Annotated in this window: 58 protein-coding genes and 1 pseudogene (1 of these 59 cut by a window edge); 39 read left to right on the plus strand and 20 right to left on the minus strand. The window is 38.8% G+C overall.

What is annotated here, in order from left to right:
- Positions 1-178, minus strand: partial view of a DMT family transporter gene (locus M3610_RS17290; protein ID WP_251460962.1) — the 5' portion only. The gene continues 725 nt to the left of window position 1, outside the view; only the first 178 of its 903 coding nucleotides appear in the window; its start codon is at positions 176-178; its stop codon lies beyond the left edge, outside the window.
- 382 nt (positions 179-560) lie between these two features.
- On the opposite strand from M3610_RS17290, the gene M3610_RS17295 reads away from it, so the two are divergent.
- The 7 genes from M3610_RS17295 (at position 561) to M3610_RS17325 (ending at position 8,521) form a co-directional block, all read left to right on the plus strand.
- Positions 561-2,102: a spore germination protein gene (locus M3610_RS17295; RefSeq protein WP_251460963.1), complete on the plus strand. Its 1,542-nt coding sequence runs from the start codon at positions 561-563 to the stop codon at positions 2,100-2,102.
- Between the two features lie 8 nt (positions 2,103-2,110).
- Positions 2,111-3,220 (plus strand): GerAB/ArcD/ProY family transporter, encoded by a 1,110-nt coding sequence (locus tag M3610_RS17300; RefSeq protein WP_251460964.1) that lies wholly within the window; start codon positions 2,111-2,113, stop codon positions 3,218-3,220.
- The gene (locus M3610_RS17305; RefSeq protein ID WP_251460966.1) at positions 3,195-4,442 is read left to right on the plus strand and encodes a Ger(x)C family spore germination protein; all 1,248 of its coding nucleotides are present in this window, start codon (positions 3,195-3,197) and stop codon (positions 4,440-4,442) included. The genes M3610_RS17300 and M3610_RS17305 overlap by 26 nt, the downstream gene beginning before the upstream one ends.
- Positions 4,443-4,820: 378 nt before the next feature.
- Entirely contained in the window at positions 4,821-5,978 is a 1,158-nt protein-coding gene (locus M3610_RS17310) for an ROK family transcriptional regulator (protein WP_251460967.1), read from the plus strand.
- 31 nt (positions 5,979-6,009) lie between these two features.
- A complete protein-coding gene (locus tag M3610_RS17315; RefSeq protein WP_251460969.1) occupies positions 6,010-6,981 on the plus strand; it encodes a 2-hydroxyacid dehydrogenase in 972 nt (323 codons plus the stop codon).
- 305 nt (positions 6,982-7,286) lie between these two features.
- Positions 7,287-7,994, plus strand: a complete 708-nt coding sequence (locus M3610_RS17320) for a CAP domain-containing protein (RefSeq protein WP_251461025.1) — start codon at positions 7,287-7,289, stop codon at positions 7,992-7,994.
- A gap of 149 nt (positions 7,995-8,143) precedes the next feature.
- A complete protein-coding gene (locus tag M3610_RS17325; RefSeq protein WP_251460971.1) occupies positions 8,144-8,521 on the plus strand; it encodes a VOC family protein in 378 nt (125 codons plus the stop codon).
- Positions 8,522-9,001: 480 nt separating this feature from the next.
- Here M3610_RS17325 and M3610_RS17330 read toward each other — a convergent pair whose 3' ends face one another.
- Positions 9,002-9,481, minus strand: a complete 480-nt coding sequence (locus tag M3610_RS17330) for a GyrI-like domain-containing protein (protein WP_251460973.1) — start codon at positions 9,479-9,481, stop codon at positions 9,002-9,004.
- Positions 9,482-9,509: 28 nt separating this feature from the next.
- Here M3610_RS17330 and M3610_RS17335 point away from each other — a divergent pair, with 28 nt between their 5' ends.
- A complete protein-coding gene (locus tag M3610_RS17335; protein ID WP_251460975.1) occupies positions 9,510-9,806 on the plus strand; it encodes a hypothetical protein in 297 nt (98 codons plus the stop codon).
- A 76-nt stretch (positions 9,807-9,882) separates the two neighbouring features.
- Here M3610_RS17335 and M3610_RS17340 read toward each other — a convergent pair whose 3' ends face one another.
- Positions 9,883-10,899: a S66 family peptidase gene (locus M3610_RS17340; RefSeq protein ID WP_251460977.1), complete on the minus strand. Its 1,017-nt coding sequence runs from the start codon at positions 10,897-10,899 to the stop codon at positions 9,883-9,885.
- Positions 10,900-11,104: 205 nt separating this feature from the next.
- Between M3610_RS17340 and kduI the strand changes: the two genes are divergently transcribed.
- From kduI to M3610_RS17360, 4 genes are all read left to right on the plus strand, one after another.
- Positions 11,105-11,935: a 5-dehydro-4-deoxy-D-glucuronate isomerase gene (gene kduI / locus M3610_RS17345; protein WP_251460979.1), complete on the plus strand. Its 831-nt coding sequence runs from the start codon at positions 11,105-11,107 to the stop codon at positions 11,933-11,935.
- A 45-nt stretch (positions 11,936-11,980) separates the two neighbouring features.
- On the plus strand, positions 11,981-12,757 hold the full coding sequence (gene kduD / locus M3610_RS17350) for a 2-dehydro-3-deoxy-D-gluconate 5-dehydrogenase KduD (protein ID WP_251460981.1): 777 nt from the start codon (positions 11,981-11,983) through the stop codon (positions 12,755-12,757).
- A gap of 172 nt (positions 12,758-12,929) precedes the next feature.
- On the plus strand, positions 12,930-13,922 hold the full coding sequence (gene kdgT, locus M3610_RS17355) for a 2-keto-3-deoxygluconate transporter (protein ID WP_098575887.1): 993 nt from the start codon (positions 12,930-12,932) through the stop codon (positions 13,920-13,922).
- Positions 13,923-13,979: 57 nt separating this feature from the next.
- Positions 13,980-14,930: a sugar kinase gene (locus tag M3610_RS17360; protein WP_251460983.1), complete on the plus strand. Its 951-nt coding sequence runs from the start codon at positions 13,980-13,982 to the stop codon at positions 14,928-14,930.
- Between the two features lie 68 nt (positions 14,931-14,998).
- Here the strand turns inward: M3610_RS17360 and M3610_RS17365 are convergent, their stop codons facing one another.
- Positions 14,999-15,763, minus strand: a complete 765-nt coding sequence (locus tag M3610_RS17365; protein ID WP_251460985.1) for an IclR family transcriptional regulator — start codon at positions 15,761-15,763, stop codon at positions 14,999-15,001.
- A gap of 164 nt (positions 15,764-15,927) precedes the next feature.
- Between M3610_RS17365 and M3610_RS17370 the strand changes: the two genes are divergently transcribed.
- From M3610_RS17370 to M3610_RS17385, 4 genes are all read left to right on the plus strand, one after another.
- Positions 15,928-16,575: a bifunctional 4-hydroxy-2-oxoglutarate aldolase/2-dehydro-3-deoxy-phosphogluconate aldolase gene (locus tag M3610_RS17370; protein WP_251461026.1), complete on the plus strand. Its 648-nt coding sequence runs from the start codon at positions 15,928-15,930 to the stop codon at positions 16,573-16,575.
- Positions 16,576-16,650: 75 nt separating this feature from the next.
- A complete protein-coding gene (locus tag M3610_RS17375) occupies positions 16,651-16,833 on the plus strand; it encodes a hypothetical protein (protein WP_251460986.1) in 183 nt (60 codons plus the stop codon).
- A 19-nt stretch (positions 16,834-16,852) separates the two neighbouring features.
- Complete coding sequence (locus tag M3610_RS17380) at positions 16,853-17,695, plus strand: aldo/keto reductase (RefSeq protein WP_251460988.1); 843 nt, start codon at positions 16,853-16,855, stop codon at positions 17,693-17,695.
- A 392-nt stretch (positions 17,696-18,087) separates the two neighbouring features.
- Positions 18,088-21,297, plus strand: coding sequence for a DEAD/DEAH box helicase (locus M3610_RS17385; protein ID WP_251460990.1), 3,210 nt, complete (start codon positions 18,088-18,090; stop codon positions 21,295-21,297).
- A gap of 35 nt (positions 21,298-21,332) precedes the next feature.
- Here the strand turns inward: M3610_RS17385 and M3610_RS17390 are convergent, their stop codons facing one another.
- Together M3610_RS17390 and M3610_RS17395 are read right to left on the minus strand one after the other, a co-directional pair.
- A complete protein-coding gene (locus tag M3610_RS17390) occupies positions 21,333-21,614 on the minus strand; it encodes a YggT family protein (RefSeq protein WP_098575881.1) in 282 nt (93 codons plus the stop codon).
- Between the two features lie 106 nt (positions 21,615-21,720).
- Positions 21,721-22,293 carry an HAD-IA family hydrolase gene (locus M3610_RS17395; RefSeq protein WP_251460992.1) on the minus strand — a complete coding sequence of 191 codons (573 nt, stop codon included), beginning with the start codon at positions 22,291-22,293 and terminating at the stop codon, positions 21,721-21,723.
- Positions 22,294-22,447: 154 nt separating this feature from the next.
- Here M3610_RS17395 and M3610_RS17400 point away from each other — a divergent pair, with 154 nt between their 5' ends.
- Both M3610_RS17400 and M3610_RS17405 read left to right on the plus strand, forming a co-directional pair.
- Positions 22,448-22,636 (plus strand): hypothetical protein, encoded by a 189-nt coding sequence (locus M3610_RS17400; RefSeq protein ID WP_098575879.1) that lies wholly within the window; start codon positions 22,448-22,450, stop codon positions 22,634-22,636.
- Positions 22,637-22,776: 140 nt separating this feature from the next.
- Complete coding sequence (locus M3610_RS17405; protein ID WP_098575878.1) at positions 22,777-23,202, plus strand: DUF1801 domain-containing protein; 426 nt, start codon at positions 22,777-22,779, stop codon at positions 23,200-23,202.
- A gap of 45 nt (positions 23,203-23,247) precedes the next feature.
- On the opposite strand, the gene M3610_RS17410 is transcribed toward M3610_RS17405, so the two are convergent.
- Positions 23,248-24,057, minus strand: coding sequence for an alpha/beta fold hydrolase (locus tag M3610_RS17410; protein WP_098575877.1), 810 nt, complete (start codon positions 24,055-24,057; stop codon positions 23,248-23,250).
- 357 nt (positions 24,058-24,414) lie between these two features.
- On the opposite strand from M3610_RS17410, the gene M3610_RS17415 reads away from it, so the two are divergent.
- The 8 genes from M3610_RS17415 (at position 24,415) to M3610_RS17450 (ending at position 32,178) form a co-directional block, all read left to right on the plus strand.
- Entirely contained in the window at positions 24,415-25,662 is a 1,248-nt protein-coding gene (locus tag M3610_RS17415) for a cation:dicarboxylate symporter family transporter (protein WP_098575876.1), read from the plus strand.
- 193 nt (positions 25,663-25,855) lie between these two features.
- Positions 25,856-26,860, plus strand: a complete 1,005-nt coding sequence (locus M3610_RS17420) for a glutathione S-transferase family protein (RefSeq protein ID WP_251460994.1) — start codon at positions 25,856-25,858, stop codon at positions 26,858-26,860.
- Between the two features lie 31 nt (positions 26,861-26,891).
- Complete coding sequence (locus M3610_RS17425; protein WP_251460996.1) at positions 26,892-27,395, plus strand: GNAT family N-acetyltransferase; 504 nt, start codon at positions 26,892-26,894, stop codon at positions 27,393-27,395.
- 287 nt (positions 27,396-27,682) lie between these two features.
- Positions 27,683-27,853 (plus strand): YezD family protein, encoded by a 171-nt coding sequence (locus M3610_RS17430; RefSeq protein ID WP_180230223.1) that lies wholly within the window; start codon positions 27,683-27,685, stop codon positions 27,851-27,853.
- Between the two features lie 191 nt (positions 27,854-28,044).
- Positions 28,045-29,115 (plus strand): sulfate ABC transporter substrate-binding protein, encoded by a 1,071-nt coding sequence (locus M3610_RS17435; RefSeq protein ID WP_251460997.1) that lies wholly within the window; start codon positions 28,045-28,047, stop codon positions 29,113-29,115.
- A gap of 83 nt (positions 29,116-29,198) precedes the next feature.
- On the plus strand, positions 29,199-30,032 hold the full coding sequence (gene cysT, locus M3610_RS17440) for a sulfate ABC transporter permease subunit CysT (RefSeq protein WP_251460998.1): 834 nt from the start codon (positions 29,199-29,201) through the stop codon (positions 30,030-30,032).
- Positions 30,033-30,218: 186 nt separating this feature from the next.
- Positions 30,219-31,106: a sulfate ABC transporter permease subunit CysW gene (cysW, locus tag M3610_RS17445; RefSeq protein WP_098575871.1), complete on the plus strand. Its 888-nt coding sequence runs from the start codon at positions 30,219-30,221 to the stop codon at positions 31,104-31,106.
- Position 31,107: 1 nt separating this feature from the next.
- The gene (locus M3610_RS17450; RefSeq protein WP_098575870.1) at positions 31,108-32,178 is read left to right on the plus strand and encodes a sulfate/molybdate ABC transporter ATP-binding protein; all 1,071 of its coding nucleotides are present in this window, start codon (positions 31,108-31,110) and stop codon (positions 32,176-32,178) included.
- Positions 32,179-32,295: 117 nt separating this feature from the next.
- Here the strand turns inward: M3610_RS17450 and M3610_RS17455 are convergent, their stop codons facing one another.
- From M3610_RS17455 to M3610_RS17480, 6 genes are all read right to left on the minus strand, one after another.
- Positions 32,296-32,604, minus strand: a complete 309-nt coding sequence (locus M3610_RS17455; RefSeq protein WP_098575869.1) for a hypothetical protein — start codon at positions 32,602-32,604, stop codon at positions 32,296-32,298.
- A gap of 131 nt (positions 32,605-32,735) precedes the next feature.
- A complete protein-coding gene (gene gnd, locus M3610_RS17460) occupies positions 32,736-34,139 on the minus strand; it encodes a decarboxylating NADP(+)-dependent phosphogluconate dehydrogenase (RefSeq protein ID WP_251460999.1) in 1,404 nt (467 codons plus the stop codon).
- A gap of 65 nt (positions 34,140-34,204) precedes the next feature.
- Positions 34,205-35,551 carry a GntP family permease gene (locus M3610_RS17465; RefSeq protein ID WP_098575867.1) on the minus strand — a complete coding sequence of 449 codons (1,347 nt, stop codon included), beginning with the start codon at positions 35,549-35,551 and terminating at the stop codon, positions 34,205-34,207.
- Between the two features lie 17 nt (positions 35,552-35,568).
- Positions 35,569-37,113: a gluconokinase gene (gene gntK, locus M3610_RS17470; protein ID WP_098575866.1), complete on the minus strand. Its 1,545-nt coding sequence runs from the start codon at positions 37,111-37,113 to the stop codon at positions 35,569-35,571.
- Entirely contained in the window at positions 37,113-37,838 is a 726-nt protein-coding gene (locus M3610_RS17475) for a GntR family transcriptional regulator (protein WP_098575865.1), read from the minus strand. The genes gntK and M3610_RS17475 overlap by 1 nt, the downstream gene beginning before the upstream one ends.
- A 207-nt stretch (positions 37,839-38,045) precedes the next feature.
- Positions 38,046-38,912 (minus strand): hypothetical protein, encoded by an 867-nt coding sequence (locus M3610_RS17480; RefSeq protein WP_251461000.1) that lies wholly within the window; start codon positions 38,910-38,912, stop codon positions 38,046-38,048.
- Positions 38,913-39,254: 342 nt separating this feature from the next.
- Between M3610_RS17480 and M3610_RS17485 the strand changes: the two genes are divergently transcribed.
- The gene (locus M3610_RS17485) at positions 39,255-39,545 is read left to right on the plus strand and encodes a hypothetical protein (RefSeq protein ID WP_251461001.1); all 291 of its coding nucleotides are present in this window, start codon (positions 39,255-39,257) and stop codon (positions 39,543-39,545) included.
- 31 nt (positions 39,546-39,576) lie between these two features.
- Here M3610_RS17485 and M3610_RS17490 read toward each other — a convergent pair whose 3' ends face one another.
- A complete protein-coding gene (locus tag M3610_RS17490) occupies positions 39,577-39,918 on the minus strand; it encodes a YqzG/YhdC family protein (RefSeq protein ID WP_098575862.1) in 342 nt (113 codons plus the stop codon).
- Positions 39,919-40,072: 154 nt separating this feature from the next.
- On the opposite strand from M3610_RS17490, the pseudogene M3610_RS17495 reads away from it, so the two are divergent.
- The 3 genes and pseudogenes from M3610_RS17495 to M3610_RS17505 all read left to right on the plus strand — a co-directional run.
- Positions 40,073-40,549, plus strand: a pseudogene (locus M3610_RS17495) (GNAT family N-acetyltransferase); the annotation flags it as partial.
- Between the two features lie 9 nt (positions 40,550-40,558).
- Complete coding sequence (locus M3610_RS17500; protein ID WP_098576153.1) at positions 40,559-41,131, plus strand: GNAT family N-acetyltransferase; 573 nt, start codon at positions 40,559-40,561, stop codon at positions 41,129-41,131.
- A gap of 115 nt (positions 41,132-41,246) precedes the next feature.
- Positions 41,247-42,665: a tetratricopeptide repeat protein gene (locus M3610_RS17505; RefSeq protein ID WP_251461002.1), complete on the plus strand. Its 1,419-nt coding sequence runs from the start codon at positions 41,247-41,249 to the stop codon at positions 42,663-42,665.
- 93 nt (positions 42,666-42,758) lie between these two features.
- Here M3610_RS17505 and M3610_RS17510 read toward each other — a convergent pair whose 3' ends face one another.
- Positions 42,759-42,989 carry a hypothetical protein gene (locus M3610_RS17510; RefSeq protein ID WP_251461003.1) on the minus strand — a complete coding sequence of 77 codons (231 nt, stop codon included), beginning with the start codon at positions 42,987-42,989 and terminating at the stop codon, positions 42,759-42,761.
- Between the two features lie 153 nt (positions 42,990-43,142).
- Here M3610_RS17510 and M3610_RS17515 point away from each other — a divergent pair, with 153 nt between their 5' ends.
- Positions 43,143-43,598 (plus strand): DUF2269 family protein, encoded by a 456-nt coding sequence (locus tag M3610_RS17515; protein WP_098575860.1) that lies wholly within the window; start codon positions 43,143-43,145, stop codon positions 43,596-43,598.
- A gap of 78 nt (positions 43,599-43,676) precedes the next feature.
- Here M3610_RS17515 and M3610_RS17520 read toward each other — a convergent pair whose 3' ends face one another.
- Positions 43,677-44,453 (minus strand): alpha/beta hydrolase, encoded by a 777-nt coding sequence (locus M3610_RS17520; protein ID WP_251461004.1) that lies wholly within the window; start codon positions 44,451-44,453, stop codon positions 43,677-43,679.
- Positions 44,454-44,953: 500 nt separating this feature from the next.
- On the opposite strand from M3610_RS17520, the gene M3610_RS17525 reads away from it, so the two are divergent.
- On the plus strand, positions 44,954-46,198 hold the full coding sequence (locus M3610_RS17525) for an MFS transporter (protein ID WP_098575858.1): 1,245 nt from the start codon (positions 44,954-44,956) through the stop codon (positions 46,196-46,198).
- Between the two features lie 77 nt (positions 46,199-46,275).
- Here the strand turns inward: M3610_RS17525 and M3610_RS17530 are convergent, their stop codons facing one another.
- Complete coding sequence (locus M3610_RS17530) at positions 46,276-47,787, minus strand: ATP-binding protein (protein WP_251461006.1); 1,512 nt, start codon at positions 47,785-47,787, stop codon at positions 46,276-46,278.
- Between the two features lie 235 nt (positions 47,788-48,022).
- Here M3610_RS17530 and M3610_RS17535 point away from each other — a divergent pair, with 235 nt between their 5' ends.
- The 3 genes from M3610_RS17535 (at position 48,023) to M3610_RS17545 (ending at position 51,765) form a co-directional block, all read left to right on the plus strand.
- The gene (locus M3610_RS17535) at positions 48,023-49,027 is read left to right on the plus strand and encodes a DUF3231 family protein (RefSeq protein ID WP_251461008.1); all 1,005 of its coding nucleotides are present in this window, start codon (positions 48,023-48,025) and stop codon (positions 49,025-49,027) included.
- A gap of 427 nt (positions 49,028-49,454) precedes the next feature.
- Positions 49,455-51,086, plus strand: coding sequence for a M4 family metallopeptidase (locus M3610_RS17540; RefSeq protein ID WP_251461010.1), 1,632 nt, complete (start codon positions 49,455-49,457; stop codon positions 51,084-51,086).
- A 457-nt stretch (positions 51,087-51,543) separates the two neighbouring features.
- On the plus strand, positions 51,544-51,765 hold the full coding sequence (locus M3610_RS17545) for a hypothetical protein (protein WP_098575855.1): 222 nt from the start codon (positions 51,544-51,546) through the stop codon (positions 51,763-51,765).
- A gap of 57 nt (positions 51,766-51,822) precedes the next feature.
- On the opposite strand, the gene M3610_RS17550 is transcribed toward M3610_RS17545, so the two are convergent.
- The gene (locus tag M3610_RS17550) at positions 51,823-52,332 is read right to left on the minus strand and encodes a DoxX family protein (RefSeq protein WP_098575854.1); all 510 of its coding nucleotides are present in this window, start codon (positions 52,330-52,332) and stop codon (positions 51,823-51,825) included.
- Between the two features lie 294 nt (positions 52,333-52,626).
- On the opposite strand from M3610_RS17550, the gene M3610_RS17555 reads away from it, so the two are divergent.
- The 3 genes from M3610_RS17555 to M3610_RS17565 all read left to right on the plus strand — a co-directional run bounded on the left by M3610_RS17555 (position 52,627) and on the right by M3610_RS17565 (position 54,699).
- Positions 52,627-53,334 (plus strand): MBL fold metallo-hydrolase, encoded by a 708-nt coding sequence (locus M3610_RS17555; protein WP_098575853.1) that lies wholly within the window; start codon positions 52,627-52,629, stop codon positions 53,332-53,334.
- A gap of 12 nt (positions 53,335-53,346) precedes the next feature.
- Positions 53,347-53,922, plus strand: coding sequence for a TetR/AcrR family transcriptional regulator (locus tag M3610_RS17560; RefSeq protein ID WP_098575852.1), 576 nt, complete (start codon positions 53,347-53,349; stop codon positions 53,920-53,922).
- A gap of 171 nt (positions 53,923-54,093) precedes the next feature.
- Entirely contained in the window at positions 54,094-54,699 is a 606-nt protein-coding gene (locus M3610_RS17565; protein WP_251461012.1) for an exonuclease domain-containing protein, read from the plus strand.
- 102 nt (positions 54,700-54,801) lie between these two features.
- Here M3610_RS17565 and M3610_RS17570 read toward each other — a convergent pair whose 3' ends face one another.
- Complete coding sequence (locus tag M3610_RS17570) at positions 54,802-55,227, minus strand: VOC family protein (RefSeq protein ID WP_098575850.1); 426 nt, start codon at positions 55,225-55,227, stop codon at positions 54,802-54,804.
- Positions 55,228-55,428: 201 nt separating this feature from the next.
- On the minus strand, positions 55,429-55,953 hold the full coding sequence (locus tag M3610_RS17575; protein WP_251461014.1) for a DinB family protein: 525 nt from the start codon (positions 55,951-55,953) through the stop codon (positions 55,429-55,431).
- Between the two features lie 248 nt (positions 55,954-56,201).
- On the opposite strand from M3610_RS17575, the gene M3610_RS17580 reads away from it, so the two are divergent.
- Positions 56,202-56,690, plus strand: coding sequence for a hypothetical protein (locus M3610_RS17580; protein WP_142333035.1), 489 nt, complete (start codon positions 56,202-56,204; stop codon positions 56,688-56,690).
- The last annotated feature ends 321 nt before the right edge of the window (positions 56,691-57,011 follow it).

Consider the following 57,011-nt stretch of genomic DNA (forward strand, 5'->3'; position numbering starts at 1 on the left):
TAAGTGCTTGAAAAGATGGCTTATGTTTGACAAGGAAACTAGCAATAAGCAGAAACAGACATCCGATGACACCCCGTAAGAAGGCAGTTTCACTTGAAGACAGGTCAATTTTTCTTACAAAAACCCCGATACTCCCAAAAATAAGCATCGTCATGATGAGTCGCATTTTCCCTTTCATATAGATCCCCCTCGTTCTTAATCAAATATTCCTGTTTGCTCAGCTGCTGTTTTCAGCAGGGGGCACTATCTTATTATGTTATAAACTGGAATAACGTAAAAATCAACCATTAAATAAGATTCCTAGTTTACTACAATATGAAACGAGGAGAAGTGCTCAAAGCACCCGAACTACGCTTCTCAATACCATGCTCCTATAATCGAAAGTCTGGCAGAGTCCTCGTCTGTCATTTCAAGGATATCACTAAATAGAAAAGTCAAACTAGATCCACCACCCATTTTCCCTTTTGACCAACTGTGAAAATATAGTTGCGTATTTTAACAATATATACATAAGGCCCCTAAAACAGGAAAACAATATAAAAATTAGGGGGTGGTTCATTTTGCAGAAAAAAATCTTAAAGCAGTTTTTTAAGAAGCTCAATCCAGAACCACAATTTAGTGAACAGTCTAATACACAGGAAATTGAATTAAAAAAACAAGATATTAGCAGTAGTTACGATCAAAATTTAGCAACATTTAAGTCCATTTTCAGTATACCAAAGAATATCGATATCAAGGTACGTGAGTTTACCATCGGTTCACTTAACCTCCGTGCTTTTATCATTTACATAACTACAATGGTCGACGCACAAAGCATTCAAGAAGGCATCATGGAAAAATTAATTGGTAATGTTCAGCCGTCAGGTAAGATTCAAAACATTACTTCCTACCCAAGTGAAAGAACCGCAACAAATATTGGGGAAATTACGGAATTTATTACAGGTGGAGTCACTGCACTCTTTGTGGATGGCGATACTCAATGCTACCTATTTGAAACGACGAAAATTACAGGCCGTCCCATAGAGAAATCCGATAATGAAGTGATTGTAAAAGGGGCAAAGGAAGCTTTTAACGAAAAGGTAATGGATAATATTTCCTTGCTTCGTAAAAAGATAAGAAATGAAAATCTTATTGTTGAGGCAAAGGTTATTTCGAAACGATCCAGAAACGATGTATTTTTGGTTTATGAAAAAGACCTAGTAAATGATGGATTGCTTCAAACGATAAAAGACAAGTTAGCTTCTCTCGATACGGATAGAATTCTTGATCTAAGTATTTTAGAGCAATACTTAGAAGAGCGCCCAAGATCATTATTTCCGTCCATATTATATACAGAACGTCCTGACCGGGCGAGCTCCTTTATCGAGGAAGGTCACATCGTTTTATTAATGACAAATTCTTCAAGTTGTCTGGTACTGCCTGCTACCTTTTGGGCAATGTTTCATTCGCCGGAAGATCATTATCTACGCACACCCTATGGGAATTTCATCAGGTTTTTGCGATTTCAAGCTTTGTTTGTCGCCATGTTTGCTTCGCCCTTATATATTGCGATTACAAATTATCATGTAGGGATGATTCCGCCTGATTTGTTAATGGCCATTGCCGGGACAAGGGAACGTGTCCCTTTTCCATCGACCGTTGAAATCTTAATGATGGAAATCGCCTTTGAACTCATTCGAGAAGCGGGACTACGTGTACCAACCCCTATTGGTCCAACGATTGGGATTGTCGGTGCATTAATTTTAGGACAGGCTGCTGTTCAAGCGAATATTATTAGTCCGATTGTCATCATTGTTATTGCCTTAAGCGGCTTAAGCTCTTTTATTATCAGTGATGTGAGCATGAATTTTGCTATTCGCATATCGCGGTTTTTATTTATTCTAGCGGCAACCTTTATGGGGATTTATGGCGCAGTCGCTCTATTTATACCGGGACTTTTTTATTTAGCTTCATTAAAATCATTTGGAGTTCCTTACTTTGCACCCATGACGCCGCATTTTATTTCTTCAAAAGACTTAATTATTCGTCATGTCCCCATGAAAGAAAGGTTTCGCCCAGGGTATTTAAATCCAAAGGATACTGTCAAACAAAGAAAGGGATAAAAAAACCTATGAAGCAGCAACCTGGAAAAATAGGGATCCGTGAATATCTGTCCATCGCCATTTTAATGGTTGGTGCCAAAGTAACTGAAGACACACCGACTGCGCTGTTTCAAAAGGTCCAAAACGCAGCATGGATGATCCCGATCATAACAGCCGCAATCTCCTTTATCCCGCTCTTTTTATTACTAAAGACCATGTCGTTGTATCAAAACAAAAATCTATTTTCTGTTATTCAAAAGTTACTCGGAAAATATCTGGGGTTTTTTGTCTGTTTTCTAATATTTATTATCAATGTATTTTCCATTTCGTTCGATTCAAGAACGTATACAACGATCATAAGGACGTTTTATTTTAATAGGACACCGATGGTCATCATCTATGCCATCTTAATGGGCGTTTGTGTATATGGTGCGAAAAAGGGAATTCAGCATATCGGATCAGTTGCCTATCTGGTTGTTTACTATGCAGTCGTTTTCTTGTTCCTTTCGTTCGTAATAAGTACTCAAGATAGCAGTATTCAATCTCTATTCCCCATTTGGGGTCCTGGAAAACTTGAAATATTGAAGCAAAGCACCCTAAATCTATCCCTTTTTTCTGAGTTTTTTCTGTTTGCCTTGATTATACCGTCTATCACCTCATACAAAGATTTTCGAAAAGGCACGTGGATTGCCTTAGTTTACGTCAGCATCCAATTAAGTGTGGGTATTATCATTTTCATTTGTATGTTTGATGTCTCTTTAAGAGGAGTTGGTTATCCATTCCACACAGCGATTCGTTTTATTTCAATTGGGACTTTTTTTCCGAATATCGAGATTGTATTTTTCGTTACTTGGTTAATGGCGGCATTTATTCGTTTTTCCGCATTTTTGTACATAAATGCACTTATGTTCGGTCAACTATTTAAAATTAAAAATTTTGAATTCCTCATTCCAGCACTGGCAGCAATTTATTTATTGATTGGATCCATTCCGGAATCACCTTATGACATAAGTCTCCAACTGAAACCGATTTTAAGAAGTGCTATTGGTCCTACATTTTTGGTTGTTTCGATCACTTTATGGCTGGCTGCACTGCTAAAGGGAGAATTTAAACATGAAAAAAACAGAGGCAGTATGTAGAATATTGTTGTTTTTCCTCATTGTTTGTTTATTAACAGGTTGTTGGGATCGTCAAGAAATTGAAGACAAAGCCTATGTGATCGGACTAGGATTAGATCGCTCCAAAGTTGAAGGGAAAATCAAAGTCACCATGTTATTAGCCAATGCGGAAGTAGGCAGTATTCAAGGCGGTGGCGGGTCAACCGAAAAGCCGCGGGAAATTGTCACGTTTGATGCCAATGATTTCATTGCGGCGAAGGCTACAGGCAATTCCGTAATCTCCCGGGATATTAGTTATGAACTATTAAAGATTATTGTTGTCTCCGAGGAATATGCACATGACAAAGATTTTATTAAGAAGTTTTACGACATCTTAAAGGATAAAGACATTCGCTTGGATTGCTATTTAGCCATATCTAAAGAAAAGGCAAGTGAGTATTTTATACGTAATCGGCCGAAAATGGAAACAAGACCACATAAATACTTTCAATTCATGATTGATCACGGAATTGATAATGGGTTCATCCCAGATTCCACCCTCTTTCGTTTTTTTAAAACGCTGGAAAGAGGGACAGATTTCTATTTGGCGATGTACACAACAGCCAATAAGGAAAAGAATCCCGAGGTAAGAAGTGAAGATGAATACATGGCAGGGCAATTGAATGCTACAGGCGAAGTGGGAGCTACACAGTTTATTGGGTCAGCTGTCTTCAAGAATGGCGTGATGATTAATAAGCTAACCGGTCAAGAAACACGCAATATTAATATTCTAGATGATTCAACAAGTATCCAAGATATATTGGTTGATATACCTGATCCTTTTTCAAAAGACAAGTTGCAGTTTGCAGCAAGAATCATGAAAACAGAAAATAATAAAGTGAAGATGGACTTAAAGGGTCAAAGGCCAAAGATTTTTATAACCATTCCTTTAAAGATAGAAATTATATCAAACCCATCTATGGTTAACTATACGGAGAAAAAAAATCAACTAATCGTAAAAAAACAAATAGCTGCTCATATAGAAACACTGAACGAAAAGTTGTTAAAAAAAACACAAACAAAATTTAAAGGTGTACCCTATCCATTATCCATGTATGCCCGAAAATACTTTGGGACGATTCAAGAATATAAAAAATTCAATTGGGGAAAATCATATCAGAAAGCGGACATTCATGTGAAAGTAGATGTTGAAATTATTGATTATGGTAAAAGAACAAAAAAACCTCCAAGGGTGGGGGCATAGTTGAAAATATTTATTTACATGAGTCTATTTTTAATTATTGTTTATACCATAGGATTCGGCGTTTCCATGTGGAAGGACAAAGAAAAAATAGGTGCAATGGCCATATTTTTTCTTTGTCTTTGCTTAATCATCCTGCCATTCTTCTCGAATATTTAAGACTAATTTCAATTTCTAATAATAAAACAAAAACGAGGGCTGGATAATCAGTCCTTTTATTAATAATTGGTTTGTTGTTTGGATAAACTAATTAAATATATTAATTCAAGCGTTTTTTACAATAGAAATGTAATTTAACTTACAATTGATTTATAATAGTAATAAATGACCAGAATAAAATGGTGGCTTAATTCAAGCATTATACAAACGGGGTGTAAACTTTTGATGATCGCGGATCAAATCTTAGTAAAAAAAATGAACCAGAAGGTATTACTGAATGAAATTGTTTCTAATTCTCCCATCTCGAGGGCAAGATTATCAGAAATAACAGGATTAAATAAATCGACTGTATCTTCCCAAGTTAATACATTAATAGAAAAGAAACTGATTTTTGAAATTGGACAAGGGCAATCCAGCGGCGGAAGAAAGCCTGTGATGCTTGTTTTTAATAAAAATGCCGGTTATTCCATCGGAATTGATATCGGCGTTGAATCTATCAATGGAATTCTAACAGATTTAAAAGGAAACATCGTCGCAAATCAATTTCATCATCTAAAGGAACCTTCTCTTGATTCCAACAAAGATTTATTATTTTCAATGATTAAGGAACTTAGCAATCAAATCCCAGAATCTCCTTATGGTTTGATTGGTATTGGGGTATGCGTACCTGGTCTAGTCAGTACAGAGCAAAAGGTTATTTTCACACCGAACATTGATTGGAATTATCAACTAGACTTAAAAGCTGATATCGAAAAGGAATTTCAAGTACCTGTTTTTATTGAAAATGAAGCGAATGCCGGTGCCTATGGAGAAAAAGTCTTTGGGGCAGCTAAAAATTACGAGAACTTAATCTATGTGAGCATCGGGACGGGAATCGGAATTGGTATTGTCATTAATCATGATATATATCGAGGGGTTAATGGGTTCGCTGGTGAAATGGGTCATCTAACCATCGATTATAACGGACTCAAATGCAGTTGCGGCAACAAAGGGTGCTGGGAATTATACGCCTCCGAAAAAGCATTACTGCAGCCTTTTCAACAAAATAATCGCGTCACTTCCAGCCAGGACCTAATTAATCGCGCTAACCAAAATGATCCAGATATATTAATGGGATTACAAAACTTCGGTTTCTACCTTGGAATTGGATTAACAAGTATTATAAATACATTTAACCCGAAAGCAGTTATTATCCGGAATGACATTGTTGAAGCCCTGCCTATGGTTATGAACTCGATTCGAAACTCTATTTCCTCAAGGAGTAATGACATGTTTAGCAACAATCAGGAACTATTGCTCTCTTCCTTAGGAAAAAATGCTCCCGCACTAGGGATGTCTTCGCTTGTTATTGAACATTTCTTAGAAATGTTTACAGCTTAAATCATGTGTATGCTGAAAGGTGGAGGTATTTTTGAAAAAAACGATTTATATTACGAGAAAACTCCCCGGGGATATTATTGATAAACTCTCAAGTCAATTTCATGTGAAGATGTGGCATGAAGAAAATGTTCCGGTTCCTCGGGAGGTGTTATTAAAAGAAATAGAAGAAGTAGACGGGCTGATCTGTCTATTAACAGAAAAGATTGACGTAGAGGTGCTAAATCAAGCGAAACAGTTACAAGTCATTAGTAACATTGCGGTTGGCTATAATAATATCGATATTCAAGCCTCAACGGAGAGGGGAATTGTCGTTACCAACACGCCTGGTGTTTTAACCGAAACGACCGCTGATTTAACGTTTGCCCTATTAATGGCTTCAGCACGAAGAGTCGTTGAGGGATCTGAATACTTACGCAGTGGGGAATGGGGCGCCTGGTCCCTTATGCAAATGACTGGACAGGATATTTATGGAGCTACCCTGGGAATTATTGGATTAGGCAGAATTGGCGAAGCTCTCGTTAAGCGGGCTCAAGGTTTTGATATGAACATTCTTTATCATAATCGGACACGGAAACGGGAAACGGAGGAAAAGCTCGGGATTCACTACCGAGAAATGAAGGACTTGTTGCAGCAATCTGATTTTGTGTGCCTGCTGCTGCCATACAGTCCTGAAGTCCACCACTTAATCGGTAAAGAAGAATTGTCGCTTATGAAAAAAGAAGCCATTCTGATCAATACCGCAAGAGGGGGGATCGTTGATGAAGAAGCATTATATCATTCATTGAAAAATGGAGAGATTTGGGGCGCCGGACTGGATGTGTTTGAACAAGAGCCCGTACCAACGGATCATCCATTATTAACGCTGCCGAATGTGGTAACCCTGCCTCACATTGGAAGTGCAAGTGTAAAAACTAGAATGAAGATGGCTCATTTGGCAGCGGACAATATGCTGGGTGTTTTAACAGGTAGTGAAGCACTTACTCCGGTTATTCTTAATAAATAAATGTAAAACACGATACTTTTTTGAAATATTTGTTAAGAACGATGCTCTTTGCAAGAGGTGTCAATATTAATTCTCACTATAATTATTAGAAGTTATTCCTTAATTTGGAAAAAGTGTAAAAAGAACTGTTTTACCTTGATAGAGAAAGAGACTTAAAGAATAAGGAGTTAGCTTGAGATAAAGTTTCTACTAGAATGGATCATACATTCTGTTGTAAAATCCTTCCTCAAATATGACAAAAATCATATGTTACGATGAATTTGTGGAAAAACGGCAAATTGTCGAAATAGGAGGAAGAATCAATGATGAAGAAAAAAGCAATTCTTACTGTTGCAGCTGCAGCGGCATTAATGATGTCAAATCCGGTCTTAAATAAAGCCCACGCTGCCACTAATAGCCCTTCGGTACAGGAAAAAGTCTATGTATACCAAGGGACAAATTTGAACGAGCTTACTAGTGTCATGGAGAAATATCTTGCTAGTTTAGGATTTACTATTTCACAAAATACCGAAAAGCAGCCAACTCAAACTCAACCGAATCAAACGGTCGAAACAAAGGAGCCTGCTCAAACTGCTCCACAGTCTGTGCAGCAACAACCGGCAACTGAGACAGCTACTACACAAACTACAAGTACCTTAAGTGCTTATGAGCAAAAAGTAGTTGATTTAACCAATCAAGAACGAGCTAAAAATGGCTTGCCGGCCCTTAAAGTAGATGTAACACTTAGCAAAATGGCTCATGAAAAATCACGTGATATGTCTGCAAATGGTTACTTTAGCCATACAAGCCCAACATACGGTTCACCATTTGATATGATGAAGAAGTATGGGATTACCTATCGTTATGCAGGTGAAAATATTGCCATGGGCCAGCGAACTCCTGAAGAAGTAGTCAAAGCTTGGATGAATAGTGAAGGACACCGTAAGAATATTCTCAGCCCGAACTACAATTATATTGGGGTAGGATATGTCGCACAGGGGAACTATTGGACACAGGAATTTATCGGTAAATAGTGAAAATGAGAGCTTGGGGATTATGATCCTCAAGCTTTTTTTGTTTTAAACTATAAAAATCATTTAGTGACAGGAATTAGTTGAATGAATCTTGAATTATTAAAGGGGTAAATTAAAAGGTATAGTATTTAAATTTAAGAGGTGGAAAAATGAAAGTATTAGGATTTGGCGGCATCTTTTGGAGATCAAAAAATATAGAAACTTTAAAAAAATGGTATAACGACGTTCTAGGTATCCCTATGGACAATGATTGGAATATGACAATCATTACTCCTGGAGCAGAGAATAAAACAGCCTTTTCATTTTTTACAGAGGATAACGAATATTTTCCTCAAGAGCAATCTGTTATGTTGAATTTTCAAATTGACAATATGGCTGAGTGTCTTGAGCATCTTAACCAATGCGGGGTTCCTCTTTTGAAGGAGCCGGAGCAAAGTGAATTTGGAACATTTATTTGGATTTCTGATCCTGAAGGCAGATGGATTGAACTGTGGGAAAAACCCACTGACGTTCAGGAAAAGAGTTAACAGGCAACGAATGTTTGTTTCATTCAAACAAACGGAGCCATTTTGAAAACTAATCAAACGTTTGATTAAAACGTGGTCATCCATTATGTAGGGGTGAACTAACTAATCAAACGTTTGATGGAATAAACTTCTTCTTTGCCAATAAAAAAGAACACACCTCCTTCTATGAAGAGGTGCACTCCCGTTGAGTTTTCGTATTTACAAATAAGGAAGTAATAGACTACATATTTAAGGGAGCAACTGTTTAGCTGGAGCTCTTCCTAAGGTATCGGCTCCGCCTACGCCTAATACCATGATAGCCACGCGTGCTATCCCCTCTAATAAATACTATATCTCCATATTATTAATAAAATATGAACTAAATATTAATCATTAGTAAATTTTTGGTTAAAGACTAATCAAACGTCTGATCAAATCGCCGGAATCCTTGGTATACCTGGCTTGGAGAGCTAACCAAACGTTTAATCAGAAACATATTCTTTATTTTATAGGAATCCAGATTTCAGAGTAGTAATCAGGGCTCCAAGGATCTCCGGCGGAATAGACTTCTAAATCAGGTGTGCCAGCATGCTTGTAATGACTGGAAGGGAACCATTCGCTATATATTTGTTGCCACACTTTTTGTATAGCATCGGGCATTGCGCCGTGAACTTCAAATACGGCCCATTTAGAAGCAGGTATCTCAAGATTCAATAAACCTTCAGGCGTTTCACCAGTATGTTCCGTAGCAATCCAGTAATCCATTAATTGCACCTGAGTGCCTCGTTTTTCAGCACATACACCAAGGACGCCATTAATTTCCCCATTATTAACCTTGATTAATAAATCGTTCGTTCCATCAGTATGAACATCAGCCCACATTTTGGGGATCTCCGTTAAGTTCTCACCATTCTCACATGATAATTCGCGTTTGATTCCAACAACTTTAAAACGATCTCTTTCAATAATCTTATATTTCATAGGTTCCGTTCCTTTCAATGTACCCTGTATGGCCAGGCGATTATATGATTTCAGTTTAGGATGTGTTTTGCGTGCCCGCTGTAATGATTCAACCCATCCCATTTTGCTGAAAAATGAGATCTATATCTTAATTATGCTGGCTGTTGCCTATTTGGCATTTTTCCTATTTCCGAAAAGATTACCTACATCGATTACCATTTTATTTTTAGTGTGGGGATTCGCAAGCTCTACCTTGTTTGATTTCACAATCGGCGGAGGGTTGCTTGATTATTATAAAGTCAATGATTCCAACAAATATGAACTATTCGATTTGATTAGAAAGTAGGTATTTCAGTTACTCGGACAGGAGAAGCGAAAAATCGGAAAAGGCTGTCCGAATGTCATGCTGACAACTGTTGTAATTACGGCCGGAAAAATTGTAAAACGGCACCTTTACCTGCGGCGACTTCCACTTCAGCATATGCCCCATTAATAAAGGTGATTTGTGGTGGGAGATGCCCGCAATCAATATCATAAATTATTGGTATTTTAAGCTCATAAGCAAGGTCTTGATAAAGATCTTCCTTCGTATAGTTTTCCACAGGCTTATTGGCATCACTACGGCCAAACATCAGTCCTGAACAGTTTTTAAACCAACCAGCTAACCTCATTTGTACCAAGGATCTCCACAAATCAGCAGTATTCATTTCACAATTCTCTAAATACCAAATAACCGGTTCTTCATGTATATGTTTTTTTCTAAAAGCATCTACATCACCGAAGGGGGTCCCAATTAGATGCCGAATGATGTCTATACATCCGCCGAGCAAGCGTCCTTCCATTTTAACAGGTTTGTTCCCGACAACTTTCCAAACAGTCTTTTCGGTTAAATGAAAGACACAGGGAGTAGGATTCGCATGATGCCATTCTTTCTGAAAGTGGTCTGAGGAATACTGAGCAATTGAGTCGCTTGTGTTCGTTGCTAACACAGACTCCCACATGGAGGTCGTTTCATCCATCAATTCTCCTCTTAAATCTACGAGATTTGTTCCATGACCGGTAGCGATACCTGTTTTCAAGGTAATCGCAAGCAAAAGCGCACTTACATCGGAATAGCCCAGAACCCACTTGTTTTTAATATTTTCAAAGTCTATATGTTCGAGAATTTCGATTAATAATTCTCCGCCCCAGGGTGGAATGATAATGTCAATATCACTGTTTTGCATCATTAAGTTAAATTCAGCTGCACGGATCAATGCTGGAGCAGATTTAGCTTTGTCTTGAGTCCAAGTTGTTTCTCCACAAACCACCTTGAATCCTCTTTGCTCCATCCGGCTGCATGCTTGTTTAATGACTTCATGTAGTGGTGCGGGCACACCTGAAGACGGTGCAGTTACTCCAATGGCAGCTCCCTTTTTTAAATGCGGGTAGGTAATCATAATAAAAATCCTCCAAAAATACTTTTACATGATTTTACCAAAAATTCTGGTAATAATCATCAAAATATAAAATTCACAATTTTGACAAATTACTACTAGCCATTTGCAAATGAAAACGCTATAATTAAATTATGAAACATCGTACCACGATGTGGAACAAAAAATATTCAAGAGAAAACCTATTAAATATAAGGAAGTGGATATTGTGGAAACAAGGTACTCAACACACCCAGACCATGCAAAAACATTTACGACCGAGGAACTTCGCAAACACTATCTAATTGAAGAATTATTTGTGCCAGGCGAAATCAAACTTGTATATACGATGGAAGACCGCGCCATCGTTGGGGGCATCACACCGATGGGAGAGACGATTTCTTTAGAGGGGTATGACCAAATCAAAGCTGATTACTTCTTGGAGCGCAGAGAAGTGGGTATTTTCAATGTCGGTGGAAGCGGGAAGATCACTGTGGATGGCGAACCATATCAAATGGACAACAAAGATTGCTTATATGTTGGATTAGGAAAGAAAGAGTTACTGTTCACGAGTGAATCCACTGTAAGCCCAGCGAAGTATTATTTATTCTCTGCACCAGCTCATAAAGAGTATCCCGTCCAACACGCAGCCTTTAAAGATATTGAAGGCGACCGATTAGGGTCACTAGAAAATGCAAACGATCGAGTGATTCGCCGCATGATACATAATGAGGGAATCCAAAGCTGCCAGGTTGTGATGGGCTTGACGCAATTAAATACGGGAAGCGTATGGAATTCGATGCCAACACATACACATGACCGCAGAATGGAAGTCTACCTATATATTGATTTGGACGAAAATGCAAGAATGTTCCATATGATGGGGGAACCAACCGAAACACGTCATCTGGTAATGAAGAACGAACAAGCGGTTATTTCACCGCCATGGTCGATTCATTGCGGCAGTGCAACTAGTAATTATACTTTTATCTGGGCAATGGCCGGAGAAAATAAAACCTATAACGATATGGATCAAGTAACCATGGATCAACTTAGATAACTTGTAACTGCCAATGAGAAGACAAAAAAGAAGAGGTGCTAACTAATGAGTTTGAGAGATTTTTCACTAGACTTTTTTTCATTAACAGGTAAGGTTGCAATTGTGACGGGGGGAAATACCGGACTTGGTCAAGGCTATGCGATTGCATTGGCGAAAGCGGGAGCAGATTTATTTGTTGTTTCCCACAATACAGACTGGGATGAAACTAGAGCTATAACCGAAGAGACTGGACGCACAGTTCATTTTCATCAAGCAGACTTAACGGTAAGAGAAAATATTAAAAATATCGTAGATGAGTGTCTGAACGTCTATGGGAAAATAGATATTCTCGTAAATAATGCAGGTACCATCCGTCGTACGCCATTACTAGATTACAAACAAGAGGATTGGGATGCGGTTATGGATATTAACCTGAACGCAGTCTATTTTCTAAGTCAAGAGGTTGCTAGAGTGATGGCTAAGCAAGAAAGCGGAAAAATTATCAACATTGGTTCGATGCTGTCTTTCCAAGGTGGTAAATTTATTCCTCCATACACAGCAAGTAAGCACGGGGTTGCGGGTCTTACAAAGGCATTCGCCAACGAATTAGGACATTACAATATCCAAATCAATGCGATTGCCCCAGGATATATCGCTACGGCCAATACAGCGCCAATTCGTGCAGATGAGGGTCGGAATGCAGAAATACTCTCTCGTATTCCAGCTGGAAGATGGGCTGACCCGTCAGATCTTATGGGTGTAGTTGTCTTCTTATCTAGTAAAGCCTCCGATTATATGAATGGACATATTCTAGCAGTTGACGGTGGTTGGTTAGCCCGTTAAGCCGGGAAAAGGAATTAGTGATTTAAAGACAGAGGCGGTTCAAAGTCAATATCGTTTAAATCCAGCCGCCTTTGATTGTCATGATTTGTTTCAGGAACATAACACAGCATGTCTCGACACTTTTTTACTAAAAAAATTACCCATTATAAACCGAAAGGTATGGTATGCCATTATGAAAATTATGAAGACGATTGAAAAAATTCCTGGTGGTCTTATGCTGGTTCCGTTATTTTTAGGTGCAATTATTCATACGCTTGCACCAAAGTCAGGTGAGTATTTTGGTTCATTTACGAATGGGTTAATGACCGGTACTGTACCAATTCTAGCTGTTTGGTTTTTCTGCATGGGTGCAGGAATCAATATTAAGGCAACAGGTACGGTTTTACGGAAATCAGGAACACTTGTGTTAACAAAGATAGCGGTTGCATGGATCGTTGCCATCGTTGCTGCTATGTTTATCCCAGATGGCGGGATTCAAACTGGCTTTTTTGCAGGATTCTCTGTTCTCGCTTTAATCGCGTGCATGGATATGACAAACGGAGGCTTATATGCTTCCATTATGCAGCAGTACGGCAGTAAAGAGGAAGCCGGAGCGTTTGTCCTAATGTCACTTGAATCAGGTCCACTAGTGACCATGTTAATTCTGGGTTCAACTGGGTTGGCCGCATTCCAACCTCAAGCATTTGTAGGAGCTGTCTTACCTTTCTTAGTAGGGTTTATTCTTGGTAACTTGGATAAAGATTTCCGTGAATTTTTCAGTAAAGCGACACATACCATGATTCCATTCTTTGGTTTTGCTCTAGGTAACTCGATTGATTTGACGGTAATTGCGAAGACAGGTCTGGCAGGAATTTTATTGGGTCTTCTTGTAATCGTTATCACAGGCATTCCATTAATGCTTGCTGATAAGTTTATCGGTGGCGGAAACGGTACGGCAGGACTTGCGGCATCAAGTACAGCAGGTGCTGCAGTAGCCAATCCAATGATCATTGCTACGATGAAACCTGAATTTCTGCCAGTTGCACAATCGGCAACGGCGTTGTGTGCAGCGTCTGTTATCGTAACGTCGATATTAGTTCCAATTTTAACGGCCTATTGGTCGCAATACATGAAAAAGAAAAAAAATGAACCAGTTATGCCGGGCGGAAATAAAGCCACGGCTTGATAAGTAAATCAAGGGAGACATAATGTATGTCTCTCTTTCAATTAAGGGGAGGATCGTATGAGTAGAATTATGACTGTTGGAGAACCGATGGCACTATTTGTAGCAGACCAAGAGGGTTCCCTAGAAACTGTTGATCGATTTGATCGTTTTGTGGCAGGTGCAGAGGTTAACTTTTCTATTGGGATGTCACGCTTGGGGCATGAAGTCACCTATATTACCCAATTAGGGCTGGACCCGTTTGGCAAAAATATTGAAACATTTCTGAAGCAGAATGCGATTGATACCACATATGTGACGTATCACGCAGACTATTTAACTGGAATGCAGTGGAAGGAAAAGGTAGTGAGCGGTGACCCAGAAGTGTTTTCAGCGCGAAAGAATTCAGCAGCTTCGCATATGAACTTGGAAACAATCGCTCATTTGAATTGGGATGGATTTGACCATATTCATTTAACGGGTATTCCCCCCGCATTATCAGCAGGGTGTAGAGAGATGGTTTATGAGCTCTTGAAGGTGGCTCGTGAGCGCGGTGTGCAAATTTCGTATGATCCTAACTTGCGTCCGGGCCTTTGGGCAGACAAACAAGAAATGGTTCGGGTCATTAACGACTTGGCCTGCCGTTCAGACATTGTTCTTCCAGGCATTGAGGAAGGGAAACTGTTAACGGGAAAAGAAGACGTTCATGAGATAGCAGCTTATTATCACGCCGCCGGTGTAAAAACTGTCGTGATTAAGCTCGGGGCCGCAGGGGCGTTCACCAGTTCACAAGGTGAGCAATTCTACACCGAGGGTTTTCCGGTAAAGAAAGTCGTTGATACGGTAGGTGCTGGTGACGGATTTGCCGTTGGAGTGGTCAGCGGGATATTAGAATGTTTGCCTTTGAAGGAAGCGGTAAAACGCGGAGCAGCTATCGGTGCGCTTGCGGTAATGTCCCCTGGGGATAACGATGGATTACCGAATCGAGATAACTTAGAAGCCTTTATTGAAGAATCCTTGGAGAAGCTTTAATAGAAGAGATGAAAAAAGGTAAAGAAAACCAGAAAAATCGGATTTTCTTTACCTTTAAATTATCTTGTTTAAGAACCTGTATACCCAAGGTTTCTTGAAATGGCGATACTATACTGTTTCATTTTGTCTATTAATGTATCGTTAATTAAATCCATCGTTACTCGATTATTAGGACCTGAAATACTAAAACTGGCAATTATCTTGCCTTTATGGTCGTAAATAGGCGAGGCAATACATCTTAATACTTCTTCATTCTCGGCATTATCTAATGCATAACCTTTGGCCTTCACCGTTTCGATTTCTTTAATCAATTCTTCTTTTGATGTGATTGTTGTTGGTGTCTTAGGAATGAAGGTAATGTTTGAAACGAGTTCTTCAAATTTGTCCTGATTCATATCAGAAAGTAATATTTTTCCGACAGCGGTACAGTACATAGGAGCTCTGCTGCCAATGCGCGAATACATTCGAATGGTTTGATTGCTTTCAATTTTATCAATATAAATTACTTCGCCGCGGTCTTCTATGCATAAATGAACGGTTTCATTCACTTCTTGTGATAATTTTTCTAAAAATGGTTTAGCAATCGTGACAATATTTGAGTTGTTTAAAAGGTTTCTTGAAAGAAAGAGGACTTGTAAGCCAAGTTTATATTTGTCGGTCTCTTCATCTTTAACAACATAATTCATATTCGATAATGTAGATAACAATCGATGAAGGGTACCTTTTGTCAGTCCAACCTGCTCCGCTAGCCGGGTAATCTGGATGCCGTCGGGATATTCAGAAAGCTTGTTTAATATGGTAAGTGCTCTTTCAAGGGATTGAACATTAGACATGATTTCTACCTCTTTTAAATGTTTTTCAGTTCATATTTTTGGAACGCTGTTCTATTATATGATACGATAAGAGTGTGATTTTGTAAATTTAAATAAGAATAATGAAAACTATTTGAAAATACTTTTTTGAAAAGAAAATAAGTAGAAAGAATGTGATTCCGATGATGAAAAAAATCAATATCTTAACGAAAATTGCGGAATGTGGTGTGGTTGCGGTTGTAAGGGCAGACTCAAAAGAAGAGGCTGTTAACATATCAGAAGCCTGTGTAGAAGGCGGTATTCAAGGGATTGAGGTTACCTTCACCGTCCAAGGCGCAGATGAAGTGATTAAAGAATTAGCAGCCCTTTATCAAGATAATAATGATGTAGTGATTGGCGCAGGAACCGTACTTGACGCAGCGACAGCTCGGATTGCCATTTTAGCGGGGGCACAGTTTGTAGTGAGTCCAGCCTTTGACCAGGAAACGGCAACATTATGCAATCTTTATCAAGTTCCATATATGCCTGGCTGTATGACCCTCACCGAAATGAAACGTGCATTAGAAGCGGGAGTTGATATTGTGAAACTATTCCCTGGCAGTGCCTTTGGTCCAGATTTTGTTAAAGCAGTAAAAGCGCCGCTTCCACAAATAAATATTATGCCAACTGGTGGAGTCAGCTTAGACAATGTTGAACAGTGGATTAAGAATGGGTGCGTAGCCGTTGGAGTAGGTGGTAATCTATTGGCACCAGCAAAAACAGGGGATTTTAACAAAATTACTGAGTATGCAAAACAGTATATTGAAAAAGTTCAAGCCGCTAGAGGAAGATAAACTGTAACCCATAGAGCTGTTTTCTAGTATCGAAACAAAGACCCTTCGTCTTTTTTTCGATTTTTAATAAAGGTTGTGTTAGAGGTTAATGTTGATTTTTGCACTCTGTTGATTGGAGTGGAAGGCACGAAGACTCCTGCGGGAGTACGGGGCAGGGGAGACCCCGCAGGAGCAAAGCGACGAGGAGGCTCCCCGGCACGCCCGCGGAAAGCGAAGTGCCTGGAACGGAAAGCAACAGACAATTTTACACAGCCATAATAAAAAGGAGGAATAGTTGATGCCAACAAATTTAAAAGACACTACTACATTACATAATGGTGTAAAAATGCCATGGGTGGGGTTAGGTGTATTCAAAGTGAATGAAGGAGAAGAGGTCGTTCAATCCGTTAAAGCAGCCATTAAGAATGGCTATATTAGTATTGATACTGCCGCTATTTATAAAAATGAAGAAGGCGTAGGTCAGGCCATTAAAGAATCAGGCGTGCCGCGTGAAGAATTATTTATCACCTCTAAGGTATGGAATTCTGATCAAGGCTATGAATCGACGTTAGCAGCCTTTGAAACTAGTCTTAACAAGCTCGGACTTGAATATTTGGATCTGTATTTAATCCACTGGCCTGGAAAAAATAAGTATAAAGATACATGGAAGGCATTGGAAAAACTCTATAAAGATGGCCGTGTCCGCGCCATTGGTGTAAGTAACTTCCTTGTTCATCATCTAGAAGATTTAATCAGTACCGCAGAGATTAAACCAATGGTAAACCAAGTAGAATTCCATCCACATTTAACCCAAAAAGAATTGCTGGCTTACTGTAAAAAGGAAGGCATTCAAATGGAAGCATGGTCCCCGTTAAAACAAGGGCAGCTTCTAAATGAACCAGTTTTGGAAGACCTTGCCCATAAATATAATAAATCTGTTGCTCAAGTGATCTTGCGCTGGGATCTGCAGCATGGTGTAGTGACTATACCAAAATCGATCAAAGAACATCGCATTATCGAAAATGCCGATCTTTTTGATTTTGAATTATCCGCTGAGGATATGGAAAAAATCGATGGATTAAATCAAGATAGCCGCGCAGGTTCTCATCCGGATACAATGAGAGTTGGTTTTGAAGAATAGATTTTCATAATTAAGCGTCTGCCCTCCGTTCTATAAGGGCAGGCGTTTTTTCATTCAAAAGTAAAGGCAGTTTTCATGAATAAAGTTGTTACAAAGCAATGAGTAAATCACAAAAAAAGAAATATTGTGTAAAATTACACTTAAAATTTTGAAAGTTCAGGATTTTTTTATGGTTTATCCAGTCTATGAGCGAATTTTAGAGTTCTATGAGCTAATATTGGGCTTCTACGAGCGAATATTAGGCTTTAACAAGCGAATCTCGGGTTTCAATGAGCGAATCTATGGAAGCAACAATCTTTTAGAGAAGAGAGAAAGTGAAAATGTAGTTATGCTATAATGTTCTATAAATCTTAATGGGGGCAGAGCCCAAACCTCAGGAGGGAGCAGGACACTTGAACGTAACATTATCTCATAAACGGATTAAAGAAATGTGTGGCACTGTCTCCTTCAAACGGGGAGAGTATTTTTATCAAACAAATAAAGTTATATTTCATCAATATCTGCCACATCGCTGTCAGGCAACCGTGAGAGGTGATGAAGATTTTCATGTAACCATTGAGATTGGTCCAGATGATGATCTTCGAACGGAATGCAGCTGCCCGAAGCTGGCTTCTTTTTCGAAGGATTGTCAGCATATTGCCGCCGTTTTATTAGCCATTTACGAGCATCAACAAAAAGGAACGATCCCGAGCACGAGCGCCGCTCATTCAACCAATCAGGAACTCACTGAAGGGTTATTGAATATTTTTACCGACCGGCCGGTCCGGTCTAGCAGTCATCAACTGCATTTTGAAAAAAGAACCGTGCTGGATATTGGGTTTATCTTGAAACCCGTTGATATAGGCAATGGAAGCCATTTATTTACGATTGAAGTTACACTCGAATCCGTCATAATACAAAACATCCGTGTCTTTCTGGAACAGTTGAGAGCAGGAAAGAACTTCAAACTCTCCAATTCATTTAATTTTGACCCAAATCAGCACTGCTTTCAAAAAGAATACAATGACGTACTCGAGCAACTCTGCCAAGTAGTCCTTGATGAAAAAGTTTATATGGATGCGGTGCCTGACACCAATAACAATATCAATACACAGCAAATGCTATTTATTCCATCTTCCGCATGGGGACGCCTGCTTTCTTTCCTACGAAAGATAACTAAGGTGCTGGTGGAGTATGAGGGCCGAGTCTATCAGGGACTGCATGTGTCTGACGAAGGGCTGCCTTTACAGTTTGATTTTGTTAGAGCGGATGGAAATGGCTATCAGCTGAGAGTCAAAAATCTGCAGCGAATGATTTTCTTTGAAGCTTATCATTCTGTTTTATTTGAAGGGAAAATAAAACAACTGGTAGAGCAGGACTTTAAACGTCTTTTCGACCTGAAAAGGATGCTTGATGCCTCGGGAATGAGTCAAATACCGATTCCTGAAGAGCAAATCCAGTTTTTTTTAGAAAAGGTGGCGCCTGGATTAAAAAGATTAGGCAAAGTTACGATCGCCGAAGCAATCATGAAGCAATGGATGACCACACCTCTTGTAGCCAAACTCTACTTGGATCGTGTGAAAAACCGCCTGCTTGCTGGGCTCGAATTTCATTATGAAAATACAATCATTAATCCTTTAGAAAATAGAGATCTCCCGACAGGATCGTTAGTGATCCGTGACGTGGAAAAGGAAGAGGAAATCCTGCAGATTTTTGAGGATAGCGCGTTTGCCAGGACGGACGGGGGATATTTTCTTCATAATGAAGAACTGGAATATGATTTTTTAACGTACGTCGTCCCCAAACTCCAAAACCTTGTCCGGATTTACGCAACGACAGGTGTTCGAAATCGGATTTCGAGAGAGAATTTTCGTCCGCAGGTAAGGGTAAGGGTCAAAAGGGAACGGACCAACTGGCTTGAATTCAAATTTGAAATGGACGGTATTCCTGAGAGACAAATACGTGAAGTTTTGGCGGCTTTAGAGGAAAAGCGGAAATATTATCGTCTGCCAAACGGGTCGCTGCTCTCGCTTCAGACAAGAGAATTTGAAGAAATCCAACGTTTTCTTTATTCACCACTAGCCAAAAATAGGGATCTTGCCAGTGGATTGGATTTACCAATCGAGCAAAGTCTTCAACTCCTTGATACGGTTGAGATTAGTGATGCCTTCAAACTAGAGGACTCCTTTCGGCAGTTTCTGGATCACCTGCACCATCCAGGCAAGTTAGAGTTTGAGGTGCCTTCAAGTGTAGATCCGATTCTCAAAGAGTATCAAAAACACGGGTTTAAATGGATGAAAACTCTGGCTTACTATGGTTTCGGAGGAATATTGGCGGATGATATGGGACTTGGAAAAACGATTCAAAGCATCGCGTATATTGTATCGGTCCAGTCTGATATTCGAAAAAATAGGCAGCCGGCCCTTGTTGTTTGTCCATCATCGTTAACCTATAACTGGCTGAGTGAATGCAGGAAATTCGCTCCTCAGTTGAACGCCATTGTCATTGATGGAACGAAAGCAGAGCGGACCCAACTCCTGAAAGAACAGGCAAATGTTGATGTTATGATAATCTCTTACCCATTGCTGCGTCGCGAGATCAACTGGTTTGAGAAACAAATGTTTCATACCGTGTTTTTCGATGAAGCACAAGCTTTTAAAAACTCGTTGACCCAAACTGCCCGAGCAGTAAAAAAACTGCAGTCCCAGCATCGCTTTGCGCTAACAGGTACACCAGTGGAAAATGCCTTAGAGGAGTTATGGTCAATTTTTCATGTTGTTTTTCCAGAACTGTTTCTCGGGTTAAAGGAATATAGTAAGCTTTCAAGAAAAACGATTGCGCGTAGAATCCGTCCTTTTTTACTGCGCAGGTTAAAAGAAGATGTCCTCGCTGAACTTCCTGGAAAAATGGAGTCTTTGGAATCGGTTGAACTATTCCCAGAACAAAAGAAATTGTATGCTGCCTATTTGGCGAAACTAAGGCACGACACGTTAAAGCATCTTGACAAAGATACGATTCGCAAAAATCGAATCAGAATATTGGCAGGTTTGACGCGGCTCCGGCAGATTTGTTGTCATCCTGGTTTGTTTGTAGATGGTTATCAAGGAAATTCGGCGAAATTTGAACAGCTCTTGCAGATTGTCGAAGAATCAAAGCTCTCTGGAAGACGTGTGTTAATTTTTTCTCAATTTACGAAGATGCTCGAACTTATCGGCCGGGAGTTAACGGTAAAAGGGCTGAACTACTTTTATCTGGATGGACAGACCCCATCAGAAGAACGAGTCAACATCTGCGACCGATTTAATCGAGGGGAACGTGATTTGTTCCTCATTTCCTTGAAAGCAGGAGGAACCGGCTTGAATTTAATGAGTGCAGATACCGTCATTTTATATGACACATGGTGGAATCCTGCTGTTGAGGAGCAGGCGGCCGACCGGGCCCATCGAATGGGTCAGAAAAATGTCGTCCAGGTCATCAAGCTGGTAGCACGCGGTACGATTGAGGAAAAAATGAATGAACTGCAGGAAAAGAAGAGGCACCTTATCGAAGAAATTATTGATTCGGATGAGAAAGTCATGTCTACCCTTACTGAAGAGGATATAAGGGAAATATTGATGATATAGAAAAAAGGAGCTGCAGCGCAGCTCTTTTTTTTGTCTTATACACCAATAACATTCAATGATTGGCGAAGACCTTCGATTGCAAATCTCCGGATAAATTGAAAGGCAAATAATGCAATAATTGGTGAAAAATCAATTGGACCAAGTGGTGGAATAAACCTTCTGAACAAGCCTAAATAAGGTTCGACCAACTTGCCAATCCAGATCCCAAGTTTGGTTTCTTGAAACTTAGGAAACCAAGAACCAAAAATGGATATTAAAATTAACCAATAATAAGCCTCAAAAACATAATGTCCAATAAGTAAAATATTAGAGCCCAATATCGATCTTCCGTTCTATCATAATTTTTTTTATTCTGCCATTCATCCTACCTATATATACTTGTACGAATGAAATTCAATAAAGTTTCAAAATTTTAATAAAAACCTAAAGGCGGTTTAGAACTTCAGGAATAAAATCGGCATAGCTGTCAATATGAAAATCCGCCTCAATGTTTTGATTCTGAAAGGCGCATGTTTTAATCTTTAATTTGCGAGCGGGAATTAAGTCTAACTTACGGTCACCGACAACCAAATCAATTTGGTAACTTTTTAATACATATTCATATGAGGAGCTGTGTGGTTTTCGTGTAAATCCTTGTTCCTCCACGGAAACAATGTCTTTAAAGTAGTCTTTTAATTGGTATTTCTCAAGCAGAAATACAGTGGATTCCTTATCACGATGTGTCACAATAATATTATTCTCCACAGAGGATAATGCTTCCTTTAAGTGTTCAAATGGCTTGCTTTCTGTCTTTGAATAATAATTATGTAAAGTTTGGTATTCAAGTCTCTGCTCCTCACCGATTCCATAATGCTTAAAGGCAGTCTTGGAATCAATTTTAAGCCATTTAAGAACCTCATCACGGTCCAAATCTTGTTGGCTTAAGCGGATGAATCCAGAGACAAGTGCTGGATAGGTGTCAAAAAGAGTTCCGTCAAAATCCCATAATACGTTCATAATAATCCCCCGTTTCCAAAACGTTTTCATTTTTCTTTTAAGAGAGTACCATAACTTGAAATTAAAGAAAAATCATTAGGACAACAAAGGGGAAAAATTTGTTATACTTTACAAAGGGAATGTACATCTTAATAGATAGAAATGAGGGATAACCATGCCATTTGATAGTTCAACACTTGGATTGCCATATTTTAGCTTAGAAGCAGCAGCAGTGGACAAAAGTCCAAGTGAATTAGTCATCAGTGACGAAAGTAAGGAAAACTATTACATAGTTTCTCGCGAAGTATACGAGGACGGCCCGCAGCAACATGGATATATCATAGTTGTAGAAGAAGGAGAGTAGAGCTGCTCTCCTTTTTTATTTGGAGAAAAAGCAACAAAATAGCAGGAAAGGAAGGATTGAAAGAGTATTAATTAATACAAAAGCCTGTTATTTGTCCTTCATACCAATATTCACTAAAATATAACAAAGGAGTGAACCAATTGAGTTATCAACAAAAAACAAAAGAAACTGAGCACAGTGTCATTGAGTTTATTGAACAAGTAGACAATCCGAAAAAGCGTGAAGATGCGTATAAATTAATTGATATCTTTACTGAAACGACAGGTTATGAGGCAAAAATGTGGGGGCCAAGTATCATTGGTTTTGGTTCTTATCACTATAAATATGAATCTGGTCATGAGGGAGATGCCCCTTTGGTTGGCTTTTCACCACGTAAGGCAAAAATTAGTTTGTATTTTGCACCTGGTGAGACGAAGCGTGAGGAATTACTTAAAAACTTTGGGAAATATACAACTGGGAAAGCGTGTGTTTATATCAATAAAGTTGCCGATATTGATGTTTCTGTATTAAAAGAGCTCATTACCGAGTCAATCCAATTTTTACAAAAGGCATATCCCCAACAATAATAATGAACGCTTCCCACTATTTATGTAGGAAGCGTTTGTTTTATTCTAGCCAATGAAATTAGCCAATTCCTGGGTAAACTTCTTCTGCTCTTCCCAGAACAACCCATGCCCGCTATGTTCAAACCAAACCAGTTTAGAATTCTGTATGCCTTGGTGAAGGACGGAAGCCAGCGGCGGCAGGCAAATTTGATCGTGTTTCCCATGAAGAATCAATGTAGGCACTTGAATCCTTTTGATATCATCGAATAAGGTTTCATCTCTTAAGGAATTAAGTAAACCTGCGGTGGAATGACCTGCAGCTTGGAGTCCTAATTGAAAAAACCAGTCTGAAAATGGTTTGGTGATTGCCTGATGGAAGAACATGTTCGTGAAGTCTGCGAGCATTTTCGGACGATCGTTATAAATTTGTCCCAGTAATGTATTGACATCCTTCGCTTCTAACCCAAAAGGGAAGCCGGGCCGCTTGGTAAAACTAGGGGCAGCCGCACCGAATAGGGCTAATTTTGAAACCCCATAGCCGCTATGACGCTCCATATATCTAATTACAATCGCTCCACCTACTGAATGGCCAGCGAGTGTGAAATGCTGTAAACGAAGCGCTTTCACAACTTGGCGAATATCATCAGCCATTCTGTCGTAAGAGTAGCCTTTCCATGGTTTATCTGATTTGCCAAATCCTCTAAGATCAATCCCAATACATCGATATCCCATGGAAGGAAGGACATTAAACTGATATTCAAATAAATTATGATTTGCAGGCCAGCCATGGACAAAGAGGACGGTCTTATGGCTCTTGGGATTAATATCTTCTACATAAATGTTGACTTGAGAGGCAACCTTTACATAATACCCCATTTTGACCCCTCCTATATAAAAGTATGGAAAACCATCTACAACTAGGCTATTCATCAATAGCTAGGCTAATACGTAGGGAACCTTTTCGTACAGGTTGTAAATCTTCATTATTCTTATACTTTTCAGATAGGAATTTTTCGATTATATTAGGAAAAAAGTCTTGGTAAATAAGGGATATTGTTATTCTGATATTACAAATAGGAGTAATTTCCATGAAGAAAATTGTTGTTATATGAGGAGAATTTATATAATATAAACTAAGTATAACTGAATAGAGAAAATAATATTTCATTTTATAAGTCAGAGTTGATTCATTATAGTAATCAACTTTTATTATATTGAAAAGGAGAAATGCAAATGAAGAAGATTAGTTTAGCGTGGCAGATTTTCATTGGGCTCATTCTCGGTGTCATTGTCGGTGCGGTTTTTTATGGTAATCCACATGTGGCAAGTTACCTGCAGCCGATTGGCGATATATTTATTCGTTTAATTAAAATGATTGTTGTTCCCATTGTTATTTCTAGTTTAATCGTGGGTGTTGCTGGTACTGGAGATATGAAGTCATTGGGGAAACTGGGTGGTAAAACCCTGCTTTATTTTGAAGTGATCACTACGATTGCGATTGTTTTAGGACTTCTATTTGCAAACGTATTCCAGCCAGGTGCAGGTGTAGATAAATCAAAACTTGCGAAAACAGATATAAACAGCTATGTAAGCACAGCGGAACAAACTGAATCTCATTCAATGATTGATACTGTTGTAAACATTGTTCCTACAAACATCATTCAGTCTCTCGCAAACGGGGAAATGCTGCCAATCATTTTCTTCTCCGTTATGTTCGGGCTTGGAGTTGCGGCAATTGGGGAGAAAGGGATTCCAATCATTAATTTCTTTAGAGGAACTGCCGATGCGATGTTCTATGTTACCAACCAAATCATGAAGTTAGCGCCATTCGGTGTGTTCGCATTAATTGGTGTGACTGTATCAAAATTTGGTGTTGCTTCATTAATACCATTGGGTAAACTAGTTCTTGTTGTATACGGAGCCATGTTTTTCTTCATTTTAGTTGTCCTAGGTTTAACAGCAAAACTTGTTGGATTTAACATTATCCATCTCATTAAGTATCTAAAAGATGAATTAATTTTAGGCTACTCAACAGCAAGTTCGGAAGCAGTTCTTCCAAAGATCATGGAAAAGATGGAGAAACTTGGCTGTCCTAAGGCGATTACATCTTTTGTTATTCCAACAGGATATTCCTTCAATCTTGATGGATCTACCCTTTACCAAGCGATCGCAGCGCTGTTTATTGCGCAGATGTATGGTATTCATATGAGTATTGGCCATCAGATCACCTTAGTACTTGTATTGATGTTAACCTCTAAAGGAATTGCGGGGGTACCAGGCGTATCATTTGTAGTTCTTCTTGCTACATTAGGAAGCGTAGGAATTCCTGTAGAAGGTTTAGCGTTTATTGCCGGGATTGATAGGATCCTTGATATGGCACGAACTTGTGTTAATATTGTCGGAAACTCTTTGGCTGCCATTGTTATTACTAGATGGGAAGGCCACAAGCTTAAACCTTATCAAGAACAAAAAGCAGCTTAATAGCGGAGAAAGGACATCTTCAACATGGAGATGTCCTTTTTCGTTTGAAGGGGATCGCTTTAGGAGTATAGATTCTGAATATTAAATGAAGTCAGATAATATTATTGACTTATACAGATTGATTAATCATACTAAAATTAATAAAACCGATAGAATTACTTAGAATTTAATATTTATTAGAGGGGATTCATTTATGTCACGAGATGATCAGGGAATATATAAAAGTCCAAAAGAGATTACTGCAGATGGTGCGTTTAATCGTCAAAAAAATAGATTTACTACGCCTTTCGGTCAAAACGATGGGGAACTGCCAGTTGAAGCCGGGCGTTACCGATTATTATGGTCTGCTGTCTGCCCATGGGCCCATCGGTCGGTTATTGTCCGCAGTGTTCTCGGGTTAGAGGAAGTAATCAGTTTAGGGATAGCTAGTCCTATGCGGCCGAATCTTCCCCACGTGGATTGGGAGTTTTCTTTAGATGAGGACGGCATTGACCCAGTATTAGGAATTAGGTATATGAGTGAAATTTATTTAAAAACAGCTGCAGATTATACTGGCAGGCCAACGGTGCCTGTCTTCGTGGATGTGAAGGAACAAAAGGTCGTTAATAATGATTATTTTAAACTGACAAACTATCTCGAAACGGTCTGGGCTCCTTTTCACAAAGAGCATGCACCTGATTTGTATCCGGAACATTTACGTGCGGAAATTGATGCAATAAATGATCTCATTTTCCATGAGGTCAACAATGGCGTCTATAAATGTGGATTCGCCCAATCACAAGAGGCCTACGAACAGGCATATGACACTTTATTTGCAAGATTGGATGAGCTGGAGGAGCGTTTGTCGAAACAGCGGTTCTTATTTGGTGATTTTATTACGGATTCTGATGTTCGGTTGTATGCTACGTTAATTCGCTTCGATGCTGCCTATTATTCTGCCTTCAAGGCCAATCGAAATCGGATAGTCGATTTTCCTAATCTATGGGGCTATTTAAGGGATCTTTATCAGACTCCTGGGTTTGGTGATACGACAGATTTTGATGCGATTAAACGGCACTACCATTTGTCAAACCATATTGCGAGTAATGATCAAAAGGGATATACTATTTTGCCGAAAGGCCCTGATCTATCTGGTTTGACATCGGAACATCATCGAGAAGCTTTAAGTAAAAACGCTGAGAAATTCTTAATAGACTGAGAAAAAAATTTGATTAAAAGCAGGTGGAAAAATGAATATACGTGATGCTGCAGCGGATGAATTCCCATTTATTCGCGAGCAAAGAGTTCACTCCTATGAAGAACATGCCCAAAGCATTCCACAAGAGCATTGGCAGGCTCTTAAACAAGCCATTTCGTCAGAAGCAGATTTGCAGGAAAATGTGGAACGGATTGTTGCGGAGTTGGATGGGAGTATCGTAGGTAGTGTTGCCTTATTTCCAGCCAAAACTGATGCTTATGAAGGATTGGTGGGTGAGTTGGATTATCCCGAGATCCGGATGCTCGCAGTCACACCGCACGCTCGAGGAAAAGGAGTAGCAGCTGCCTTAATCTCAGAATGTATGAAGCGTGCAAAAGCACAGGGATATCCAGCGATTGGCCTGCACACAGCGGATTTTATGGTAAGTGCGATGAATCTATATGAACGAATGGGTTTCGAGCGGTTACCCCAATACGACTTCGAGCCTGCCGATGATGGTATTATCGTAAAAGCTTTTCGACTTATTTTAAAATAATTCAAATGGGTTTTAAAAACCCACTTGACAGGTAGGAAAAGTCAGAATAAAATGTAAATAATTAAAATATATCGTAAACGTTAAATTAAGCTGATTGGAAAACCAAAGGCTTATACTCTTAGAAATAATAAAGGGGTATAGGCCTCTTTTGTTAGGAAGGTGACTGATCATGAATTTTCCAATAAGTAAGTGCAGTCCACATTGTTGTCTGTCATTGGATCATTTTTTTTTTACAATAAAACCAAGTATTCTTATATGAAATTGGTAGAATAAGAGAGGATGATATGATGGCATTCGTGGATCAAGCAAAAGCAAATTATATACTGTCGATACTTAAAGGGCTGGAGTATGGATCTGTGGTGATAACAGTACATGATGGCAGCATTACCCAAATTGATAAAACAGAGAAAACTAGATTTGCACAACAAAAAAAGTACATCCCGAAAGAACAAAAGTAATAACACTTATTATCTCGTTCATTTTAAAAATATTGCCGATCAGTCCACTGAAGGCTACTTATTCTCTAGACAATCCGAAGGATGACCATTTCTGACGGGTCTTTTACTAAGGCCGTAACGCAGAAATTCATTCAAAAGGAATGGTCTAGGATTAAGTAGTCTTTTTCGTTTATAAAAGGGGGAAATTACTAATGAAAATAACTTACAAATTCACAACTGTACTTATTCTAATCGCTCTTATTTTGGCCGGATGCGGTACACAGGCAAGCAACCAAAGTTCTGAGAAAAAGGATGGAGGAACCAAACAAGAAGCTGCAAAAACGAAGGAACCTGTCCAATTATTGAATGTCTCATATGACCCAACCCGAGAACTTTATGAAGAATTTAACGGAGAATTCGCTAAGTACTGGGAAAACGAAAAAGGGCAAAAAGTGACGATTCAACAATCACATGGCGGTTCTGGGAAGCAAGGCCGTGCCGTTATCGATGGACTTGAGGCAGATGTGGTGACATTAGCATTGGCCTATGACATTGATGAAATTGCGAATCTAGGAGGCTTACTCTCTAAGGATTGGCAGAAGAACCTAAAGGATAACTCCACACCATATACGTCGACGATTGTGTTTCTTGTTAGAAAGGGAAATCCTAAGGGAATTAAGGATTGGGACGATTTAACGAAAAAAGGTACTTCCGTCATCACCCCGAATCCAAAGACGTCAGGTGGTGCCCGCTGGAATTACTTAGCTGCTTGGGCCTATGCAAAAGATAAATTTAATGGTGATGAAACGAAAGTTAAGAAATTTATGAGCCAACTATATAAAAATGTAGAAGTTTTAGATTCTGGAGCCCGCGGCGCAACTACGACGTTCGTGGAAAGAGGAATTGGTGATGTCTTGGTTGCCTGGGAGAACGAAGCCTTCTTGACCCTAAATGAATTAGGAAAAGACAAGTTTGAGATTGTCGTCCCATCCATCAGTATTCTTGCCGAACCACCAGTTGCAGTTGTGGATAAGAACGTCGAGAAAAAGGGAACAAAAGAGGTGGCTGAAGCCTATTTGAACTATCTATACAGTGATGTGGGACAGGAAATAATCGCTAAGAACTATTATCGTCCTCGCAATCAAACGATTCTTGATAAATATGCAGATGTCTTTCCAAAAATTAATCTAGTGACCATTGACGACGATTTTGGGGGATGGAAAAAAGCACAAGAGACGCATTTTAATGATGGGGGAACGTTTGATCAGATTTACCAGCCGTAAAAGTTGTTCAGTGGGACGGGTGTCCTCTATCAAGTGTGATGGAGGGCGCCCTACATGTATATTATTTGGAAGGGGTCAACCTCATGGCTCGATTAGCAAGTATGAAAATGAAAAGAAAAAGTGTTCTGCCGGGATTCGGCCTGTCGTTAGGGTTTACGATGTTTTATATAAGCATTCTTGTTATTCTGCCATTATCAATGATTTTTATTAATTCAGTGACAGTTGAGTGGTCAAAAATTTGGGGGACGATTTCAGATCCAAGGGTGGTTGCCTCCTATAAATTGAGCTTTGGTGCAGCGTTTTCCGCCGCGTTTATTAATGTTATTTTTGGCGTATTAATCGCATGGGTGCTAGTCCGTTATCCATTTCCGGGCCGACGAATTATTGATGGACTAGTTGATTTGCCGTTTGCCCTGCCAACAGCAATTGCTGGAATTGCCTTAACGACATTGTATACAGAGAATGGCTGGATTGGACAGTTTTTAGGTTTTAAGGTGGCGTTTACTCCGCTTGGAATTACACTGGCATTAACCTTTATTGGTCTGCCCTTTGTGGTACGTACCGTCCAGCCCGTCTTGCAAAGCTTGGAGAAAGAAATAGAAGAAGCATCGGCAAGCTTAGGGGCAAACCGTTCGCAAACATTTGTAAAAGTAATATTTCCAGAAATAATGCCGGCTGCGTTGACTGGTTTCGCGCTCGCCTTCGCTCGGGCCCTGGGGGAATACGGTTCGGTAGTTTTTATTGCAGGAAATATGCCGATGCGGACAGAGATTACCCCACTTTTAATCATGACGAAATTAGAACAGTATGATTATGCAGGTGCAACAGCCATTGCGGCCGTGATGTTGATCTTTTCTTTCACGACCTTACTTATTATTAACGTATTGCAGTGGTGGACGAATCGGAAATTTATTTAGTATTTTAATTGTTTTTGAGGAAGGCGAATTTACCGGTTCAATCGGCGAATTTACCGGTTCAATCGGCGAATTTACCGGTTCTATCAGCGAATTTACTGATTCTATCAGCGAATTTACCGGTTCTATCAGCGAATCTAAAAATAGCAAACTACAGATGAAAAAGAACAGGTCTAGAAGGGGGTCCTTATGGCAGGAAATGTCTCATTGCAGTATTCAACAGCACCGGTCCAAGCTTCGTCCAGCAACTCTGAACCACGCCTTGTGCGCTGGGTACTCATCACACTCGCTTTAGCATTCTTAGGGTTGTTTTTGGTGTTGCCACTGGTTGCTATTTTTATCAAAGCCTTTGATAAAGGGGCGGCAGTTTTTCTAGAGGCTATTAGCAATCCAGACGCATTATCGGCTATTAAGCTAACACTGATAATTACCTTAATTACTGTTCCCCTAAATGCCATCTTTGGAGTCGCTGCGGCATGGGCGGTTACCAAGTTCAATTTTAAGGGAAAAAGTCTATTGATTACGATTATTGATCTTCCATTTGCCATTTCCCCAGTGATTGCGGGATTGGTGTTTGTTTTATTATTTAGTGCCCATGGTTTATTTGGACAATGGTTAATTGATCATAATATCAAAATCATCTTTGCAGTACCAGGAATTGCGCTGGCCACGCTTTTAGTGACACTGCCATTCGTCGCCAGGGAGCTGATTCCATTAATGCAAACGCAGGGAACGGCCGATGAAGAAGCATCTCTGACGCTAGGGGCGAGCGGCTGGAAAACATTCTTTTTGGTAACTTTACCGAATATTAAGTGGGGACTACTATATGGGGTTATTCTCTGCAGTGCGCGGGCGATTGGAGAGTTTGGGGCAGTATCGGTTGTTTCGGGACATATCCGGGGCCTGACCAATACGATGCCGCTTCATATCGAAATTTTATACAATGAGTATCAATTTTCCGCTGCCTTTGCGGTGGCTTCCTTAATGTCATTGTTTGCCATCATTACACTGATTGTAAAAAATTTCATTGAGTGGAAAGCAAGAAAGTCATTTGAATCAGAAGAAGGAGCGCATTAAGATGAGTATTCAAATCCAAAATATCTCAAAATCATTTGGAAATTTCCAAGCTCTTGATCAAATAAATCTTGATATTCAAACGGGGGAGCTCGTTGCACTGCTTGGTCCGTCTGGTTCTGGAAAAACATCGCTGCTGAGGATTATCGCGGGCTTAGAAGCAGCCAATCAAGGTGCGATTCTGTTTGGGGAAGAAGACATTACGCACATCAGTACAAAGGAACGAAAAGTAGGATTTGTCTTTCAGCATTATGCTTTGTTTCGCCATATGACTGTTTTTGATAATGTTGCTTATGGATTAAAAGTGCGGCCCAGAAAATTACGGCCTTCCAAAAACGAAATAAGAGAAAAGGTCATGGAATTACTAAAGTTAGTAAAACTAGAGGCCTTTGCCGATCGATATCCATCCAATTTGTCTGGGGGTCAACGGCAGAGGGTCGCATTAGCACGGGCATTAGCGGTGGAGCCTAAGGTGCTATTGTTAGATGAACCATTTGGAGCCTTAGATGCCAAGGTCCGGAAAGATCTTCGCAGATGGTTAAGAAAACTTCATGATGATTATCAGATTACCAGTATATTTGTGACCCATGACCAAGAGGAGGCGCTGGATGTTGCCGATCGTGTGGTCGTGATGAATGAAGGGAAGATTGAGCAAATTGGAACACCAGAAGAGGTTTATGAAAATCCAAACAGTCCTTTTGTTTATCACTTTTTAGGAAATGTGAATTTGTTTAAAGGTCGTCTGCATAACGGGAAATTACGGAATGGGCATTTTGAAGTCGATGCTCCAGAATTTTCGGAGATAGAGAATACCGAGGCAGTTGGTTATGTTCGTCCGCATGATATTAGTATCGAAAGGGAAGCCAGTCAGGATTCAGTTTCTGCCAAAATTAATTATATTCATTTAGTTGGGGCAGCTGTCCAACTTGAACTAATTCGAAAGGATAACGGGGACTACCTAGAAGTAGAATTAAGAAAGGAGCAATTTCGCAGCCTTAATCTAAAGACAGGCGAAGAAGTGTTTGTAAAGCCGCAACAATTAAAAGTCTTTATCCCCCAAGATTATTCCATTTAATAGTATAGTTTAATCAGTAAAAATCAGATAAGATTACTGTTAGTATTCCTATCTGATTTTTACAGGGGGAGTAGGTTTGAGAGGTTTTATACATAGTGAGGCAATCAAGCAGGAAGATTAGCTTCCTGCTTGATTGCCTTCTGCCTTAGCTGCATCAACCATTAGAATAACTGCAGAGATAATATGCATAACCATTCCTAAAAACGGAATCCAGCCTATACATGAAGTTATGATTCCAAGGACACTACCTGTAATGGACCCGCTGCCCTCTTTTTTGGTAATCACCAACGTAACAATATGTAATATTAACATAATTGCTAGAGGGGTCCATACAAGACTGATAACGATCGTACCTCCAAGTACAGGAATTCCCAGTAATGCTTCAAGCCCACCTGAAACCCATTTCAGTATTCTTGATGTTGACATAAAATCCCTCCTATAATTAGTTGGCTTTTCTTTCCATAATCCTTTCGTTTCATTCTATTCACACTCTATCTAAAAATAGAACAAAGTCCTATACTCAATAACGAGTATAGGACTTTGTGATTGATTAAAGATTAGTTCCAGTCAGTGTGAAAAACACCATCCATATCGATTCGCTCATAAGTATGGGCACCGAAATAATCCCGTTGAGCCTGTAAAAGGCTGGCATTGGAATGGCCTCTTCGATAGCTATCTAAATAGGAAAGGGAAGCACTTAAGCAAGGAAAGGGGATTCCAGAATTAATTCCCTCACATACGATTTTCCTTAAACCTGATTGATACTCTTTTACTTTTTCAGCGAAAAAAGGAGCAATTAATAAATTCTTCAAATTTGCTTGTGTTTGATAGGCTTCACTTATTACGTTTAAGAACTCAGCACGAATGATACACCCGCCGCGGAAAATAAGTGCAATTTCCTCCAATGGTAAGTTCCAGTCATAGAGGTCAGAGGTCATTTTATATTGTGTAAACCCTTGCGCATAGGCACAAACTTTACCCATATATAAAGCCTGTCTAATATGCTCAATCCACAAATCTTTATCTTCTATTGACAGCTCCACTTCCGGTCCAGCTAAAATTTCTTCTGCAAAAACACGTTCTTCTTTTAAAGATGATACATAACGGGAGAATAATGACTCCGTAATGATGGATAAGGGAATCCCATTATCGATAGCTTGCATACTTGTCCATTTACCCGTCCCTTTTTGCCCTACTTTATCAAGAATGACATCTATCAATGGCAGGCCTGTTTTTTCATCCTTCTTCTTTAAAATTTCGGCTGTGATTTCGATAAGGTAGCTTTTCAGTTCACCCTGATTCCATTTTTCAAAGGTATCGGCAATTTCATTCACAGATAATTGTAATCTTTCCCTTAAAAAGGTATAGGCTTCAGCGATCAATTGCATATCAGCATATTCGATGCCATTGTGGACCATTTTCACAAAATGCCCTGCACCTTTTGGACCAATATATGTACAACATGGGGTACCATCCACTTGGGCAGCTATTTTGGTGAGGATGGGCGCTACTTTTTCATAAGCATCTTTCTCCCCGCCAGGCATAATCGAAGGACCATTTAAAGCGCCAACCTCTCCACCAGAAATGCCAATCCCTAAATACTCAATTTCTTTCGACTTCAGATCCTCATATCTTCTGGCCGTATCTTCATAATGGGAGTTCCCGCCGTCCATAATAATGTCCCCAGGCTCAAGAAAAGGAACTAACGATGAAATCACTGAATCGATGGCTGCCCCAGCGGTCACCATAAGGAAGATCTTCCTAGGGGTTTCCAAGGATTGAACAAAACTTTGTACGTCGTAATACGGGGCGATCGTTTCACAGTCAATTCTTTGTAAAAGTTTATCTGTGAGATCCCTCGTGTAATTATAGACCGCTACTTTTTCACCATTGTTTGCCATATTTAAGGCAATATTGCTGCCCATTACACCTAATCCAATAACTCCAATTGTATTGTCCATTTCACTTTCTTCTCCTTTAAACTGCCAATAGTGGGGAACATAAATCCCCCACTATTGGCTTTATCTTAAACAAATAAACTTAGTATTAAAATAAAACCTAAACCACAAACGGAGATGATTGTCTCAAGTAATGTCCAGGTTGCAAATGTTTCTTTCATGGTTAAACCAAAATACTCTTTAAACATCCAGAAACCGGCATCGTTAACGTGCGAGGCAATTAAACTACCCGCTCCAGTGGCTAGGACGACTAAGGCAAGGTTCACGTCTGTTTGACCTAACATTGGAATCACTAACCCAGCAGTGGTTAAAGCAGCAACTGTCGCAGATCCTAAGGCAATACGTAAAATAGCTGCGATGATCCATGCTAGAATAATTGGTGATAATGAAGTACCTTTAAATAATTCAGCTACATAGTCTCCTACATGACCATTAATTAATACTTGTTTGAAGGCACCGCCGCCACCGATAATTAATAGCATCATCCCAATATGTGAGATGGCTGTTGAACAAGAATCCATCACTGTTTTAATAGGAATATTTCTTGCTAACCCCATTGTATAAATAGCGAATAATAACGAGATCACCATGGCAGGCGATGCACCGCCGACAAAACGGATAATGGCAAGTAAAGTGTTATCTGCAAATCCCATTGTTTTTTGAAGCAAAGTAATAATTGTAGCGATCGACATTAGAATTACAGGAAGCATTGCAGTAAATACACTGATTCCAAATCCAGGGGTGTCTTCCATTTTGAATGTTTTTTGCTCACCTAAAGAGGCGATATCTCCAGTTCTCGTAAAGGATGCAGGAACCAATCTTTTCGCTATCTTTGTAAACAAAGGTCCAGCAATAAAGACAGTTGGAATGGAAATAATAAAGCCGTAAAGTAATACTTCCCCAATATCTGCACCATATTCACCTGCGATGGTTGTTGGTCCAGGATGTGGAGGTAAAAATCCGTGTGTTACAGATAAAGCTGCTGCCATTGGAATACCAAGAAATAGAATAGAAACCTTTAATTGTTTAGAAATCGCAAATACGATTGGAATTAATAAAACTAATCCTACTTCAAAGAATAAAGCAATTCCGATAATGAATGATGCGACCACTACAGCCCACTGAATATTCTTTTCACCAAATTTATTAACAAGAGTCATCGCAATCCGCTGCGCTCCTCCTGAATCTGCAACTAATTTACCAAGCATTGCACCAAGCCCGAAAATGAGTGCTATATGTCCAAGTGTCCCGCCTAGCCCGGCTTCAATTGTTGCGATGATTTCATCTAATTTCATTCCAAGTGCAATGGCCACACCGAATGAGACAATGATAAGTGAAACAAAGGTGTTTAATTTAAAGCCCATGATTAAAATCAGTAATGCTATGATCCCAATTGCAACTATAACTAATGGCATGAAAATTCCCCCAAAATTTATTTATTTCTATTAATTAATCCTCTTTGATAATTGGCAATCCGTGTATAATCTTCTTCTAAAACTCTCGATAAGTTTATAAAGATTGGCAGTAATTCTCTATACTCTCTTGCTGCCTCTTCTTTAGGCGTATGTTTGTGTGTACTTCCAACCATTTCAGAAACAACATCAAACGAATCGATTTTTCCCGTAGCATATAAACCTAAGATACAAGCACCCAGGCATGAACTTTCGTAGCTTTCTGGAACAACTACTTCGAGGTCGAAAATATCGGACATCATTTGACGCCAAACCTCTGACCTCGCAAATCCTCCTGTTGCTTGGATTCGTGTCACTGAACCTTCCATGCATTCAATTAATGCTAGAAATACTGTATATAAATTGTAAATAACTCCTTCCAGGGCAGCGCGAATCATATGTTCTTTCTTGTGCGCCATCGTTAAGCCGAAAAATGATCCGCGTACATCTGGATTCCATAATGGCGCCCGTTCACCCGCTAGATATGGATGAAATATCAATCCATCTGCTCCCGGCCGTACACCTTCTGCGATTTTTGTTAGTACTTCATATGGATCAATGCCTAATCTTTTGGCGGTTTCCACCTCGGAAGCGGCAAATTCATCCCGTACCCAGCGGAAAATCATCCCGCCATTGTTAACGGGCCCGCCAATTACCCAATGTTTTTCTGTTAATGCGTAGCAAAAAATGCGACCCTTCTCATCGGTATGCGGCTGATCAATAATAGTCCGAATTGCACCGCTTGTCCCTATAGTGACCGCAATCTCCCCTTTTCGAATCGCATTTACCCCAAGATTGGAAAGGACTCCATCACTGGCACCAATCACAAAAGGTGTTTGAGGATCTATCCCCATTTGGTGTGCTAATTCTGGGTCACAGTTGGTAAAAATCTCAGTTGTTGAGACAAGCCTAGATAACTGTTCACGTGAAATTCCAGCGATTTTTAATGCTTCCTGGTCCCAATCTAGTTTTTTGAGATCCATCATGCACATGGCTGAAGCAAGGGAATGATCGACAACGTATTGGTCAAAAAACTTTTTAAAGATATATTCCTTTATCCCGATATATTTTTTCGCTTTTTTAGCTATCTCTGGACGATCATTCACAATCCAAGTAATTTTGCTTAATGGCGACATCGGGTGAATCGGCGTTCCTGTCCGTTTGTAGACCTCATGTCCATTTAATTCCTCTTTTATTTTATGGCTCCAGGCCTCACTGCGATTATCTGCCCATGTGATGCACGGTGTCAGCGGTTGATCATTTTCATCCATAGCAATGAGACTATGCATGGCACTGCTAAAAGAAATAAACGAAATTTCTTTTTGTGGGTGATGCTTCATAATATTTGAAATCGCTTTTACTACAGCCGCAAAAATCTCTTCTGGGTCCTGCTCAGCTGTTGAAATATCAGGTGTATAGAGTGGGTAACCAATATTCTCTTGTTGGATGACTTCACCTTTTTCACTAAATAAAACGGCTTTTGTGCTAGTCGTGCCGATGTCTAACCCCAACATATAGTTTGTCATTATTCTTGCTCGACTCCTTTAGAAAGCATTTGTTGAGACCGCCACAGGTCTTCTACTTTTCCTTGAACATCATCGAAATTTTGATGTAAGGATAGAATCATGAGGTCTCTATTTTTTGCATCGATCGCATCAATATATAATTGATGATTTTCCACAATGCGCGGAAAGTCTTCGTATTTTTCCTTGAACCGGGACCGCATCGATAAAAGGATGAAAGCCTCCATTACTGGTTTGGCATTATTCCAGATCATCGTGATGTAAGAATGATTGATTGCCCGAATAATTGTTTCGTGGAATAGGAGATCTTGATAGGCAAACTCATCTGCATCGTGATATTTGATGGCTATTTTCATCATCTCGAGTATTTTACTCAGTTCCTTAACTAATGATGTAGTGTCTAATTTTACAAGACGTTCATATACAAACGATTCAATCAGTAATCGGACATCATAAATTTCAACTATTTCTTTGCTGGTTAAACCAATGACAACCGCACCCATTCGCTCTAACCGGATTAAATTTTCAGAAGCAAGGGTTTTTAATGCTTCGCGAATCGGTGATCGACTCACATTAAAATCAGCGGCTAACTTATTTTCTGATAGGATGGTGCCGCTTTCAATTAGACCAGAAATAATCTGCATCCTTAGCTCATATGTTACCCGATCTCCGACTGAAGCTTTCGTGAGCCATTTGGTCGGATATAATAAATCCTTTGATTCTATCATCGCTACACCTTCTTTATTGAATACGAGTACACTTGTATACAAGTATTATAGGCCGAATTTGAAAAAATGCAAGCGCTTTTTTTTTTTTTCGCTAATAAAAAGGGAGGAAGGTGTATTCATTATTCTTAACGAATTTAATAAAAATAATGTCAGCAAAAAGGAAGGATATGATGGGGAATCTAGCTATTCGGAGCAGGGGATTTGAGGCTATGAGGAACTGTAGCCAAAAGGTATCTTTGGCAATTGGGATAATCTTTTATCAATAATTTCTGTCAGCATGAGGAGCAGAATTGATAAACCTACATAATAGGGGATGTCCCACCAGACCAGGCTACGAAGAATTCCAGCATTAATAAGCATTAGATTCACTACATACATAAGGAAACCCGTGAAAATATATTTGATCCAATTCCTTTTTAAGCTAAGTTTCGTCAATAGACAATAATACAGACTGTCACATAAATAGAAAATGGCACCCAAGGCAATCGAGTCACGGCCAGGATTTTCGAACCAACCAGGGGAGTATATTCGATTCGAGAAAAAAATGATGGGCAATACATGTGCACTTGCAGAGAGTGAGCCAGTTATTAAATAAAGGATCCAATAATGTTGGAATCCTTTGGAAGGACGCAGAATCCAGTGATAATAAATCTTGGCCATAGCAAAATAGAATGGGAGCCCCAGTCCTGTATAGGCTAATCTCCACCAATTATGGGAGTAAATATGCAGCTTTAAAAACAACCACTCAATTCCTACAAATAATCCCGAGAAAAAAATAATCCATATCCAATTTAAATGAAAAACAGCAATTAAGGTGGCCACAACCGGTAAAGCAAAGGCATTTGAAACAAACGCGCCCAAATTGTTGTCATAGAATTCATTAGCCTTGATAAAATTCGGATTATAATTGTAACAGGCTAAGAAATTATAGATGACAGTCTCAATCAGAAAAGCCCCACCTATATTTGTTAATAATAAGTATAGTGATTGAGTGTTTCTTTTTTTGAATAGTATAAAACTAAATAAACTGATGCTTAGAACAAGTAAAGCATAATACCAATATGAGTTATGCATAACATTCACTCCGATTAACTGGTTAATTTAGTTTGTTCCTAAGAATTGGAATCTATGCAATTCTGCCAAAAAGCAAAGAACCACTAAGAGTTGAAGACTCTTAGTGGTTCTCTGTTTTTGATTCAATATTATTGATTAATCCGGTCAAACCCAACAACCGTCCAAATCCCTGTAGAATCTTGTCTTACAAGTCGTTTTAGGTACACCCGTCCAGCCATAAATTCTAAATGTAGGAAGGTGAGTTGAGCCATCTTCTCGAATTTTTATAAATGAATTTAAGGAGGTCATTTAAGCTGATTTTTAAATGAGGAGTTTTTGAAGATATAAAAGAGGTGAAGTGGATTGGAGCAATTGAAAGAAGGACTGGTTAGAAATGAATTTTCAAGCATTCCGTATTCATGGATTCATCATGAGAAACTGAATAAAAGTATTTACATCATGCTGCCGGGCCTTGGATATACGACCCAACGTCCACTTTTCCATTACACAACTGGTATGTGTTTGAATAACAATATAGATATTCTCCATGTTAATTACCAGTTTGCCAAGAATAAACATTTTACATCAGTTAGCCAGGAAGATCAGGAACGTTGGATGTATGAAGACGTACATCTGTTGTCGAAGAAATCTTAACATAATTTGATTCTCTTTTTTTGAAAAAGTACTATCTTGAGGTCTCCTGAAAAGTGATCTTGACGACTTTTTCCGTCGATTTATTAAATTCTATATTGACGAAGACACCGAATTCTTTATTCTTATCTTTTAACCAAAGCTTAAACTTTTCGGTGGAGGTTTGCGGTCCGCTTGTTCTTCCAATGTGAAGATAATCAATGATCTTGGCTTGCGGATACTTTTTATGGGTTTCCTTCAACGCCAATGTACCCCACTTTGCATATGGAGGAATCGGTTTTTGTTGCGCAGATCCTATATTTATGGCTGTCAGTGGACTTATACTTCCAGAGAAGCAGAGGATAGAAATAAATAAACCAATTAAAACTTTTTTCATGAGATAACCTTCTTTGTTTTTGCTCTTATCATTTCTTTTTAGATAATAACTTATGTAGAATTTTATTAAGCACTATTTGTTAAATTTCAACAGAAAAGTACTGAGCCAGGATGTGGTCGAGTTCTTGGCTGTTAGATTTGCGGAGGGGATTATTATGGAGTTTAAATTACTAACTGCTTCTGATGCAGAAAGCTATTGGGCGCTAAGGTTGGAAGCACTAAAGCAGAATCCGGAAGCGTTCTTAACGAGTTACGAAGATGCTTTAAAAAGAGAAAATCCGATTGACCAAGTTGTCCGTAATTTTAATGCTGAAGGGAATTATACATTTGGTGCATTTGAACAAAAGAGTCTAATTGGAGTTGTCACTTTATTACATGAGAATGCTGAAAAAATTCAGCATCGGGCCAATATTTTTGCGATGTATGTTACCCCTAAGAAGCAAGGTAGGGGTGTGGGGAAAGCATTAATGACTGAGGCCATAAATAAAGCCAAATCGATTCCAGCGATTGAAAAAATAAATTTATCTGTGATGGCAAGCAATGATAAAGCAAAACAACTTTATCGTAAATTAGGTTTTCAAGTATATGGATTCGAGGAAAATGCCTTCAAAGTTAATGGAATCGATTATAATGACGAACATATGGTATTGCATTTAAGAGCAAGAGAAGAAAAGTCTGTCTTTAAAGGTGAAAAAATCTATATTAGACCGTTCTCTAAAGAAGATGCCGTACCACTCCTTCAATTAAATAAAGATAATCGCCATTTTTTTGAAATGTTTTCAATGGAGCGAAGTGAAGATTTCTATACAGTCGAAACTCAACTGCAGCGAATTCAGGTTTATCAAGATGAAATCAGCCATGATCAAAGTTATATGTTCGGAATTTTTACAAATGAGGGCTGCTTAATTGGAACGATAAATTTATTTCACGTTCTTAGAGGCTCACTTCATAGTGCGTTTATCGGATATTTTTTAGATGAAAAGCATAATGGGAGAGGCTTTACAACAGAGGCGGTTAAGTTGATGGTGGATTATGCATTTAAGGAATTGAAATTACACAGGATAGAGGCCGGCGTCATGCCGCACAATATTGGTTCCATTCGTGTATTAGAGAAATCTGGTTTCCATAAAGAAGGATTAGCTGTGAAAAATGTGAAAATAAACGGAAAATGGGAAGATCATCAGGTATTGGCCATTATTAACCCGAATGATTAGGAGGCTAAAAAGGGAGGTCCCGGTTAAAGGACCTCTTTTTTTGTTTATGATATAATAAAGTCATGAAGGTAAAATGTTTTAATAGCTGTATATTACGATAGGGGGCAGATGCAGAATGGATAACAATCAAATAATGCCAACCGAAATTTCGATAAAAAATAAAAAACATATGGTAAAAGGAAATGTAATAAGGGCCGCCGTATATGCAAGGAGTAAGGTAATCCAACTTAGTACGGTAGATCAAGAAAGATATTATCTTATTTACTATAATAATGCCCTTATTTTTGGTGGAAAGCTCGACCAAGTCGAGAAAGGAACATTTATATATAAAGCGACTCAAGAAGGTATTACTATTGAATTTCCGCATCCAATCTTACGTGCATTAATCCCCGAAGGAACCGTAACTATTCCCAATAAAAGTAACCTTTTTTCTCGACTTCAACTCGATTACTCACCACAGGAAATGGTCTATATACTAACCACACTTGACTCTTTTTTCGAAAAAGAGCAACTAATCAAGGCTATTGATAAGGTTTTCTTCCACTTTAGAAGAAACGGTAAATTTCTAAAATCCTTTCAAATCCTTCAGATGTTAGCTGATTTCGCACCGAACTTCAAATCAGCACAAGAACGTTTGACCGCCCAAGAATTTAGTTCATACCACCATTTTTACCATTCCTCAAGTTTACCTGCAATCCTATCCAAGGACCCCCTATATGTAGAATTGAATTGCTTCAAAAATCGAACCAATCCAGAAGAACAAAAATGTTTAGAAGAAATAGTGAATAAACAAGACGGTTTAGTTGAGTTATTGCTATGGTTAGAAAATACCGAGAAACTTATAGGGACTAAATCGATCGAGAAGTATACAGGCAGAGCCTTACGCTTTATGACGATGGAAGAATGGATGCTGATTTTGGCACAACTGAATATCAATCCCTTTCGAGTGCTGCCTGATTCAGAATCTGTCATCAACAAAATGCTTCAAGCTGGTAATTATGAGAAAACTGCCCTATGCTTATTCAGATTTATCAATGACCTGCCAGCCTCCTTCAATGCCAATCTCCTAATAATTTGGGATCATTCTGACTCGACATTTGTCATAGAACATTTTGATGAATTTATTAAATTGTTGCAGCACTTGCCACATTCAGAAAAAACTAGGCGCTTTGAACAAAAGGTGTTCCAATGTGCTGAATTCCTCCTTAAAGAGCATGACCTTAAAACCGTGTATGAACAACTCAGCCCTATACAAATGGTAATCCCGGGACTGGAAGTGATGAAAAAGATAAGTGAAATGGTTGGATTATTAGAGAATCCTGATCGGATGATGGAATTAGGTGATTATTATGCGGAGTTCAAACAATTTGATCAAGCGATCGATTGTTTCTTTTGGGAAATGGAACTCGATCCGCAAAATCCTGCTCCTGTTCGGAAAATCAGTAAGATGTATCAATCAAAAGGGATGATTCAAGAAGCAGCCGCCTATCAAAAGGTACTTACTCAATTAACAAGTAATCAAGAAACTGGATGATGTCCTATCTCATCAAAACTGGGTGCACAAGAAAAGGTCATCAGAGAGATTTCTGATGGCCTTACGTGTTTGTTATACTTTTTCATCAATAAACTAAATTCTATTCTTCACATCTGCTCTAATTGATTCGATGATATTCTCGGATAAATTAGCCGGCAATGACACTCCGTTCTTAAAGACCCAAGCATTCACAACTTCAAGGTCTCCTTTTCTAAAAGTAATACTATAATCTTGCTCCTGGTAGGTAAAATCAGCGGTTACTTCTTCTTGATCGTATGCCTCTTCATCAACAATCATATTAAAAATTTCATAAGGTTGTTTCACAGAAAAGCTCCTTTATATATTCTTTTTGTAAATAGGGTTAACTTTAAAAATTTGTTTATTCAAAAGGAGCCACAAAAACTACTATATTTCACTTTAATATATTAATTAAGAATATGATAAAATGGGGATGGAGTGAATGGAGGTTGGCAGCAATTGATTACTATCTATAAAATCCTTGTTTTCATACATATTTTTTCAGCCATCCTAGGGATGGGGCCGGGATTCATATTAACAACCGTGGTTAAATCTGGAAAAAACATGACCGAATTAAGACATTCCTATAAGATTAGACATAAGTTGCACATTTTTGTCATGATTGGCGGCACGCTTTTATTAATTACAGGGTTAAGTATGGGGCTCCTTAACCCAAGCCTATTTAAGATGGGTTGGTATGTAACCAGTCTGATTCTTTTTTTGGCGGCCCTTGCCATTGGTCCGCTTGTCCTATCACCTAGGTCAAAACCAGTAAAAGCACTTTTAGAATCTCATAAAGGCGAAGAAATCCCAGCGGAATATTGGCGTTTATCAAAAATACTCTTCCAATTTGAAAACCTGGAAAATATCATCTTTTTAATCATCATCAGCTTGATGATCTTAAAACCATTCTAATTGGGTTATATTGGGTGTCAGGCACTATGTGAATTTTTCACATGGTGCCTGACACCCTTCTTTTCGTACTTCTTCGTATTAATCTGAAAATATGTAGGAGAGTACGGCCGGAATTCTTTTTCTAAAGAATGGATAAGCATGTTCCGCATCCTCGACAAGCTGAAAGTGAAAATCGTGTATTTTTTCATTCAATATTTCGTATACACGATTGGTAAGGTCAAGGAAAACTTGATTCATTTCTTCATCTGCACCAACTTCTCTTGTGCCAAAATCCATATAAAACTTTTCGATTTTAGATAAGTCTGATGTTCTTAACAGGTTTTCAATTTCCTCTTGATTTCGATAAAATCCAGGTGATAAAGCTGCGATTCTTTTAAAAATATGCGGATAACGGCAGGCTGCATAGGTGGAGATTAATCCACCCAATGATATTCCAGCCATCGATGTATGATTTTGAATGGTACGGTACTTCTCATCAATTAACGGTTTCAGCTCGTTCACAATAAAATCAATATATTCTTCACCGCGGCCGCCAGATGGACTGGCGTATCCTAAGATTTGTTTGCTTACCTCTCCATGACCCCATGGACAGTATTCATTGACTCGTTCCTCCCCCTCAGGATTTAGATCAATCGCAACGACAATGATCTCAAGCCCATGCTTATCCAAGTAATCTTTCATTCCTAAAGATACCCCTTTGATGGCCCCTTCATCTTCAAAAACATTTTGTCCGTCATGCATATATAAGACTGGGAATCTTTTATTTTCCTCTCTGTAACTACTAGGCAGGTATACTCTAATCAGTCGTTCTTGTTTAAAAGAGCTCATATAAACAGGGAATTTTTCTAACACCATAGCCGCCTACTTTCATTTTTTTTCTATTTAAAATTTACCATAATTTTCATTGGATTCGTTGAACTATATTCGAAACTGCGACAAAGTATGATTAAGAAGGAGTTAGATATAATCAAATAACAAGACTTGAAGACTAAAAGGTATCTATAGGTATATTAATTTTATTGATCCTATTAGTTTAGAATATCTTGGATTTACCTAAACTAATAAGGGGTTCAGGTGATTTTCATTGGTATACACCGTTTGACAAACTTCGCTATTGATTCTTCGAGTTGAATCGAGTAGTATGGAGAATACGATAATTGAAAGGGTGACCATAAGGCCAATGATTCACTAAACCTATTAAAAGAAAAAAATTCGGATAATTAAACGAACATATTTCTGGATAGGGTTAGTGCGGGCTTTTATAGACAAAAGGGAGTAAAAGGTACTTGGTGTACTGTGCCCTTTTGCTACATAAGTACCTCCTGTCCAGATAATTGGATGAGGAGGTTTTTTTTATGGAAGAAACAAAATCAAACATTACCATGGGGGACTTATTTAGGAATCGTGTCATACGCACAATCTTGCTCTCTACGTTATTCTTGCAAATCGGTATTTGGGTACGTAACTACTCCATTTTATTATTTGTGATTGAGAAAACAAATGAAGATCCCGTTGCAGTCTCACTGATTTCAGTTGCAGAATTCGCACCAATCTTTCTTTTTTCCTTTATTGGAGGGACTTTTGCTGATAGGTGGCGGCCGAGACGGACGATGATTTGGTGCGATTTCCTCAGTGCGGTGTCTATCTTTATTGTTTTGTTAACACTGGTATTTGGGGGCTGGAAGGTCATTTTCTTTGCAACTCTCGTGTCATCGATCCTTTCACAGTTTTCACAGCCTTCTGGAATGAAACTTTTTAAGCTTCATGTAAAAGAAGAACTAATTCAAATGGGGATGTCGATGTACCAAACGGTGTTTGCGCTCTTTATGATTTTAGGTCCGATTATTGGAACTTTTGTGTATCAGCATTACGGTATAAATGCAGCGATTGCGATTATGGGGATTGCCTTTATGCTTTCGGCAGCGACTCTATTTATGCTTCCACCTGACAGAGAAATTGAGGAAGGCCCTGTTAAAACGACACTTATGGACGAAATGAAGGCAGGATTCCGTTATGTTTGGAACAGTCGAGCGCTGACCTTGCTAGGTGGCTGTTTTGCGGCAGCAGGTCTAGGGCTGGGACTGACGCAGCCACTATCTGTTTTCCTTATTACAGAAAGACTTGGTTTACCAAAAGAGGATCTGCAATGGTTGATGGCAGCTTTTGGAGCGGGGATGATTTTAGGTGGTGGACTCACGATGGGGTTAGCCAAAAAGACTCCTCCACAAATCTTGCTTGCCATTGGAATGAGCGCTTCGGCACTAGGATTTTTCGCGATGGGGCTATCAGAACAATTGTGGCTGACATTGACCGCGCAATTCATTAGCGGTTTGTTTATGCCTTGTATTCACATTGGGATTAATACAATGATATTGAAAAACACAGAAGAAGCTTTTATCGGTCGAGTCAATGGCATATTAAACCCTATGTTTATGGGGACAATGGTTATTACCATGACAGCGAGCGGATGGCTGAAGAAAACCACTTCTTTGGTAACCATGTACGAATTATCGGCCCTGCTATTTATCGTGGGGGTAATTATTCTCATTCCACTCTTCAAGAATTCCGTTAATCTTTTAAACAAGAGTGAGGAAGTATAAAAGAATGCACATGGTGCCTGACACCCATTTTGTTTATTTTTAAAGCTGCCCTGTTTTCGAGGGCAGCTTTTTTACGCCTATTGGTTGAATACCAATGGGAGTGTAATGATGACTTGTGTTCCTTCATTTGGAATACTGTGGATTAAAATCTTCCCGCCATAGGAGTCGATAATCCGTTTGCAAACAGTTAATCCTAAGCCAGATCCATCTTTCTTGAGTGTAAAGAATGGGTTAAATGCTTGGTTGATTTGATCTTGCTGCATTCCCACTCCGTTATCGGTGACGGTAATTAAACAGTGTTCTGCCTGTTTCTCAAGAATGATAGAAAGTTTTCCTCCAAAAGGCATGGCTTGCAACGAGTTCTTTGTTAAATTAAGAATGACTTGCTTTAACTGATCTTTGACACAAGAAACGGGTAGATTTTCTTTAGAGTAATTAATGATTAACTCCACATTCATAAAATTAGCTTCGGATTGAATGATCGGCTCGATTTCTGTCAGAATGGTATTAACATTATCAATTTTAAGCGAATGAGCAGTGGGTTTTCCTAGTACAAGCAATTCACTAACAATACCATTGATTCGATCGATTTCTGTTTGAATTACTTTGAAATAGGATTGGGCTTTCTGATCGTGATATTCCTCGCTTAAAAGTTTTATTAATCCTTTTATTCCGGTTAATGGATTCCGGATTTCATGAGCTGTACTTGCGGCAAGTTTCCCGATTAATTCTAGTTTATGATGTTCCGTTTGCGCATTTTCCCTTTGTACTTTCTTTTTCAAAAGAAAGTATTGAGCCCATAAAAAGACGATATTGGAAATGGTTAAAAAAATCATCAAATATTTAACAAACGATTTCCAAAAAGCTAGTTCATTTTCCGATTGGACAAAGACGGATATTTTCCAATTAACATTGGCTATTTTCATACTGGATTTTACCGAGTCCTTTTCAGGTAGGGAACCCGCTTTAAATAAAATCTTGTTTGAATCATCGGTGATAATGACCATTTCGCCATTAACCAGGTTTTTAATGGCTGCTTCAATTTTATCTGTACGTAAACTGGCAACAAGCACACCCTGCACTTTTCCATGATCGACAATCGGAGTAGCAATTGTGATGATTTGCCTGCCTGTAACCCGGCCAATATGTACGTCCGAAAAACTTGTTTTCTCTGTCTGGATGGCATGTTGAAAATAAGGTTGATCGTTTACATTCACATTTTCAGAATTTGTATTCGTACTAATTAATAAGTCACCTTGGCTATTTGTCCAAAAGAAACCAGATAGACGAGGATCCTTCCCTTTTGTTTCTCGAAGCACTGTTTCCAAATTAGATAGGTTGGTGTTCTGATACTTAAGTGAAGTTGCGAGCATTTCTAATCGGCCAACCGTTTCGTTAAATAAATTTTCTATATTCATTGTGTGAAAGGTGGCATATCGTGCGGCTTTATTTTTATTTTGTGCTTCCAAAATTTTTACTTGGTGTTGGGCTAACACCGAACTAGCGGCTAAAGCGGGAATCAAAGTGAGAAGTAGATAAAGTAGAAATTTATTTTTTAGAATTGACGATAGAACGCGAATGAAAACCAAGTGTAATCTACTCCTCAATGTTGTATAGGATTATTCTACTATTTTTTTTAGCACTCGAAAATACATTTTGCTGTTTATTATTGGTAATAGTATTTCCTTATTATTTTGTAACAAATTCTAGTTAAAATTTATTGGGAAAAGTTTTGTGTATATATAATAAATGATCTCCTTTGGTGGATTCTAATAACAAATAGATTATGATAGGCGAATTCATATTATGAAAAAGAGGTACCATATGGAGGATAAAATAAAGCTCCACTTAACAGCAGCTGAAATGTCTACGTTATGGACTCAATATTTGAGTGACACTCTAGCTGTTTGTGTGAGCAGCCATTACTTAGAGAAAGTGGAAGATGAAGAGGTGCGTCCGGTTATTGAATTTACTTTGGACGTAGCTAAAGGCAATGTTTCAATTGTGGAGGAACTGTTTAAAAAGGAGGGTTTCCCTGTTCCGTTGGGCTTTACAGATAAAGATGTAAAACCCAATGCCCCTAAACTATTTTCTGACACTTTTGTTTTAATGTTTTATCGTAACATGTCGATACTTGCCATGGCCGCAAGCAGTGCTGCACTGGGATTGGTAACACGTCCAGATTTGGTTGATTTTTTTAAACGTGTATTAAAAACTGCTGTTGATCTGCAGGATTTGACCAGGGATCTTATGTTGAATCAAGGTACTTATATTAAACCGCCTTATATCTCCATACCAGATAAAGTGGATTTTGTAAAAAGAGATCATTTTTTGGCTGGCTTTTTCGGTCATAGGAGACCGATTACTTCTATAGAAATTACACATGTATTCTTAAATATTCAAACCAATATGATTGGTAAGGCATTAATAATAGGGTACGCTCAGACCGCACAGGATAAAGAGGTAAAGCAATTTCTTCAAAAAGGAATTCAACTGGCACAGCAACACGCAGATTTATTTAGTGATATATTAAAAAAGGAAGATCTTCCTGCTCCAATGAGCTGGGATTCAGCTGTTTCCGATTCCACTAAAACCGTTTTTTCTGATAAACTTATCATGTTTAATGTATCAACGATGATTGCTGCAGGAATCGGTAATTATGGAATGGCGATGGCAGCAAGTCCAAGAAGGGATATCGGTCTGAAGTATGCAGCTTTAATTCCAGAAATATCACTCTATGCGGAAGCAGGAGCGAAAATTATGATCAAAAACGGATGGATGGAGGAACCTCCTCAAGCTGATGATCGTGATGTTTTAATAAAAAATTAGGGTGAATTAGTTTAAAATTCTATATTAACTTTTTGGTTAAAACGTAACCGTCGTTGTTTCAATGGCGGTTATTTCTTGTCCTTGTCACCATGTAAAGACAACCACTGATACTATCAGGTTAATAATCTAAAAAATTATAACTTTTATTCGAGCACAAGTTGAAATAAAGTAATCTTTAAGCACTAAATAAAAAGATACAAAAAATAAAATAAAAGTTTAGACCCCCGAAAAAATAAATAATAAAATTTTCCCAACGCTTTTGAGAACCTAGCGTTGGGATTTTTAATAGAATAGTTTATTTTTCGTTAGTACTTTCGTTAGTGCCTGACACCATGTCCCCTACTTTTTCCCAATTATCCTAATAGATTCACCGTGTTATGATTATTTTGAAAATTCTATACAAAGAGAAATTAGGAGGCGGTTGGCGATGAAAAAGAGAACATCACTAGTATTAGCATTGGGATTAACAGTGGGGTCTGTGCTGCCAATAACGGCTGCAGCAAAAACTGAACTGTATAATGTTACGGTACAGAAAGATGCAATGCAGTTTGGTCAGGATGCAAAGGTTCATTGGAAACAAGGTCAAAAGGTACCATCCTTTGTTCATGGAAAGTTATCTACCAAAGCCTATAAAGATAAAGATGCCATTAAGCAATTTTTAAAAGAAAATAAAGAGCTATATCAATTAGATACAGCTAAAGATTTAACTTTACTAGATGTTCAGACGGACGAACTTGGCAGCAAGCACTATTATTTTGTTCAATCGGTTCAGGGGATTCCGGTGGATGGAGCACAGTTTAAGGTCCATACCGATAAAAATGGAATTGTTACGGCAGTGAATGGAGATGTATTTCCAGAAGCATCTTCCTATTTCAAGGGCGCATTAAAAGCTCAGCTATCGAAGGATGCTGCTCTCGATAAGTCTTGGAAATCTATTACAGTAACAAAAGCAGAAACCCTAACCAATGCCGAGGCTGGTCCTACCGGTAAAAAGGTAGAGGATACCGTTGAAAAGGCTGAATTAGTAGTTTATAAGAATGGAGATCAATTTAATCTGGCTTACAAAACAAATCTCCAATTTATTCAGCCATACCCTGCTAATTGGGTTGTTTATGTGGATGCTGTCAACGGGAATATCTTAAAGTCCTATAATGCGGTGGCTGATGGAACAGGAGTAGGTGTCCTTGGGGATACGAAAACAATAAACACCTACTACTCAAGCGGAACTTACTATTTATATGATATTACTAAGCCGATGACGGGTGTCATTGAAACAAGAACGGCAGCAAATCAATCCCGATTACCTGGTAATTATACAGTGGATGCTGATAATAATTTCAACGCTACCGGACAGCGAGCCGATGTAGATGCACACTACTATGCCGGTGTTGTTTATGATTATTATAAGAATACATTTAATAGAAATAGTTTTGATAATAATGGAGCCACTCTTCGCTCCACTGTCCACTATGGTAGAAATTACAACAACGCCTTCTGGAATGGATCACAAATGGTTTATGGAGATGGAGATGGAAAAACCTTCCGTTCACTGTCAGGTGCTCTTGATGTTGTAGCCCATGAATTAACCCATGCTGTTACGGAAAGAACAGCTGGGTTACAGTACCAATATCAATCGGGGGCCTTAAATGAGTCCATTTCTGACACATTCGGAGTGTTTCTTGATAAAGGTGATTATTTAATGGGGGAAGATGTTTACACACCGAATATAGCTGGTGATGCACTTCGCAGCCTGTCCAATCCTAAACTTTATGGACAGCCAGATAATATGAGCGGATACGTAAATACAATGTCTGATAATGGAGGCGTTCACACAAACAGCGGTATTCCGAATAAAGCAGCCTATTTAACGATTTCAAGTCTAGGGACAGCTGTGGCTGAAAAAATCTACTATCGTGCACTTACAGTTTATTTGACTCCAACAAGTAATTTTAGTGGGGCACGTGCAGCGCTCCTTGCTGCAGCAGCTGACCTTTATGGATCAAGCAGCACACAATACAATGCCGTTAAATCCGCTTGGACACAAGTAGGAGTAAACTAAGAAAAGAAAGAGGTCAGCCATCATAAAAGGGGATGGCTGACTTTTTCTTTGAGCAAAAAAAAGGATTGGTGTCAGGCACCAATCCAATAATGGGAAGTTTTAAGAAATGAGTTCTTCAAACCATTTCCGTATTAACTTGAGTTAATCATATGAAAAACTTATGTAGAATTTAGGTGGAACTTGTGTGGAAGTTGTGAAGATTTTATATGTGCAATGTAGTTAAGATGGCATATACTTATAAAAATTTGAAATCTAAATTTCTCCCCATATTTTTACTCGATACTATTAAACTAGCGAATATTTATAAAAATTGCGCTGTTTGTTGGTGGATAAATTTTTTTCTTACAGGGTGTTGTTATTCCCTTTTTTGCAATATAATAAAAGTAAGGCGTTCACAAATTTGTCAAAATACATTTATCGAATTTACATACAAAATAATTTTTCAGGGGGAAGACATATGATTAGGGCGGCTATTGCTGGTGTAGTGGGTTTTGTGCTTATTTTTATCGAATCGATGATTGTCATGAATCTCAAAGGCCTTGAAACCATTGAGTTTGGCGGCATAGCTCCATTCATAAATGTCTGGGCTATGAATTTCTTTTTCGTCTTTGCTATTCTTACACAAGTAACCAATTGGTACGTGAACAAGGAAAGTTTAGAAGAGGATAATAGCTATTAATAATAAAGCGACGCAATCTGGCATAATGCCCAAGATTGGCGTCGCTTTTTGTTTGGTTTAAACGTTGTGTTTTACGGATTTATTACCTCCAATAGCTGTTTTACGAATGAATGGGATTACCCAACGATCAAGACCGATGCGGCCGGCATTATAACCAGCGAATAGAATAATTGCTCCAATGAAAAGGTCAGTTGGAATATGAGATACAGTTCCTGCTAAGAAGAAAGAGAAATTCATCACAAGACCAAAGAACATTGCAGCAGTTGTTAAGCATCCAAGAATTAGTCCAAGTCCAACTAAAAACTCGCCAAGTGGAACGATTGTGTTAAAAATATCAACGTTTGGTAATGCAAAGTGTTGTAAGAAATCAACATACCAGCCATAAACTACGCTGCCGTCAGGTCCTTTTACGGGATTAGCGATGGCTCCTTTTAAGAATCCAGAGGCATCGAAGCCACCTGCTAATTTGTGGTACCCTGCTGTTAACCAAGAATAACCGATATATAGGCGGAGGACTGTTAAAATTCCTGCGGCAACTTTGTTTTCTCTTAACCAATTTACTACCATGTGAAACACTCCTTGTTTATAAAGTTTGTTAATTGTTTTCTACATTGTTACTATAACAAACTTATTTCGAAATTAGGGTAAAATGTTCACTATTTCACATATTCGTAAAAAAGTTTTGAACAAGTTTTGAACGAACAATCCTTTTTCATGGAGTGCTTCGTTAGTATTTTTTGGTATAGGAGATGAATATAGCTTTAAAGTAAGAGTTGAAATTTTTACCAAAAAAGGTCTTGATAAAACTAATGGTATTAGTTATTATAAAACTAACGATATTAGTTAAAGGGGATATGCCAGATGAGGATGATTAAAAATGGATATTTATATCAAGTCACTTTCATGGCAAGAGTTTTTCCAGTCAACTGCTATTTGGTGGAGGAAGAGGATGGGTTAACGTTAATTGATGCGGCACTAGGTTTTTGCACGAAGGGAATTATGAAGGCCGCGGAATCGATTGGAAAGCCAATTACCAAAATAGTGCTGACACATGCTCATGAAGATCATGTCGGTGCGCTGGATTCAATAAAAGAAATGCTGCCCGCAGTACCGGTGTATATTTCGGTTCGCGACAATAGGCTAATGAACGGTGATCGTTCGCTTGACCCTCATGAGGCGCAAACCGCAATTAAAGGCGGTGTACCGAAAAAATTAAAAACGAGAGCTAGTATTTTATTGAAGGAAGGCGACTTGATTGGTTCGTTAACCGCGATTGAAACGCCAGGACATACACCCGGCTCGATGTCATTCTTAGATTTACGTACAAAGGCGTTGATTGCTGGGGATGCCTTGCAGACACGAGGTGGAATGGCGGTAGCAGGGGATATAGTCCCATGGTTTCCATTCCCAGCCTTTGGTACTTGGAGTAAAGAAACAGCCATGACTAGCGCACGGAAATTAGTGGGTTACCAACCAGAGTTACTTGCGGTCGGCCATGGGGAGATGGTGATGAATCCTAGGAAAGAAATGGAACAGGCAATCAAACATCTTGAACGAAAAATTGGATAGGGAGTCATGACAATGTCACCAAGACCAAAAATCGGTCTCGAATTATCTTTTATTATTGAAGCGGCAGGAGAACTTGCCGACCAGCAGGGGATCCAGGAAGTTACCTTAGCAAACCTTGCGAAGAAACTAGGTATCCGCTCGCCTTCTTTATATAACCATTTCGACGGACTTCCAGGATTACGAAAGAAATTGGCGATCTATGGAATCAATATGCTTTATAAAGTGGTGGCAGATGCAGCAATTGGGGTGTCAGGCACCGAAGCTGTCCTCGCGGTAAGTCAGGCTTATGTAGATTTTGCCCGTAGGCATCCAGGAATTTATGAGGCTACCTTACTTGCACCGAATCCGGAAGATGTGGATGTGCAGCAAGCAGGGGCGAAAATCGTTGACCTTTCTGTTCGGATTTTGCAGGCATATCATTTAGAAGGGGAGCGTGCCCTGCATGCTGTGAGGGGCTTGCGCAGTATTTTACATGGATTTTCATCCTTAGAGCAAAAGGGCGGGTTCAAGATGTCGTTGGATTTGAACGAAAGTCTAATGATTATTATCAAGGCATTTCTTGCGGGGATGGAAGAGGGAATTAATTAATGTCGATAGGAAGGTTCATTGTGCCCAAAGACATAGAAAATACCTGTCGTGGGCACTCTGGAGCGCCTCTTCCCTTGAGTATACTCATGAAGGTACATTTTGGAGATAGCAGTTCTCCATTGACCTTTGGTATAATGGGTTAAAGTTTAGTATTAAGGGATGATCATGTAAATGAGATCAGAAAAATTGGGATTAGTATTAGATGTTGAGACTACCGGTTTAGGGCCAACCAAAGATGAAGTAATCGAACTTGCCTTAAAGTTATTTTCTTATCGAGCCGACACTGGCGAGGTAATCGATATTATCGAAGAAGATTCCTTTTTACGTGAGCCGCTCTCCCGTACAGCAAGGAATAATTATGACTCAGCGTACCGAGTTCATGGAATCCCATATGAAATGGTTCAAGGGAAAAGCTTTTATGATGTAAAAATAAAAACATACTTCCATCGTGCCGATTCCGTGTTTGCTCATAATGCCTCCTTCGATCGAAGCTTTCTTTATCATATGTATCCAGAAGTTAACGATCTGAAATGGTACTGTACAATGAGAAATATCCCTTGGAAAAATTACGGATTTCCCAATGGGAAATTACTCACGCTATTACAAGCACACAACATTACAGATTACCAAACACATAGAGCACTAGATGATATTACATACTTGTTGGAGCTGCTTAAGAAAACAAGTCCGAATGGAAACTATTATCTTCAAGAAGTGCTAGAAAAGTCCCCAATGAGAAAATATCAGCCAGCCGTTTCGCGATCGAAAATGGGTTAAAAAAACTAATCACGCTTGATTAGTTTTTTTGTTAGAATGGCAAAAAAACCCGGTCACATCTTGGACCGGGTTCATCTTAATACAACTTGTGTATGTATGAATTTATTGTCTGCCCTCAGTGAAGATTTGGAAGGTTACACCAAATTTATCGATTACACTGCCATATGCCGGGCTGAAAAAAGTTTCTTGAAGAGGCATGGTTACTTGGCCGCCTTGTTGCAGGGCTTCAAAGAATTTATGCGCTTGGTCTGCATCGTTCGTTGAAATACAGATGGTCACTTGATTACCGCTTTGATGTGGTTGGCCAGGGAAAGTGTCGGAAAACATTAATTCTGTTTCGCCCACTTTAATCGTCGCATGACTTATACGGTCTTTCGCTTCAGCTGGTAGTGGAAAATCAGGATTTTCTGGCATCTCTCCGAAAGATTGTGAAAAAAGAACTTGTGCATCTAAAGCGTTTTCATAGAATTGTATGGCTTCCTTCGCATTTCCATCCATCACAAAATAGGGAATCAAACGTAATGTCATAATTAACCTCTCCTCAGTTAAAAAATTATTTTTTCGAGAACCTCTATCCGATAATAGCTGTTGTGGACATTTTGATTTAAGAGTTCCACTTCTTATTATTACCGATAATTCTATTATAAAACGGAGAACTTATGTTCGCAACAATAAAATTAGCGAAAATTGAGTCCGCAGGATAAATTTTCCCACGGACTCGATATTGGTCTATTTTAATAAAGGCAGGTATCGGTCACTAATAATATTCAAATGATGGAGAGCGTGGCCTGCGATAATGTAGGCGATGGCACGGGCAGTGACTTCTGTGTTATTGGCAAATCCAATATTTGTCCAGGCCTCTTCCGGCATATTTTGAATTAAAGTAAGGGTAGCTTTTCTAGTGGCAATAAAGTCTTCGAGAATACTTTTTATGGGTAATTTATGAATTTGCGAGCCTTGAACATAATCATTCTCATCAAAACCTGCCAAAGAAGTCTGGTCACCACGTCCAACGCGGAGAAGCCGATAACTCATAATTCTTTCTGTATCCGCCATATGGCACAGTACTTCTTTGATGCTCCATTTATTTTCAGCATAACGAAAGTGGCCAACCCCCTCCGATAGTGACTCGAAAAGTTCGATTGTTTTGACCAAATGCTCCTTCAAAAGTGATAATAGATCACCATCAGGAACTAGAGTTACATACGGTTTATAATATTCTGGGTACTCATTTACTAGTGGGCGTTGTAACATTTCAATTTCTCCCTCCTAATTCTAATGACAAAATTGAATTTTCGGATAATCATCCTACATAATTTTACCATAAATCGTAAATAGTGCGTTAAATCTAAATAGGTGTACGGACAGTTTACTTGCTTTTTATACAAAAAAATAGCTACTATATGAAATTCCAATTTAAAGAAAAAAATATTTTTATAAAATCATAAATAGTTTTTTCCAAATTTGTGCATTCTAAAAAGAAAAAGGATTGGCACACATAGATGAGAAAAAATAAAATGATTTTACTCGTTATCATGATCCTGCCTTGGTTATCGATGCCGTTCATGGGGAAACGAACAATCAAGCGTTTATTTCCAGGGGCTATATTTATGTTCATCTGGGTAGCAGTTGAAAGTATCCTCGCCAAAAAAAGAATGTGGTGGCGGATTTATGAAAGGATAAATCCTAGGGTAATTGGCGAATTGCCATTCATGCTGGGGCCATTTTTTGTCGGTTCATTATGGATTTTAAAATGGACTTTTGGTAATTTTATTCGATACCTATTTTTAAATTTAATTTTTGATACTCTTTTTGCTTATCCAGGGATGTACATTTTAAAAAGACTAGGAATTGCCTCTCTTATAAGACTAAGACCCTACCAAATGGTACTTTTGTTTATGAGTAAATCAGTGCTCATGTACGGACTTCAGAGCACAGTGACTAGATTGCGTAAAAAACCTAAATCTCTTCTTCAAAGAATATTCTCATAGGAGACACCATGGGAAACAGTGGGTAGATGCTGTTTTCATATGGTGTTTCCTTTTCTCGTTATGCTATATCTTTTTAATTGAATCATAGCAAAGGGGAAAATTCTGACCGATTATAAACAAAAGTGGACCTCAGTAGAAGCGATGTTATCGGCCCGCCAAACCGAAAAATGTTACAATTAGAATAAATTATTATCGGTAGTGTCAAAACTTCTATGAAAAAGTGACCTGAAGTTTTTTTCTTCTCTCTTTTTTGTAGTGGAGGTACCCGCAATCGCTCTTGACAAACACACCAATGGTTTGAGGTTCCTTTAACAAGGGCGA

The sequence above is a fragment of the Neobacillus sp. MER 74 genome (assembly GCF_023714155.1).

Excerpts from the sequence above, each read along its gene's own strand:
- M3610_RS17300 (WP_251460964.1), top strand. The coding sequence starts at position 2,111 with ATGAAGCAGCAACCTGGAAAAATAGGGATCCGTGAATATCTGTCCATC.
- M3610_RS17305 (WP_251460966.1), top strand. The coding sequence starts at position 3,195 with ATGAAAAAAACAGAGGCAGTATGTAGAATATTGTTGTTTTTCCTCATT.
- M3610_RS17320 (WP_251461025.1), top strand. The coding sequence starts at position 7,287 with ATGAAGAAAAAAGCAATTCTTACTGTTGCAGCTGCAGCGGCATTAATG.
- M3610_RS17325 (WP_251460971.1), top strand. The coding sequence starts at position 8,144 with ATGAAAGTATTAGGATTTGGCGGCATCTTTTGGAGATCAAAAAATATA.
- M3610_RS17330 (WP_251460973.1), bottom strand. The coding sequence starts at position 9,481 with ATGAAATATAAGATTATTGAAAGAGATCGTTTTAAAGTTGTTGGAATC.
- M3610_RS17335 (WP_251460975.1), top strand. The coding sequence starts at position 9,510 with ATGGCCAGGCGATTATATGATTTCAGTTTAGGATGTGTTTTGCGTGCC.
- M3610_RS17340 (WP_251460977.1), bottom strand. The coding sequence starts at position 10,899 with ATGATTACCTACCCGCATTTAAAAAAGGGAGCTGCCATTGGAGTAACT.
- kduD (WP_251460981.1), top strand. The coding sequence starts at position 11,981 with ATGAGTTTGAGAGATTTTTCACTAGACTTTTTTTCATTAACAGGTAAG.
- kdgT (WP_098575887.1), top strand. The coding sequence starts at position 12,930 with ATGAAAATTATGAAGACGATTGAAAAAATTCCTGGTGGTCTTATGCTG.
- M3610_RS17360 (WP_251460983.1), top strand. The coding sequence starts at position 13,980 with ATGAGTAGAATTATGACTGTTGGAGAACCGATGGCACTATTTGTAGCA.
- M3610_RS17365 (WP_251460985.1), bottom strand. The coding sequence starts at position 15,763 with ATGTCTAATGTTCAATCCCTTGAAAGAGCACTTACCATATTAAACAAG.
- M3610_RS17370 (WP_251461026.1), top strand. The coding sequence starts at position 15,928 with ATGAAAAAAATCAATATCTTAACGAAAATTGCGGAATGTGGTGTGGTT.
- M3610_RS17380 (WP_251460988.1), top strand. The coding sequence starts at position 16,853 with ATGCCAACAAATTTAAAAGACACTACTACATTACATAATGGTGTAAAA.
- M3610_RS17395 (WP_251460992.1), bottom strand. The coding sequence starts at position 22,293 with ATGAACGTATTATGGGATTTTGACGGAACTCTTTTTGACACCTATCCA.
- M3610_RS17400 (WP_098575879.1), top strand. The coding sequence starts at position 22,448 with ATGCCATTTGATAGTTCAACACTTGGATTGCCATATTTTAGCTTAGAA.
- M3610_RS17410 (WP_098575877.1), bottom strand. The coding sequence starts at position 24,057 with ATGGGGTATTATGTAAAGGTTGCCTCTCAAGTCAACATTTATGTAGAA.
- M3610_RS17415 (WP_098575876.1), top strand. The coding sequence starts at position 24,415 with ATGAAGAAGATTAGTTTAGCGTGGCAGATTTTCATTGGGCTCATTCTC.
- M3610_RS17420 (WP_251460994.1), top strand. The coding sequence starts at position 25,856 with ATGTCACGAGATGATCAGGGAATATATAAAAGTCCAAAAGAGATTACT.
- M3610_RS17425 (WP_251460996.1), top strand. The coding sequence starts at position 26,892 with ATGAATATACGTGATGCTGCAGCGGATGAATTCCCATTTATTCGCGAG.
- M3610_RS17430 (WP_180230223.1), top strand. The coding sequence starts at position 27,683 with ATGGCATTCGTGGATCAAGCAAAAGCAAATTATATACTGTCGATACTT.
- M3610_RS17435 (WP_251460997.1), top strand. The coding sequence starts at position 28,045 with ATGAAAATAACTTACAAATTCACAACTGTACTTATTCTAATCGCTCTT.
- cysT (WP_251460998.1), top strand. The coding sequence starts at position 29,199 with ATGGCTCGATTAGCAAGTATGAAAATGAAAAGAAAAAGTGTTCTGCCG.
- cysW (WP_098575871.1), top strand. The coding sequence starts at position 30,219 with ATGGCAGGAAATGTCTCATTGCAGTATTCAACAGCACCGGTCCAAGCT.
- M3610_RS17450 (WP_098575870.1), top strand. The coding sequence starts at position 31,108 with ATGAGTATTCAAATCCAAAATATCTCAAAATCATTTGGAAATTTCCAA.
- M3610_RS17455 (WP_098575869.1), bottom strand. The coding sequence starts at position 32,604 with ATGTCAACATCAAGAATACTGAAATGGGTTTCAGGTGGGCTTGAAGCA.
- gnd (WP_251460999.1), bottom strand. The coding sequence starts at position 34,139 with ATGGACAATACAATTGGAGTTATTGGATTAGGTGTAATGGGCAGCAAT.
- M3610_RS17465 (WP_098575867.1), bottom strand. The coding sequence starts at position 35,551 with ATGCCATTAGTTATAGTTGCAATTGGGATCATAGCATTACTGATTTTA.
- gntK (WP_098575866.1), bottom strand. The coding sequence starts at position 37,113 with ATGACAAACTATATGTTGGGGTTAGACATCGGCACGACTAGCACAAAA.
- M3610_RS17475 (WP_098575865.1), bottom strand. The coding sequence starts at position 37,838 with ATGATAGAATCAAAGGATTTATTATATCCGACCAAATGGCTCACGAAA.
- M3610_RS17480 (WP_251461000.1), bottom strand. The coding sequence starts at position 38,912 with ATGCATAACTCATATTGGTATTATGCTTTACTTGTTCTAAGCATCAGT.
- M3610_RS17490 (WP_098575862.1), bottom strand. The coding sequence starts at position 39,918 with ATGAAAAAAGTTTTAATTGGTTTATTTATTTCTATCCTCTGCTTCTCT.
- M3610_RS17500 (WP_098576153.1), top strand. The coding sequence starts at position 40,559 with ATGGTATTGCATTTAAGAGCAAGAGAAGAAAAGTCTGTCTTTAAAGGT.
- M3610_RS17505 (WP_251461002.1), top strand. The coding sequence starts at position 41,247 with ATGGATAACAATCAAATAATGCCAACCGAAATTTCGATAAAAAATAAA.
- M3610_RS17520 (WP_251461004.1), bottom strand. The coding sequence starts at position 44,453 with ATGGTGTTAGAAAAATTCCCTGTTTATATGAGCTCTTTTAAACAAGAA.
- M3610_RS17525 (WP_098575858.1), top strand. The coding sequence starts at position 44,954 with ATGGAAGAAACAAAATCAAACATTACCATGGGGGACTTATTTAGGAAT.
- M3610_RS17535 (WP_251461008.1), top strand. The coding sequence starts at position 48,023 with ATGGAGGATAAAATAAAGCTCCACTTAACAGCAGCTGAAATGTCTACG.
- M3610_RS17540 (WP_251461010.1), top strand. The coding sequence starts at position 49,455 with ATGAAAAAGAGAACATCACTAGTATTAGCATTGGGATTAACAGTGGGG.
- M3610_RS17545 (WP_098575855.1), top strand. The coding sequence starts at position 51,544 with ATGATTAGGGCGGCTATTGCTGGTGTAGTGGGTTTTGTGCTTATTTTT.
- M3610_RS17550 (WP_098575854.1), bottom strand. The coding sequence starts at position 52,332 with ATGGTAGTAAATTGGTTAAGAGAAAACAAAGTTGCCGCAGGAATTTTA.
- M3610_RS17555 (WP_098575853.1), top strand. The coding sequence starts at position 52,627 with ATGAGGATGATTAAAAATGGATATTTATATCAAGTCACTTTCATGGCA.
- M3610_RS17560 (WP_098575852.1), top strand. The coding sequence starts at position 53,347 with ATGTCACCAAGACCAAAAATCGGTCTCGAATTATCTTTTATTATTGAA.
- M3610_RS17565 (WP_251461012.1), top strand. The coding sequence starts at position 54,094 with ATGAGATCAGAAAAATTGGGATTAGTATTAGATGTTGAGACTACCGGT.
- M3610_RS17570 (WP_098575850.1), bottom strand. The coding sequence starts at position 55,227 with ATGACATTACGTTTGATTCCCTATTTTGTGATGGATGGAAATGCGAAG.
- M3610_RS17575 (WP_251461014.1), bottom strand. The coding sequence starts at position 55,953 with ATGTTACAACGCCCACTAGTAAATGAGTACCCAGAATATTATAAACCG.
- M3610_RS17580 (WP_142333035.1), top strand. The coding sequence starts at position 56,202 with ATGAGAAAAAATAAAATGATTTTACTCGTTATCATGATCCTGCCTTGG.